The sequence below is a fragment of the Variovorax paradoxus genome, assembly GCF_040544635.1.
GTDB lineage: Bacteria > Pseudomonadota > Gammaproteobacteria > Burkholderiales > Burkholderiaceae_C > Variovorax > Variovorax paradoxus_R.
Map to the genome: position 1 here is coordinate 1 of NZ_JBEPKJ010000023.1, position 42,375 is coordinate 42,375.

40 protein-coding genes are annotated in these 42,375 nt (G+C 65.9%); 16 read left to right on the forward strand and 24 right to left on the reverse strand.

What is annotated here, in order from left to right; genetic code table 11:
* Nucleotides 1-139: 139 nt before the first annotated feature.
* The 7 genes from ABIC94_RS26985 to ABIC94_RS27015 all read right to left on the reverse strand — a co-directional run bounded on the left by ABIC94_RS26985 (nt 140) and on the right by ABIC94_RS27015 (nt 7,708).
* On the reverse strand, nt 140-928 hold the full coding sequence (locus ABIC94_RS26985) for an L-iditol 2-dehydrogenase (protein ID WP_354376114.1): 789 nt from the start codon (nt 926-928) through the stop codon (nt 140-142).
* On the reverse strand, nt 925-2,313 hold the full coding sequence (gene dalD, locus ABIC94_RS26990) for a D-arabinitol 4-dehydrogenase (RefSeq protein WP_354376147.1): 1,389 nt from the start codon (nt 2,311-2,313) through the stop codon (nt 925-927). Before dalD ends, ABIC94_RS26985 begins: the two co-directional genes overlap by 4 nt.
* A 78-nt stretch (nt 2,314-2,391) precedes the next feature.
* The gene (locus ABIC94_RS26995) at nt 2,392-3,429 is read right to left on the reverse strand and encodes an ABC transporter ATP-binding protein (RefSeq protein WP_354376115.1); all 1,038 of its coding nucleotides are present in this window, start codon (nt 3,427-3,429) and stop codon (nt 2,392-2,394) included.
* A 17-nt stretch (nt 3,430-3,446) separates the two neighbouring features.
* Complete coding sequence (locus ABIC94_RS27000; protein WP_126745488.1) at nt 3,447-4,271, reverse strand: carbohydrate ABC transporter permease; 825 nt, start codon at nt 4,269-4,271, stop codon at nt 3,447-3,449.
* A gap of 10 nt (nt 4,272-4,281) precedes the next feature.
* Nucleotides 4,282-5,139: a carbohydrate ABC transporter permease gene (locus ABIC94_RS27005; RefSeq protein WP_354376116.1), complete on the reverse strand. Its 858-nt coding sequence runs from the start codon at nt 5,137-5,139 to the stop codon at nt 4,282-4,284.
* Nucleotides 5,140-5,292: 153 nt separating this feature from the next.
* Nucleotides 5,293-6,603 carry an ABC transporter substrate-binding protein gene (locus tag ABIC94_RS27010; RefSeq protein ID WP_354376117.1) on the reverse strand — a complete coding sequence of 437 codons (1,311 nt, stop codon included), beginning with the start codon at nt 6,601-6,603 and terminating at the stop codon, nt 5,293-5,295.
* Nucleotides 6,604-6,778: 175 nt separating this feature from the next.
* Nucleotides 6,779-7,708 carry a LysR family transcriptional regulator gene (locus ABIC94_RS27015; RefSeq protein WP_354376118.1) on the reverse strand — a complete coding sequence of 310 codons (930 nt, stop codon included), beginning with the start codon at nt 7,706-7,708 and terminating at the stop codon, nt 6,779-6,781.
* A gap of 92 nt (nt 7,709-7,800) precedes the next feature.
* Here ABIC94_RS27015 and ABIC94_RS27020 point away from each other — a divergent pair, with 92 nt between their 5' ends.
* Complete coding sequence (locus ABIC94_RS27020) at nt 7,801-8,775, forward strand: Bug family tripartite tricarboxylate transporter substrate binding protein (RefSeq protein WP_354376119.1); 975 nt, start codon at nt 7,801-7,803, stop codon at nt 8,773-8,775.
* A 46-nt stretch (nt 8,776-8,821) separates the two neighbouring features.
* Nucleotides 8,822-9,883 carry a 4-hydroxythreonine-4-phosphate dehydrogenase PdxA gene (locus ABIC94_RS27025; RefSeq protein ID WP_354376120.1) on the forward strand — a complete coding sequence of 354 codons (1,062 nt, stop codon included), beginning with the start codon at nt 8,822-8,824 and terminating at the stop codon, nt 9,881-9,883.
* Nucleotides 9,884-10,208: 325 nt separating this feature from the next.
* Here the strand turns inward: ABIC94_RS27025 and pgi are convergent, their stop codons facing one another.
* On the reverse strand, nt 10,209-11,765 hold the full coding sequence (gene pgi / locus ABIC94_RS27030; protein WP_354376121.1) for a glucose-6-phosphate isomerase: 1,557 nt from the start codon (nt 11,763-11,765) through the stop codon (nt 10,209-10,211).
* Nucleotides 11,766-11,767: 2 nt separating this feature from the next.
* The gene (tal, locus tag ABIC94_RS27035; protein WP_354376122.1) at nt 11,768-12,727 is read right to left on the reverse strand and encodes a transaldolase; all 960 of its coding nucleotides are present in this window, start codon (nt 12,725-12,727) and stop codon (nt 11,768-11,770) included.
* A gap of 239 nt (nt 12,728-12,966) precedes the next feature.
* Here tal and ABIC94_RS27040 point away from each other — a divergent pair, with 239 nt between their 5' ends.
* On the forward strand, nt 12,967-13,641 hold the full coding sequence (locus ABIC94_RS27040) for a lipocalin family protein (RefSeq protein ID WP_354376123.1): 675 nt from the start codon (nt 12,967-12,969) through the stop codon (nt 13,639-13,641).
* Here ABIC94_RS27040 and ABIC94_RS27045 read toward each other — a convergent pair.
* From ABIC94_RS27045 to ABIC94_RS27060, 4 genes are read right to left on the reverse strand one after another with little or no spacing between them, the layout of a single operon-like run.
* Nucleotides 13,628-14,278, reverse strand: coding sequence for an HAD family hydrolase (locus ABIC94_RS27045; RefSeq protein WP_354376124.1), 651 nt, complete (start codon nt 14,276-14,278; stop codon nt 13,628-13,630). The genes ABIC94_RS27040 and ABIC94_RS27045 overlap by 14 nt on opposite strands.
* Nucleotides 14,279-14,290: 12 nt before the next feature.
* Nucleotides 14,291-15,343, reverse strand: coding sequence for an ABC transporter ATP-binding protein (locus ABIC94_RS27050; protein WP_354376125.1), 1,053 nt, complete (start codon nt 15,341-15,343; stop codon nt 14,291-14,293).
* A gap of 15 nt (nt 15,344-15,358) precedes the next feature.
* Nucleotides 15,359-17,620, reverse strand: coding sequence for an ABC transporter permease (locus ABIC94_RS27055; RefSeq protein WP_354376126.1), 2,262 nt, complete (start codon nt 17,618-17,620; stop codon nt 15,359-15,361).
* Nucleotides 17,621-18,634 (reverse strand): ABC transporter substrate-binding protein, encoded by a 1,014-nt coding sequence (locus tag ABIC94_RS27060; RefSeq protein ID WP_354376127.1) that lies wholly within the window; start codon nt 18,632-18,634, stop codon nt 17,621-17,623.
* Nucleotides 18,635-18,774: 140 nt separating this feature from the next.
* On the opposite strand from ABIC94_RS27060, the gene zwf reads away from it, so the two are divergent.
* Nucleotides 18,775-20,241, forward strand: coding sequence for a glucose-6-phosphate dehydrogenase (gene zwf, locus ABIC94_RS27065; protein ID WP_354376128.1), 1,467 nt, complete (start codon nt 18,775-18,777; stop codon nt 20,239-20,241).
* Nucleotides 20,242-20,251: 10 nt separating this feature from the next.
* Here zwf and ygiD read toward each other — a convergent pair whose 3' ends face one another.
* The 8 genes from ygiD to ABIC94_RS27105 form a co-directional block, all read right to left on the reverse strand.
* Complete coding sequence (gene ygiD / locus ABIC94_RS27070) at nt 20,252-21,193, reverse strand: 4,5-DOPA dioxygenase extradiol (RefSeq protein WP_354376129.1); 942 nt, start codon at nt 21,191-21,193, stop codon at nt 20,252-20,254.
* A gap of 56 nt (nt 21,194-21,249) precedes the next feature.
* Nucleotides 21,250-22,275: an ABC transporter ATP-binding protein gene (locus ABIC94_RS27075; RefSeq protein ID WP_354376130.1), complete on the reverse strand. Its 1,026-nt coding sequence runs from the start codon at nt 22,273-22,275 to the stop codon at nt 21,250-21,252.
* Complete coding sequence (locus ABIC94_RS27080) at nt 22,272-23,342, reverse strand: ABC transporter ATP-binding protein (RefSeq protein ID WP_354376131.1); 1,071 nt, start codon at nt 23,340-23,342, stop codon at nt 22,272-22,274. Before ABIC94_RS27080 ends, ABIC94_RS27075 begins: the two co-directional genes overlap by 4 nt.
* Nucleotides 23,343-23,364: 22 nt before the next feature.
* Nucleotides 23,365-24,276: an ABC transporter permease gene (locus tag ABIC94_RS27085; RefSeq protein ID WP_354376132.1), complete on the reverse strand. Its 912-nt coding sequence runs from the start codon at nt 24,274-24,276 to the stop codon at nt 23,365-23,367.
* A 71-nt stretch (nt 24,277-24,347) separates the two neighbouring features.
* Nucleotides 24,348-25,931 carry an ABC transporter substrate-binding protein gene (locus tag ABIC94_RS27090; RefSeq protein WP_354376133.1) on the reverse strand — a complete coding sequence of 528 codons (1,584 nt, stop codon included), beginning with the start codon at nt 25,929-25,931 and terminating at the stop codon, nt 24,348-24,350.
* A gap of 34 nt (nt 25,932-25,965) precedes the next feature.
* A complete protein-coding gene (locus tag ABIC94_RS27095) occupies nt 25,966-27,231 on the reverse strand; it encodes a M20 aminoacylase family protein (protein WP_354376134.1) in 1,266 nt (421 codons plus the stop codon).
* 1 nt (nt 27,232) lies between these two features.
* Complete coding sequence (locus tag ABIC94_RS27100; RefSeq protein ID WP_126745470.1) at nt 27,233-28,213, reverse strand: ABC transporter permease; 981 nt, start codon at nt 28,211-28,213, stop codon at nt 27,233-27,235.
* Between the two features lie 191 nt (nt 28,214-28,404).
* Nucleotides 28,405-29,667, reverse strand: coding sequence for a porin (locus ABIC94_RS27105; protein ID WP_354376135.1), 1,263 nt, complete (start codon nt 29,665-29,667; stop codon nt 28,405-28,407).
* A 281-nt stretch (nt 29,668-29,948) separates the two neighbouring features.
* Between ABIC94_RS27105 and coq7 the strand changes: the two genes are divergently transcribed.
* Nucleotides 29,949-30,578, forward strand: a complete 630-nt coding sequence (gene coq7 / locus ABIC94_RS27110) for a 2-polyprenyl-3-methyl-6-methoxy-1,4-benzoquinone monooxygenase (RefSeq protein ID WP_354376136.1) — start codon at nt 29,949-29,951, stop codon at nt 30,576-30,578.
* Nucleotides 30,579-30,591: 13 nt separating this feature from the next.
* Here the strand turns inward: coq7 and ABIC94_RS27115 are convergent, their stop codons facing one another.
* The gene (locus tag ABIC94_RS27115; protein ID WP_354376148.1) at nt 30,592-31,041 is read right to left on the reverse strand and encodes an OsmC family protein; all 450 of its coding nucleotides are present in this window, start codon (nt 31,039-31,041) and stop codon (nt 30,592-30,594) included.
* Nucleotides 31,042-31,312: 271 nt separating this feature from the next.
* Here ABIC94_RS27115 and ABIC94_RS27120 point away from each other — a divergent pair, with 271 nt between their 5' ends.
* Nucleotides 31,313-32,551, forward strand: coding sequence for a porin (locus ABIC94_RS27120; protein WP_354376149.1), 1,239 nt, complete (start codon nt 31,313-31,315; stop codon nt 32,549-32,551).
* Nucleotides 32,552-32,641: 90 nt separating this feature from the next.
* Here the strand turns inward: ABIC94_RS27120 and ABIC94_RS27125 are convergent, their stop codons facing one another.
* Nucleotides 32,642-33,772, reverse strand: coding sequence for a hypothetical protein (locus ABIC94_RS27125; RefSeq protein WP_354376137.1), 1,131 nt, complete (start codon nt 33,770-33,772; stop codon nt 32,642-32,644).
* Between the two features lie 49 nt (nt 33,773-33,821).
* Between ABIC94_RS27125 and ilvA the strand changes: the two genes are divergently transcribed.
* Nucleotides 33,822-35,435 (forward strand): threonine ammonia-lyase, biosynthetic, encoded by a 1,614-nt coding sequence (ilvA, locus tag ABIC94_RS27130; RefSeq protein ID WP_354376138.1) that lies wholly within the window; start codon nt 33,822-33,824, stop codon nt 35,433-35,435.
* A 28-nt stretch (nt 35,436-35,463) separates the two neighbouring features.
* Here ilvA and ABIC94_RS27135 read toward each other — a convergent pair whose 3' ends face one another.
* Nucleotides 35,464-36,105, reverse strand: coding sequence for a type II secretion system protein N (locus ABIC94_RS27135; protein WP_354376139.1), 642 nt, complete (start codon nt 36,103-36,105; stop codon nt 35,464-35,466).
* A gap of 49 nt (nt 36,106-36,154) precedes the next feature.
* Here ABIC94_RS27135 and gspG point away from each other — a divergent pair, with 49 nt between their 5' ends.
* The 9 genes from gspG to ABIC94_RS27180 all read left to right on the forward strand — a co-directional run.
* A complete protein-coding gene (gene gspG, locus ABIC94_RS27140) occupies nt 36,155-36,595 on the forward strand; it encodes a type II secretion system major pseudopilin GspG (protein ID WP_126745464.1) in 441 nt (146 codons plus the stop codon).
* The gene (locus ABIC94_RS27145; RefSeq protein WP_354376140.1) at nt 36,570-37,034 is read left to right on the forward strand and encodes a pilus assembly FimT family protein; all 465 of its coding nucleotides are present in this window, start codon (nt 36,570-36,572) and stop codon (nt 37,032-37,034) included. The genes gspG and ABIC94_RS27145 overlap by 26 nt, the downstream gene beginning before the upstream one ends.
* The gene (gspI, locus tag ABIC94_RS27150; protein ID WP_354376141.1) at nt 37,031-37,405 is read left to right on the forward strand and encodes a type II secretion system minor pseudopilin GspI; all 375 of its coding nucleotides are present in this window, start codon (nt 37,031-37,033) and stop codon (nt 37,403-37,405) included. The genes ABIC94_RS27145 and gspI overlap by 4 nt, the downstream gene beginning before the upstream one ends.
* Nucleotides 37,405-38,088 (forward strand): PulJ/GspJ family protein, encoded by a 684-nt coding sequence (locus ABIC94_RS27155; protein WP_354376142.1) that lies wholly within the window; start codon nt 37,405-37,407, stop codon nt 38,086-38,088. The genes gspI and ABIC94_RS27155 overlap by 1 nt, the downstream gene beginning before the upstream one ends.
* Nucleotides 38,085-39,104: a type II secretion system minor pseudopilin GspK gene (gspK, locus tag ABIC94_RS27160; protein WP_354376143.1), complete on the forward strand. Its 1,020-nt coding sequence runs from the start codon at nt 38,085-38,087 to the stop codon at nt 39,102-39,104. Before ABIC94_RS27155 ends, gspK begins: the two co-directional genes overlap by 4 nt.
* Before the next feature lie 135 nt (nt 39,105-39,239).
* Nucleotides 39,240-40,451, forward strand: a complete 1,212-nt coding sequence (gene gspL, locus ABIC94_RS27165; RefSeq protein WP_354376144.1) for a type II secretion system protein GspL — start codon at nt 39,240-39,242, stop codon at nt 40,449-40,451.
* Nucleotides 40,448-40,978 carry a type II secretion system protein GspM gene (gspM, locus tag ABIC94_RS27170; RefSeq protein WP_354376145.1) on the forward strand — a complete coding sequence of 177 codons (531 nt, stop codon included), beginning with the start codon at nt 40,448-40,450 and terminating at the stop codon, nt 40,976-40,978. The genes gspL and gspM overlap by 4 nt, the downstream gene beginning before the upstream one ends.
* Nucleotides 40,979-40,989: 11 nt before the next feature.
* Nucleotides 40,990-41,790 carry a type II secretion system protein N gene (gspN, locus tag ABIC94_RS27175; protein ID WP_354376150.1) on the forward strand — a complete coding sequence of 267 codons (801 nt, stop codon included), beginning with the start codon at nt 40,990-40,992 and terminating at the stop codon, nt 41,788-41,790.
* A 2-nt stretch (nt 41,791-41,792) separates the two neighbouring features.
* The coding region (locus ABIC94_RS27180; protein ID WP_354376146.1) for a secretin N-terminal domain-containing protein at nt 41,793-42,375 on the forward strand (583 nt) is incomplete at its 3' end.

The following is a 42,375-nucleotide window of genomic DNA, read 5'->3' on the forward strand; positions in this document are numbered from 1 at the left end:
ATGGGGTGCCTTGCGCAGCGAAATAAAGGAGGAGGCCGCAGGCCGGGGGACATTCGCGGAGCAAGGTACCCCGTCGGCGGGAGCGCGCCACGAACAACGCACCTCGCGCACAACGCAATGCAAAGAAAAACCCTTCATCTCAACTCATGACATTGCCGCCATCGACATTCAAGGTCTGCGCCGTGATGTAGCGCGCCTCGTCGCTGGCAAGAAATACGGCCGCACCCGCGATGTCGGCCGGCATGCCCATGCGGCCGAGCGGCACCTCGAGGCCGACGCGCCGCTTCTTCTCACCGGGCGGCAGCCCTTCGGCCTTGGCGAACAGGCTGTCGACATGGTCCCACATCGGCGTGTCCACCACACCGGGTGCAATACCGTTGACCCGAATGCCGTGCGGCGCCATGGCCAGCGCGGCGCTCTGGGTGTAGCTGATGACCGCCGCCTTGGTCGCGCAGTAGTGCGACACCAGCGCCTCGCCGCGCCGCCCCGCCTGCGAAGCCATGTTGATGACTGATGCACCCTGCGTGCCGGCCTCTACCATGTGGCGCAGCACCGTCTGCATCACGAAGAACATGCCCTTCACATTGACCGCAAACAGCTTGTCGAAAGAAGCCTCGTTACTGTCGAGCAGCGGCGCGAGGTCGAACACGGCGGCATTGTTGAACAGCGTGTGAATCGGCCCGAAGGCGACTTGCGCCTCGGCCAGCATGTGCGCGATGGCCTGCGTGTCGGTCACGTCGGCCGCGATGTAGGCGAGCTTGTCGGGGTGGCTTTGCTGCAGCGCCCGCACTGCCTCGGGTGCCGCTGCAGCGCGGTCGACCACGCTGCAGCGCGCGCCCTCTGCAATACAGGCCTCGGCCACGGCCAGACCAATGCCGCCACCGGCGCCGGTCAGCAGCACGTGGCGGTTCTTCAGGCGTTCACTCATGTCGTTACTCCTGGATTCACGAAATTTTTCACGCACCCGCTCGCACCTCGCACGGCGTCGATCAAGCGCGCATCGCCCGCGATGGGACCCCACAGTCCGGCGTCTGAACACAACGCGAACACCGGATCCGCGGCATCGCAAATTGCGTGCGCCACGGCTTCGTCCATGCCCTGGTCCTGATAGACATAGGGCAACGCCCCGCGATGCCAGCGCTGCAGAAAGGCCAGGAACAGCGCGGGCAGCATCGCGACGCTGTCGATCGGCTGCCCCGCGGCAAGCCGCTCACGCACCGTAGGCGCGATGAAGCCCGGAATCTTCGAGAAGCCGTCGGCCGCCACGCGCTGGTTGGTGTCGCGGATCGCGGGGTTGCCGAAGCGGTCGAGCACCACGTCGCGGTAGGCCGCAAGATCGATCGGGCTCGGGCTCAGGCACGGAATCACGTCGTCGGTCACGTAGTCGTACGCCATCTTGCGAATCGCCGCGTGGTGCGTGCCTTCATGAATGAAGCTCAGTCCGAGCAGCGTGCCGGCCCAGGCAATGCAACTGTGCGTGGCGTTGAGGATGCGGATCTTCGCTTCCTCATAGGGCTGCACCGAATCGACCAGCTCCACGCCGACGCGGCCCCAGTCGGGCCGCCCGGCCACGAAGTTGTCTTCGATCACCCATTGGATGAAGCTCTCACCGGTGATCGCGGCGGCATCGTCGCGGCCGCTGGCGGCCTTCACGCGCGCACGCAGTTCGGGCGGCGGGCGCGGCGTGATGCGGTCGACCATTGCGTTCGGGCAGGCGGTGTTCGCTTGCACCCAGGCGAGCAACTCGGAATCGCCCGCGCGTTCGATGAATTCGAGCAACCCGGCGCGGAAGCGGTCGCCGTTGTGGCGCAGGTTGTCGCAGTTGAGCAGCGTGACCGGGCCGGCCTGCGCGGCTTTGCGCGCACGCAAAATGGCGCAGACGGCGCCGTAGATGGTCACGCCTTCGCCGCCCGCCTCGCCACGGCGCGCACGCGCGATGTCGGCCGCGAGATCGGCGAACAACAGATCCAGCTTGTCTTTGTCATCGAGGTAGTAGCCGGCTTCGGTCACGGTGAAGGACACGATGCGCGTGGACGGGGCTGCGCCGCGCGCGACCACCGCCGCCAGCGAGGGCTCCCATGGCAGCACTTCGCGGATGGCTTCGATCTGCTCGTAGCGGTACTCGCCGGCCGGCGACACGGTTTCGAGCGTGTAGCGCCCGCCTTGGTTCTGCAGGGCCGCGACAACCTCGGCCATGTCGGGCCGGATGTTCGCGCCCGAGAGCGACCAGCGGGTATCGCCCGCATCGATCAGCCGCTGCAAGTAGACGGCCTGGTGAGCCCGATGGAACGAGCCGAGTCCAAGGTGAAGCACCGTGAACTCCGAAGGAGCCGGTGGAGTTGGCGCATCGAGAGGCGCTGCTGCGAGGGTCACGGGAATGTTCCGGAAGAATCAGGCGGAGACCGAACGGCCTTCGCGGTTGAACAAATGAAGCACCGACGGGTCGAGCTCGACCGCCACGTCGTCGCCCGCATGCAGCGGCGTGCGCTCGTTCTGGCGCGCAATCAGCGGCACGCCGCTCACGTCGACATGGATCAGCGTGTCGGCGCCCAGCGCCTCGATCAGCTCGACACGCCCCGGCACGCCCGCCGCGGCGGCCTGCTTCGGATGCACGCGCAGGCCCTCCGGGCGCACGCCCAGGAAACCGTCGCTCGGAAGGCGCCCGCCGGTGGCAGCGGAAAAGCTCGGAATCGCACTCGCCGCCACCATGTTCATCGACGGCATGCCGATGAACTGCGCAACGAACTGGTTGGCGGGGTGGTCGTACAGCTCGAGCGGCGTGCCGACCTGTTCGATGAGACCGTCCCTGAGCACCACCACGCGGTCGGCCAGCGTCATGGCCTCGACCTGGTCGTGCGTCACGTAGATGGTGGTGGCACCGAGCGAGCGATGCAGCTTGTGGATTTCGACCCGCGTGTTGCCGCGCAGCGCCGCATCGAGGTTGGACAACGGCTCGTCGAACAGAAACACCTTCGGTGCGCGCACGATGGCGCGGCCAATGGCCACGCGTTGCCGCTGCCCGCCCGACAGGTCTTTCGGTGTGCGGTCGAGGTATTGCGTGAGGTTGAGCGTCTTGGCCGCGTACTCGACCTTGGTCTTGATCTCACTCTTCGACACGCCCGCGAGCTTGAGCGCGAAGGACATGTTGTCGTACACACTCATGTGCGGGTAGAGCGCGTAGCTCTGGAACACCATGGCCAGGTCGCGCTTGCCCGAAGGCGCCCAGGTGATGTCCTTGCCGTCGAGCAGCAGGTTGCCGCTGGTGATGGGCTCGAGCCCCGCAATGAGGCGCAGCAGCGTCGACTTGCCGCAGCCCGAAGGCCCGACGAAGACGATGAATTCGCCCTTCTGGATTTCGAGATCCACACCCTTGATGATGTCGGCGTCGCCGAAGCTTTTCTTGATGTCGTTGAGTTGCAGGTAGGCCATGAGATGTCTCCCTTTCTTTACTTGACGGCGCCGAAGGTCAGGCCTTGCACCAGTTGCTTCTGGCTGAACCAGCCGAACACGACGATGGGTGCAATGGCCATCAGCGAAGCCGCCGACAACTTGGCCCAGAACAGGCCCTCGGGGCTGGAGTACGAGGCGATGAGCGTGGCCAGCGTGCCGGCCTTGGCCGAGCTGAGGTTGAGTGCCCAGAAGGCCTCGTTCCAGCTCAGCACCAGGCACAGGAGGCCGGTCGATGCGAGGCCACCCACCGACAGCGGCAGCACCACATGGCGGAACTCGGTCCACAGGCTGGCGCCGTCCATGCGCGCGGCCTCGAGGATTTCGTTCGGAATGTCCTTGTAGGCGCTGTAGAGCATCCACACCATGATCGGCAGGTTCGACAGCGTGAACACGATGGTCAGAGCAGTGAGCGAATCCAGGAGGCCCGCGGTTTGCGCGAGCACATAGATCGGCACCAGTGCACCCACGGCCGGCATCATCTTGGTGGAGAGCATCCACATCAGGATGTCGCGCGTCTTCTTCGTGCGGAAGAAGGCCATCGAGTACGCGGCAGGCGCCGCGATCAAGAGGCCGATGATGGTCGAGCCCAGGCTGGTGATGAGCGAGTTGCGCGCGTACAGCAGGTAGTCGCTGCGGCGCTGCACTTCGCCGAAGTTGTCGAGCGTGGGCTCGAAGATGAAGAGCGGCGGCACGTGAATGGCCTGCAGCTCCGTCTTGAAGGCCGTGAGGAACAGCCAGCCGAGCGGGAAGAACAGGAGCAGCGCCACGGCCCACGCACCCACGGTGCGCAGCAGTTGGGGAAGGAAGTTGCTGGGTTGCATGGTCGTTCCTTCAGTCGAGGTTCTTGCCGATGATTCGGATGAGGAACACGGCCACGATGTTGGCCAGCACCACCGCGAACAGCGCACCGGCCGAGGCCACGCCCACGTCGAAGTTCATCAGCGACTGCTTGAAGATCAGGTAGGTCATGTTGGTGCTCTCGTTGCCCGGGCCGCCGTTGGTGGTGATGGCGATCTCGGCGAACACGCTGAGCAGAAAGATCATCTCGATCATGATCACCACCGCCATCGGCCGGCCGAGGTGCGGAATGGTCAGGTAGAAGAAGCGCTGGAACGCGCTCGCACCGTCCATGCGCGCGGCCTCCATCTGCTCGCGGTCGAGCGACTGCAGCGAGGTGATGAAGATCAGGCAGGCGAACGGCAGCCACTGCCAGGCCACCATGATGATCACCGAGAACAGTGGCACGTCGGTGAGCCAGTCGACCGGCTGGGCGCCGAAGAAGCGCCACACGTCGGCCAGGATGCCGTAGATGGGGTTCATCATCATGTGCTTCCACAGCAGCGCGTTGACCGCGGGCATGACGAAGAAGGGCGAGATCAGCAGCACCCGCACGATGCCGCGACCCGGAAAGGGCTCGTTCACCAGCAGCGCGAGCAGCACGCCGAGCACCACCGTGATGACGATCACGCTGCCGATCAGCATCAACGTGTTCCACGTTGCGGGCCAGAAGTCCGGATCGGTAACGAAGTAGTGAAAGTTCTCGATGCCCGCGAACGTGCGCTCGCCGGGCTGCATGAGGTTGTAGTTCACGAACGAGAAGTACAACGTCATCGCGAGCGGCACGATCATCCACAGGAGGAGCGTGAGCACGGCGGGCGCCATGAGGGCCCGGGGCAGGAGTCGTTTCATGAGGAGGTTCCTTCTCGTTGTCTCTGGCTCCTTCCCCCTCTGGGGGAAGGCGGGGATGGGGGCTCCCGGATCAAGCGCCGCGGTGATTGGTACGCCGCGTGCCCCCACCCCAACCCTCCCCCGGAAGGGGAGGGAGCAAGAAAGAAAGCTGACTTACTTGTAGTACCCAGCCTTCTTCATCTCCCGCTCGGCCGCCGTCTGCGAAGTCTTCAGCGCCTGGTCGACCGTGACCTTGCCCGACAGCGCCGCGCTCATCTGCTGGCCCACCGCCACGCCGATGGCCTGGAACTCGGGAATGGCCGCGTATTGCACGCCCACGTACGGCGACTTGGGCAAGGTGCTGTCGCTGAGGTTGGCGGTGTCGATGGCCTTCTTCTCGGCCGCGGCGAACTTGGCGACCTTCTGGAACTCGGGGTTCGCATAGGTGGACTTGCGCGTGCCGGTGGGCACCGTAGCCCAGCCATGCTCCTTGGCCACCAGGTTGACGTATTCCTTGGAGGTCGCCCACTTCACGAAGGTCTGTGCGGCCGCGCCCTTGGTCGAGCTGGCCGGAATGGCCAGGTTCCAGGTCCACAGCCAGTTGGCACCCTTGGGCGTGACGGCCACGGGGGCTTGTGCGAAGGCCACCTTGTCGGCCACCTTCGACTGCTTCGGATCGCTGATGAACGAAGCCGCGATGGTCGCGTCCACCCACATGCCGCACTTGCCCTCGTTGAAGAGCGCGAGGTTCTCGTTGAAGCTGTTGGCCGATGCGCCGGGCGGGCCATAGGACTTCATCAGGTCGACGTAGAAGTTGATCGCGTCCTTCCAGGGCTTGGTGTCGATCTGCGGCTTCCACTGCATGTCGAACCACTGGCCGCCGTTGGTGTTCACCAGCGTGGTCAGGAACGCCATGTTGTCGCCCCAGCCCGGCTTGCCGCGCAGGCACATGCCGTACACGCCGGCCTTCGGGTCGTGAATCTTGCCGGCCAGCTCTTTCACTTGCGTCCAGGTGGGCTGCTCGGGCATCTTGAAGCCGACCTTGTCGGCCAGGTCCTTGCGGTACATGAGCATCGAGCTCTCGCCGTAGAACGGCGCGGCGTAGAGCTTGCCTTCGTACGAGAGGCCCGCGCGAATCGCGGGCAGCAGGTCGTCGGCGTCGTAGGCGGCATCGGTGGCAATGGGCTGGAGCCAACCCTTCTTCGACCAGATCGGCGCTTCGTACAGGCCGATGGTCATCACGTCGAACTGGCCGCCCTTGGTGGCGATGTCGGTGGTTACGCGCTGGCGCAGCGTGCCTTCTTCCAGCGTCACCCACTTGAGCTTGATGTCAGGATTGGCTTTTTCGAAGAAGGGGGTGAGCTTCTGCATCTCGATCATGTGGCCGTTGTTGACGGTCGCAATGACGAGTTCGGTGGCGGCGTGGGACGCGAGCCCCGTGCCGGCGAGTGCGAGGACGAGGCCCGCTTTCAGAAAACGCTTCATGTTGTCTCCTAGAGGTGAGCGACGCCCTCTGTTTGGGTCGCCGTGGCGGGATTCTGGAGAAACGCGCTTGCGGGCTTGGTACTTCACCGGCCCACCATGGTACTTTCATGCACCAGTTAGCTAGGAGATTCCCTAATTAACGCAATACAGCATGGAAAATCGCAATCCAAAGGCTTCAGGCGCCGCCCAGCAGCTGGCGCCGCAACTGCGCCGCCGCCGGCGAGAGCGCGCGGTCCTCGCGGGTGATGAGGCAAATGGGCGGCACGCGCACCGGCAGTTCCACCGGCACCGTGCGCAGCACACCCAGCCGGGCGTAGTGGTTGGCCTGCGAGGCCGGCATCACGGCGGCCATGTCGGAGTTCTCGAGCAAGGCGGTGATGGCAATGGGCGATGCCGTTTCGATGATGTCGAGCCGCGCCTGGATGCCTGCCTCCCGCATCGCCGCCTCGAAGCGCCCGCGCTGCGGCGAACCCGGCGGCTGCAGCACCCAGGACCAGCCCGCCATCTCGGCCAACGTGACGTTCGCGCGCTCGAACACCGGGTGCGCAGTGCGCACCACCACCACCTGCGACTCGCCCAGCAGCGGCACGCTCGCGTACTTGGCCTCGTCGTGGCCGTCGGTGAGGCGGCCCAGCACGAGATCGACATCGCCCTGCTCCAGCTGCGCCTGGATCACGTCGCTGGTTTCGACCACCACCGAAACAGCCACCTGCGGATGGCGGCGGTGGTACTCCACCAGCGCCGGCGCCAGCAGTTCGGGCACGGCACCCGGCACGCTGCCCACGCGCAGCGCGCCGCTAAGGCCCGAGCGCAGCGCGAGCATTTCCTCGCGGGCAGTGCCGAAGTCGCTGAGCACCCGGCGGGCGTAGCGGATCAGTATTTCGCCGTAAGGGGTGGGCTCCATGCCGCGCGCGAGGCGTTCGAAGAGCTTTTCGCCCAGCGAATCCTCCAGCTGCTGCAGCAGCTTTGTGGCGGCAGGCTGGCTGATGTTCATGGCTTCCGCCGCGCGCCCGAGGTGGCGGTGGGCGTCGAGCCGGGCCAGCAGGAGCAGCTGGCGTGGCCGAACATGGAGCATCAGCGAGGCATCGGTCAGGCCTGAGGTCATGCACAAAAGTATATGGAGCTTCGGACTTTTGCGATTGGATCGGAAAAGGGAAGCTCCGTAGGCTTGGGTCCAACAAAGCAGGAGACAACCCGATGAGCTTTTCTTCCCTGGCCCGCGCGGCCTGCCTCGCCGCATTGACGCTGGCCGCGGCAACAGCCGGCGCGCAACCGGCCTATCCCGACAAGCCGCTGCGCATCATGGTCGGCGCCTCGCCCGGCGGCGGCACCGACATCCTGGCGCGCGTGCTGGCCGACAAGCTCTCGCCGGTGCTCAAGCAGCCGGTGACGGTGGAGAACCGGCCCGGCGCCTCCAACACCATTGCCGGCGAACTCGCGGCGCGTGCAACCGCCGACGGCGCCACGCTGCTCCTGGCCACCAACACGGCGCAGGCGGTGGCGCCGCACATCCTCAAGCTCAAGTACGACCCGCTGAAAGACCTGCAGCCCATCGGCCTCGTGGCCGTGATGCCCAACGTGCTGGTGGTGTCGGCCAGCTCGCCCTACAAGTCGGTGAAGGACCTCGTGGCCGCCATGGCTGCGAAGCCCGGCGGCTTCAAGTACGCGTCTTCCGGCATCGGCAGCACGCAGCATGTGGGCGGCGAGGCCTTCAACCTCGCCACGGGCATGAAGTCGATCCACGTCCCCTACAAGGGCAGCTCGCAGGCGCACGTGGACATCATCGGCGGAGAGGTCGACATGATGTTCGACAGCACGTCGTCGGCCATGAACCAGATCAAGGCCGGCAAGTTCCGCGCGCTGGCCGTGAGCGCGCCGCAGCGCTCGCCCGAACTGCCCGACGTGCCCACGCTGGCCGAGCAGGGCATCAAGGGCGCCGACGTGTCCACCTGGTACGGCCTCTACGTGACGGCCGGCACGCCGCGGCCCGCGGTCGAACGGCTGAGCGCCGAGCTCATGCGCACGCTGAAGCTGGCCGACGTGCAGACGCGCATCAAGGCCCTGGGCGGCGAGCCCGGCACGATCACCGGCGAAGCCTTCGCCGCCATGAACCGGCAGGAGTTCGACCACTACGGCCAGCTCGTGCGCGACGCCAACATCAAGGCCGAATGAGGCCGCCCCTTCATTGCCTTCACTTCCCTCACTTCAAGTTGCCGACATGCCCACCTCATCGAAAGCCCCGAGCGTGATCTCCGCCAAGCCCCGCATCGTCGTGCTGCTCGGCGACCCCAGCGGCATCGGCCCCGAAATGGCCGTGAAGCTGCTGGCGCGCCAGCGCAACCTCGACGCCGCGCGCGTGCTGCTGATTGCCGACCCCGTGGTGCTGGCCGCAGGCGAGCGCGTGGCGGGCGTGAAGCTCGACCCGCTGCAGGTCGACCGATTCGACGATTTGCGCTTCGAGGACGGCCACCCCACGCTGCTCCTGCGCGACTGGATGGAAGGCCGAGAGCCGGTGCTCGGCGAATCGAACGAGGCCTCGGGCCGCGCGTCCTTCGAAGCACTGGAACTCGCCACCGCGGCGGTGCGACGCGGGCAGGCCGACGGCATTCTCTTTGCGCCGCTCAACAAGCATTCGCTTCGCCTGGGCGGTCTGGTGCATGAAGACGAGCTGCGTTACATGCAGGAGCGCTTTGCTGTGAAGGGCTTCGTCTGCGAGTTCAATCTCACGGGTTCGCTCTGGACGTCGCGCGTGACCTCGCACATTCCGCTGAAAGACGTGGCAAGCCACATCACGATGGAAGGTGTGAGCGACGCGGTGAAGATCATTGCATCGGCGCTGCGCCGCGCGGGCGTGGCGCAACCTCGTATTGCGGTGACAGGGCTCAACCCGCATGCGGGGGACGGTGGCTCCATCGGCATGGAAGAGATCGAGATCATCGCGCCGGCCATCGAACAGCTGCGCGCCGAGGGCTTCGACGCCCGCGGCCCGTTCTCGCCCGACACGGTGTTCATCGGCGCGCGCCGGGGCGATGTCGATGCGGTGGTGTCGATGTACCACGACCAGGGCCAGATCGCGATGAAGCTCCTGGGCTTCGAGCAAGGCGTGACGCTGCACGGCGGCTTGCCTGTGCCTGTGGCCACTTCGGCCAGCGGCAGCGCGTTCGACATTGCCGGCAAGGGCATCGCGCAGATCGAAGGTCTGCAGCAGGCCTTCGACTTGTGCGTGCGGATGGCGAGTGGTGCGGCCGTGAGGGCGCCTTTGGAAGCGGCTACGGTCTGAGGGGGTGCTTGGTAGCGTTGTTGTTATTGGCGCTGCTGTTCAGGGCGCGTGCACAGGCCACCGGGTACTCCCCTCCGCGAATGTCCCCCGCCTTCGGCTCCTCCTTTATTTCGCTGCGGGGAGCACCCGATGCTCTGTGCACTGGGGCACGCTGCTGATGTGCGACCGATCAACGACCACCGCTCATAACGCGCACGTCGATGGGGTGCCTTGCGCAGCGAAATAAAGGAGGAGGCCGAAGGCCGGGGGACATTCGCGGAGCAAGGTACCCCGTCGGCGGGTGCGCCGCCCTGGACGTTCCCCTACTCCGAAAAACCAAAGAAGCTCAGGTACCCAACCGCTTCAGCAACCCGGCAGTAGAAGCATCGAGCCCCATGATGTCGCCCGAAGCCAGACGCGGCTCGATGTCCTTCGCGAGCACCTTGCCCAGCTCCACGCCCCACTGGTCGAAGCTGTTGATGCCCCACAGCGCACCGCTGGTGAACACGCGGTGCTCGTACAGCGCGAGGAATGCGCCCAGCGCTTCGGGCGTGAGCTTCTCGAACACGAAGAAGGTGCTCGGCCGGTTGCCCGGAAAGTTCTTGTGGCCGCCGGCATCGAGCTTGCCCACCATCAGCGCCTGCGCCTGGGCCAGCGCGTTGGCGAGCAGCTTGGGGTGGTGGCCGTCGAGGTCGTGCGCCGCATCGCGCACCGCCACGAACTCGAGCGGGATCACGTCCGTGCCCTGGTGCAGCATCTGGAAATAGGCGTGCTGGCCGTTGGTGCCGGGCTCGCCCCAGAGCACGGGCGAGGTGCCCAGCCCATTCGGCAGCGGCTCGCCGCTCGCATCGACCTGCTTGCCGTTACTCTCCATCTCGAGCTGCTGCAGGTAGGCCGGCAGGCGCTTCAAGGCGCTGTGGTACGGCGCAATGCCGCGGCTCTTGAACTTGTGGAAGTTGCGGTACCAGATGTCGAGCAGGCCCAGGCGCACCGGCAGGTTCTTCTCGAGCGGCGCGGTACGGAAGTGCTCGTCCATTGCATGCGCGCCCGCCAGCAGCCGGCGGAAACCGTCGGCGCCAATCGCCAGCGCAATCGGCAGCCCGATGGCCGACCACAGCGAATAACGGCCGCCGACCCAGTCCCAGAAACCGAAGGTGGTGTCGATGCCGAATTGCTTCGCGGCCTCGACGTTGGTGGTGAGCGCTGCAAAGTGGCCGGCAATGTCCGTGCCGCCCGACTGCTCGTACCAGCGCTTGGCCGAGAGCGCGTTCGTCATCGTCTCGGCCGTGGTGAAGGTCTTGGACGCAACCAGGAACAGCGTGTGCTCCGGCGCCAGGTCGCGCAGCACGCCGGCCAGTTCGTGGCCATCGACATTCGAGACGAAGTGAACGCGCTTGCCTGGCGCGGCAAACTCCGCGAGCGCCAGCACCGCCATCTGCGGGCCGAGGTCGGAGCCGCCGATGCCGATGTTGACCACGTCGGTGATCGTGTGGTCGCTGCGCACCTTTTCGGCATAGGCCAGCATCGCGTCGAGCGTGGCGTGCACTTGGCGCAGCTCGGTGGCGGTCTTGCCCACGGGGGCATCGGCCGGCGCGCGCAGCAGCGTGTGCAGCACGGCGCGGTTTTCGGTGTTGTTGATGTGCTCGCCCGCGAACATGGCGTCGCGGTGCGCCTCGAGGCCGCATTCGCGGGCCAGAGTGAGCAGCATCTCCTCGGTGCGCGCGTCGATCAGGTTCTTCGACAGATCGGCAAAGACGTAGGGCGCCTCCTGGCTGAAGCGCTCGAAGCGCCCGGCATCGTCGACGAAGGCGTGGCGCACGTCGAACTGGCGGCCCGCGGTTTCGAAGTAGCTCTGCAGTTGCGCCCAGGCGGGCGCACGGTCGCAACGAAGGGTCATGGCCATGTTTACTTGCCGCTTTCCTGCATGAGTTTTTCCAGCTTCACGGCGTCGGCCGCGAAGGCGCGGATGCCCTCGGCCAGCTTCTCGGTGGCCATGGCGTCTTCGTTCAGCGCGAAGCGGAAACCTGCCTCGTCGTAGCTGACCTTCTCCACGCTGGCCGTCGCGGCGGCCTTCCTGGCGTCGAGCGCGTGTTCGAGCGGCTCGTTGTTCGCGGCCAGTTCGGCCAGCAGCTCGGGGCTGATGGTCAGCAGGTCGCACCCGGCCAAGGCCTGGATCTGTCCCACATTGCGAAAGCTCGCGCCCATGACCTCGGTCTTGATGCCGTGCTGCTTGTAGTAGTTGAAGATCTCGCGCACCGACTTGACGCCGGGGTCGTTCGCGCCCGCGCTGGCGGCCTCGTCCCACTTGGCGCCGGCCGACTTCTTGTACCAGTCGTAGATGCGGCCCACAAAGGGCGAAATGAGCTGCACGCCGGCTGCACCGCAGGCCACGGCCTGCGCGAACGAGAACAGCAGCGTGAGGTTGGTGCGGATGCCCTTGCGCTCGAGCGCACGCGCCGCCTCGATGCCCTCCCAGGTGGAGGCCACCTTGATCAGCAGGCGCTTCTCGGTGTCGATGCCTTCGGCCTTGTAGAGCGCCACGATGCGCTCGCCGCGCGCAATGGTGGCGGCCGTGTCGAACGAAAGGCGGGCGTCGACTTCGGTCGACACGCGTCCGGGAATGATCGAGAGGATTTCGGCGCCGAAGCTCACCAGCAGCCGGTCGATGACTTCGTCGAGCGGCTTGCCCGCATGCTTCTTGACGGCATCGTCGAGCAGCGGCCGGTACTCGGGCTTCTGCACTGCCTTCAGGATGAGCGACGGATTGGTGGTCGCATCCTGCGGCTTGGAAATGCTGAGTTGCTTGAAGTCGCCGGTATCGGCGACCACGGTGGTCCATTGGCGGAGAGCATCGAGTTGATTCATGTCGAAGATTATCCTGTGCGGGTGATGACAAGTCCTGCACGCTGTTGCGCTGGGGCCGATGTTTTCATGCGCACCGTAGCACGGGTTTTCACTGCGCTGCATCGGCCTTCGGCCGACAGGGTTGTAGCGGCCGCCCTGCCCTACACATGCTGTGGTCCACCGCTGACGGCAGCGTTCCGGCTGGGGCGCTAGCCTGCGGCTTCCCGCCTTGATGCTTTCGACTACAGGAGTGCCCTCTCATGTCCTTCCGCCACCGTTCCGCCGCCGCTGCGGCGAGCCGCGCTCCTTTCGACGACCGCCGCACCAGCACTGCCATCGGCACCCTGGCCACGGCCTTCGTCGTGGGCGGCGTGGCGACCTGGTTCGCCTTGGGCGCGGGCCGTACCGCCCGTGCGCAGGTGCCCGGCCCGGCCGATGGCGCCCCCCTCATGCGTGCGCCGCTGCAGGTGGTGGCGCCGGTCGACCTTCAGCGCTATGCCGGCATCTGGCACGAACAGGCCCGCCTGCCCAACCGTTTCCAGAAGCAGTGCGCAGGCCCTGTTACCGCCGAGTACACGCCCCAGCCGGACGGCACGATACAGGTGCTCAACCGTTGCGTGCGGGCCGACGGCAACTTCGACGAAGCGATAGGCACGGCCCGCGTGGTGCCGGTGGCGGGCCAGCCCGGCGCAGGCCGACTCGAGGTGCGCTTTGCACCGTCATGGCTGAGCTGGCTGCCGATGGTGTGGGGCGACTACTGGATTCTGAAACTCGACCGCGACTACCAGGTGGCGCTGGTCGGCACGCCCGACCGCCAATACCTCTGGGTTCTTTCGCGCGCGCCCCGCCTGGAAGACGACGCGCTGAAGGCCGAGCTGGACTACGCCGCCAGCCTGGGGTTCGACACCGCCAAGGTGGTGCTCACCGGCCGATAGCTGATGCAGCCGGTGCAGCCGGGAGGTAGCGCCCGAGCTGCGCCGCCAGCGCGGCCGGGTGAGTGCAATGGATGGCCTGCCAGCCGAAGGCGCGCGCGGCTTCCACATTGGCGGCCGAATCGTCGATGAACACCGTTTGCTGCGGGTCGAGCGCATGGCGCACCGCCAGCAACTCGTAGATTTCGCGCTCCGGCTTGATGAACTTCACGTCGCCCGAGAAAACGCCACCGTCGAACCGCCGGATGAAGCCATGCCGGCGCTCGACGGCGCGTGCGTAAGGCGCAGGCATGTTCGAAAGGTAGTAAAGGCGCAGCGCCTCGCCGTCGTCGCGGCGGGCGAACAGGCCGTCGAGCAGTTCCACCGTCACCGCGATGGGCTCCAGGCGTTCGCCGAGGGTTCCGAGCATGGCCTCGAGCTGCGCGGCCGGCAGCGAGAGCCGCCGGGACATGCGCGCAATGGCGTCGTCCAGCGAGCGCGTACCGCAGTCGAAGCTCGTCCAATCGTCGTGGTGGAAGAGCGCGCGGCCCAGTGCCGCGGCGGCAAGCTCCGTCGGCGCGTGCTCAGGAAGATGGGTTTGCACCAGCCGGGTCGGCTCCCATGCCAGCAGCACGGCGCCAAGATCAAAAACCACGTTCATGGCGCCATTGTTTCATGCGCCGGGCACCACGCTGACGCCATGCGCCGCCAGCGACAGCGTCGCCTGCGCGCCCGCGGCCAGCGGGCGCGAAAGATCGGTCGACACCACGAACACCGGCCCGAGCGAGGTGTCGAAGCCGTATTCGTAGAAGCTCCCGAGGTAGGCCGCCTTGCGCAGCGTGGCGGGCAGGCCCTGCCCCGCGCCGGCGGCACCGATCTCCCAGGCCTCGGGCCGCACCGCGACCTTCACCGTTCCAGGCGCCACCGCATAGCGCGGCTGCAGGCGCAGCGGACCGAGCGTGACGCTGCCGTCAGCCTGCGCCACGGCCGGAAACACCATGGCCTCGCCCATGAAGCCGGCGACGAATTCGCTCTCGGGCCGGCCGTAGAGCTGCTCGGGCGTGCCGCGCTGGGCGATCACGCCGTGGTCCATCACGATGATCTGGTCGCTCACGGCCAGCGCCTCGCTCTGGTCGTGCGTCACATAGGCCACCGTGAGCTTCAGCCGCTGCTGCAGCGCGCGGATTTCCTCGCGCATTTCGCGCCGCAGGCGGGCGTCGAGGTTGGAGAGCGGCTCGTCGAACAGCAGCACCGCGGGCTCCAGCACCAAGGCGCGTGCCAGCGCCACGCGCTGCTGCTGGCCACCCGAGAGTTCGCTCGGCAAGCGCTCGTCGAAGCCGACCAGGCCCACGCCCTTGAGCGCATCGCGCGCCCGCGAGGTGGCCTCGTCCTTCTTCACGCCGCTCATGCGCAGGCCGTAGCCCACGTTCTCGATCACGTTCATGTGCGGGAACAGCGCGTAGCTCTGGAACATCATGCTCACGTTGCGCTCGGCGGGGCCGAGCGTGGTGACGTCGCGCCCGCCCATGAAGATAGACCCCGAGGTCGGCGATTCGAGTCCCGCGATCATGCGCAGCGTGGTGGTCTTGCCGCAGCCCGAGGGGCCGAGGATGGTGGTGAGCGTGCCCACGGGCACCTCGAAGCTGATGCCCTTGACGGCCATCGGCCCATTTTTGTCGGTGCCGTAGCGCTTGGCGACGTTACGGAATTCGATGCCGTTGCTCATGTGTACTTCTCCCGATCAATGCACCACGGGCGCGGCCACCATTGGCACACCCGCCTTGCGACGCCCCAGCTTGCGTTCCCCGACCACCCACTGCACCAGCGCAATGGCCAGCGACATCAGCACCATGAGCACCGTGCAGTAAGCCAGCGCAATGCCGTAGTCGCCATTGCCGACGCGGCCGATGATGTACGTGGTGGCGAGTTCGTTCTCGGCCGTGACCAGGAAGATCACCGCGCTCACGGTCGTCATGGCGCGCACGAAGCTGTAGACCAATGCCGCCACCAGCGCGGGCTTGAGCAGCGGCAGCACCACCTTGAAGAGCGTCTGCGACGTGGAGGCGCGCAGCATCAGCGAAGCTTCGTCGAGTGAGCGGTCCAGCTGCTTGAAGGCTGCCGTGCCGGCCCGCACGCCGACCGGCAGGTTCCGGAACATGAAGCACAGCACGATGATGAGCCCAGTGCCAGTGAGTTCCAACGGCGGCACGTTGAAGGCCAGGATGTAGCTCACGCCGAGCACGGTGCCCGGAATGGCAAAGGCCAGCAGCGCGCCGAATTCGAACACGCCCTGCCCCTTGAACTCGTTGCGCGCCAGCAGCCACGCAATGAGCAACCCGAGCGCCGCGGTGATCGGCGCCGAGATGCCTGCGAGCTTGAGCGTGGTGATCAGCGAGTTCCACGCCGTGCCGGCCCACACCAGGCCGAACTGGCCCCATTCGAGCGCGAACGCATTCTTGAAGTGGTTGAGCGTGAAGCTGTAGTCGCGCCCCCAGGTCTGCACGAAGCCGCCCGCGAAGGCGAACAGGTAGACCACGGCAGTAAACGCGATCCACGGCAATGCAATGCACTGGATGGTGCGGCGCACGCCGTCGGGCAGCGCCATGGCAATGCCCGCGTCGCCCTTGCCGCTCACGGTGGTGTAGTTCTGCTTGCCGAGCACGCCGCGCTGCAGCGCGAACACGCCGAGCGCGAAAATCGTGAGCACCCATGCCAGCGAGGCCGCGCGGCCCTGGTCGTACTGCGCGCCGACAATGGCAAAGAAGATGTCGGTCGACAGCACCGAGAACTGCCCGCCCACCACCACAGGGTTGCCGAAGTCCGCAATGCTCTCGATAAAACCCACCAGGAAGGCGTTGGCCAACCCGGGTTTCAGGAGCGGCAGCGTGATGGTGAAGAAGGTGCGCCGCCGGTCGGCGCGCAGCATCTGCGCGGCCTCTTCCAGGCTGGGCGCAATGCCCTGTACCACGCCGCGCATGATCATGAAGGCGATGGGCGTGAAGGCGAAGAGCTGCGCCACCAGCACGCCCGGCATGCCGTAGAACCAGCGCGTCGGCTCGATGCCGAAGACGTTTTCGAGCAGCTGGTTGACGATGCCCGCGCGGCCAAACAGCAGGATGAGACCCAGGCCCACCACGAAGGGGGGCGTGATGATCGGCAGCAGTGCCAGCACCCGCAGCACACCCTGCCCGCGCTTGCTGCCGCGCTCGGCCATCAGCGCCATCAATGTGCCTAGAAAGGTTGTGCCGGCGGCCGTGAGCAAAGCCAGCACCAGCGTGTTCCAGGCGACGCCGCAGCGCACGCCGCCCGCAATGCAGCCCAGGCCCCAGATGCGCTCGGTGAACACGCGCGCGACAAAGGCCGTGATCGACCACTGCCCGTCTTCATTGAAGAAGGCGCCGGCCAGCGCCTTGCTCACCGGGTAAGCGATGAACAGCGCCATCAGCACGCCGCAGCCGATGACCGCCGCGGCCACGAACAGGTCGCCCTTGAACAACCCCAGCCGCGCAATGCCGAAGGCGGCCAGCAGCGTGAGCGCTGTAAGCGCCACGAATCCGCCCGCGCCGATGCCGAACTGGTTGATGGCCAGTTCGCCGAACTGCGTGTTGAGTGCCGCGAAGCTCCAGCCGCGCGCGCCGATGGTGAAGCCTGCAATGGCAAGGCCCAGGGCGCCGATGGCGCCGCCCGCCAGCAGCCAGCGCCCTTGCGCCCGGCCGGCCGGCAACCAGGCACCGATGGCGCACATCGCCAGGCCGACGAGCCCGATGAAAAGCCAGCTGCGGCCTTGCGTGGCCGCCTGCATCAGGCCGTTGGCACCCTCGGCCTGGCCGAACACCTGCGGAACGGCCTCGTACCAGGTCGAGTCCTGAATCGCATACCAGGGCAGCACCAGGTAGGCCGCAAGGCCCAGCGCCACCCAGGCCCAGATCCAGCGCTGCGACCGCCGGGCCGAAGCCACGGCGGCCGGATTGACCGGCGCGGCGCCGGCGGCAACGGTGACCACTTAACGCGGCAGCGAATTGACGTCTTTTTCCCAGCGCGCAATCAGGCGCCGGCGCTCGGCGCTGGCGCCGTACTTTGCGTAGTCGTAGTTGATGAACTTGATCTTCTTGAAGTCCGGAATGCGCGGATCGAGCTTGGCCGTGGTGTTGCTCGGCAGCTGGAACTGCTTGTTGGCGGCGCCGAGCTCCTGCGCACTGGGCGTCAGCGCCCACTCGTAGAACTTCTTCGCGGCCTCGAGATTGCGCGCGCCCTTGATGATGCTCATGGAGCCGATTTCGGCACCGGTGCCGTCGCTGGGCGTGATGGTCTCGACCGGAAAGCCCTGCATCTTCTCGCCCGGTCCGTCATGCACGAAGCTGATCGACACCGCCGTTTCGCCGCGAGCCACGGCCTTGATGGGGCCGGTGCCAGAGCGGGTGTACTGGCTCACGTTCTTGTGCAGCGCCTTCAGGTAGTCGAAGGCCTTGTCTTCGCCCATGAGCTGCACCAGCGTGGCGATCATGGTGTAGGCCGTGCCGCTGGAAGCGGGGTTGGCCACCTGGATGTCGCCCTTGTATTCGGGCTTGAGCAGGTCGGCCCAGGTCTTGGGCACGGGCAGCTTCTTCTTGGCGAGCAGTTCGGGGTTGTAGCCGAAGCCCAGCGGGCCCGAATAGATGCCGACCGTCTTGTAGCCCGACTGCTTGGCCTGCTGCTGGGCCCAGGGGTGAAGCTGCGCTAGCGTGGGCGACTTGTATTCGAGCGTGAGGCCCTGTTCGGCCGCCTGCAGGTGCGGATCGCCGGTGCCGCCGAACCAGACGTCGGTCTTGGGGTTGTCCTTCTCGGCGATGAGCTGGGCCAGCGCCTCGCCCGAGCCCTTGAGCGACATGTTGATGCGGGTACCGGTGGTGCGCGCGTACACGGTGGCAATCACGTTGCACCATTCGGCCTGGACCGAGCAGATCACGTTGACGGTGCCCTGCGCCGACGCAGCGGCCGACAAACCCAACAATGCCGCTGCAGTAAAAAGCTTCTTCATGTGAAAACCCCGTCTCGAAAACAAAAATAGGCCTCCCGGCCAGGGTTGAGCGTAGCTTTCGTACAGGTTTCATGAATTGGTACAAGTACCATTCGGTTGAAACAGCCTACTTGGCACCAAGACAAAAGGAAATTCGACTCATGAGCTTCGATCTCGTTCTGTTCGGCGGTACTGGCGATCTTGCATGGCGCAAGCTGATGCCGGCGCTGTTCCAGGCCTTCAGGCACGGCAGCCTGCCGAAAGACGGACGCATCGTCGGCGTGGCGCGGGACGACCTCTCGGACGACCAGTACCGCGAGCTGATCCAGTCGCGGTTCAATGCCGTCGAGGGCGCCAAGCGTCCCTCGGCCGAGGAGTTCGAGAAGTTCGCCTCGATGCTGCACTACCTGCGCATGGACCTGTCCAAACCAGCCGACTACGCGCGGCTTGCCGACTTGCTGAAGCAGCGCAACGCAGACACCGTGGTGATGTACGTGGCCACGGCGCCGGCACTCTTTACCCAGGTGGTGGAGCAGATCGCCGCGGCGGGCCTGAACGGGCCGACGACGCGCATGGTGCTCGAAAAGCCCCTGGGCCACGACCTGGCATCGAACCGCGCGATCAACGCCGCGGTATGCAAGGTGCTCGAGGAAAAGCAGGTTTTCCGCATCGACCACTACCTGGGCAAGCCCTCGGTGCAGAACCTGTTCGCCATGCGCTTCGGCAATGCGCTGTTCGAGCCGATCTGGCGCCGCGAGCACATCGCCAACATCCAGATCACCATCGCCGAAGACCTGGGTGTCGAAAAGCGCGGCGCCTTCTACGACCAGACCGGCGCCTTGCGCGACATGGTGCAGAACCACGCGCTGCAGCTGGTCTGCGCCATCGGCATGGAGCCGCCGATCAACTCGCACGCCGATGCCATCCGCGACGAGAAGCTCAAGGTGCTGCGCGCGCTCAAGCCCTGGACGCCCGAAACGCTGGGCCTGCATGCCATTCGCGGCCAATACACCGCCGGCACGGCCTATGGCGAGCGCGTGCCGGGCTACAGGGAAGAACCCGGCGTCGACCCCGACAGCCGCACCGAGACCTTCGTGGCGCTGCGCACCGAAATCGCCAACTGGCGCTGGGCCGGCGTGCCGCTCTACATCCGCACCGGCAAGCGGCTGGCCTCGCGCGACGCGCGCATCGAGGTCAACTTCCGGCCGACGCCGCATGCGATTTACCGCGCCCCCTCGGGCGCCGTCAACAAGCTGGTGATCAACCTCCAGCCCAAGGACGGGCTGGAACTGCACATGCTCGCGCAGGCACAGGACAACCGCCGCAGCAACGGCCACCAGAGTGCCGCGCAGCTGGCACCGGTGCAGCTCGACCTGGACTTCGACAAGAGATTCGGCGCCGAGCGTGTGGGTGCCTACGAACGGCTGCTGCTCGACGTGATCGACGGGCGCCTGAACCTGTTCGTGCGCAGCGACGAGCAGGAAGAAGCCTGGCGTTGGGTCGAGCCGCTGATCGACAGCTGGTCATCGGACGGCGGACCGCGCCCGTACGCGGCCGGCACCTGGGGCCCGAGCGCCTCGAGCGCGATGATTGCGCGAGACGGCTTCTCGTGGGGCGAGGAACAGTAGGCCTGCGCGCTCAGCCGAACTGGATGCAGCGCATACTCAGCGTGCCTGACTGAAAGCCTTCGTAGACCGTTTTCGCGCGCTCGCTCGACCCCGCGGCGCCGAGGGCGTAGAGAAAAGGAAAGTAGTGGTCCGGCATGGCGACAGCGGTCGCGGCGCCCTCCAGCTTTTCGTAGGCGACGAGCGCTCGGTCATCCCGACCTGCCAGAGCGGCCTTCACCGCGTCGTCGAACCCCTGCGCCCACGGCCGGCTGGCCGCGGGACCGTCGGGTGTGCCCCGATCGGTGGCCCGCAGGTTGTGCACCACGTTGCCGCTTCCCATTACCAGCACGCCCTTGTCGCGCAGCGCCGCAAGGTCGCGACCAATGGCGTAGTGAAACGCCGCCGGCTTGTCGTAGTCGATGCTGAGCTGAAAGACGGGAATGTCGGCCTTCGGATAGAGGTGCTTGAGCACCGTCCACGTTCCGTGGTCCAGGCCCCACTGCTGGGTTCCCACCACCGCGGTCTGCTTCACCGCGCCCATCGCTTCTCGGGCCAGTGCCGGGTGGCCCGGCGCCGGATAGTCGATGTCGAAAAGCGCCTGTGGAAAGCCGCCGAAGTCGTGAATCGTCTTCGGTCGCTCCTGCATTCCGACGCCGGTGGCGCCGCGGCTCAGCCAGTGGGCCGAAACGCTCAGAATGGCCGAGGGCCGCGGAAGCTCCCTGCCCCATGCGGACAGGCGGCGCGTGAAGGCGTTGTCGGCCAGCGCATTCATCGGCGAGCCGTGGCCGATGAAGATGACCGGCATCCGCCGCGCGGGCGCACCCGCTGCGGCATGCGACAACGAACAAAGAGATGCCAGCGTCGCGGTCGCCCCGAGCGCCGAACTCATGAGAAAGCCGCGGCGGCCGAGCTCCGTTCGCATCGTTTGCATCGCCTGGCCGCTGCGTTCGCCGGGGTTCTTCTTCATTGTCATGGCCGCACTCTGCGCCGGCTTCCCGCTTGTGTCAGTGCGTTTGCGCACACCTTCGGCTAGATGCGGCCTTCTTCCGCCGCATGGCAGGCCACCTGCACGCCCCTGATGCTCAGCAGCTTCGGCCGCTCGGCCGAGCACCGCGCATTCGCATGCGGGCAGCGCGGGTGAAACGCGCAGCCCGTCGGCGGATTGAGCGGGTTCGGCACTTCGCCCTGTACCGGCGTGCGCGCGCGGCCGGTGTGCTTCATCTGCGGAATCGCGTCGAGCAGCATGCGCGTGTACGGATGCTGCGGCTCGGCAAAGAGCTTCTGCTTGTCCGCCACCTCGACCAGCCGGCCCAGGTACATCACGCCGACTTGGTCGGCCACGTGCCGCACCACCGCGAGGTTGTGCGAGATGAAGAGATAGGTCAGGCCCTGCTGGCGCTGCAGGTCCTTCATGATGTTGAGCACCTGCGCCTGCACGCTCACGTCGAGCGCCGAGGTGGGCTCGTCGCACACCAGGAACTCGGGCTGCGTGGCGAGTGCGCGGGCAATGGAAATCCGCTGGCGCTGGCCGCCCGAGAACTGGTGCGGGTACTTGCTCATGTCCAGCGGCGAGAGGCCGACGGACTTGAGCAGCTCGCCCACGCGCTCGCGCAGCTCGGCCTTGCCGCTCAGGATGCCGTGCTCGCGCAGCGGCTCGCCGATGATGTCTTCGACGATCCAGCGCGGGTTGAGGCTCGCGTACGGGTCCTGGAAGATCATCTGGATGCGGCGGCGCAGCTTGCGGCCTTCGGCGGTCTTGAAGGCGGCATGCGCATCCTGGCCGTCGAATTGCAGTCCGCCGCGGGTCGGCGCATACAAACCGACCAAGAGGCGTGCCACGGTGCTCTTGCCACAACCCGATTCGCCGACCAGCGCCAGCGTCTTGCCGCGTTCGATGGAAAAGCTCACGCCGTCCACGGCGTGCAGCAGCACGCGCGGCTTGCGTTCGAGCACGCGGTTGAGCCAGGGCGGCGACACGTCGAAAGTGCGGGCCAGGTCGTGGGCGACCACGAGCGGCTCGCCGCCTTCTGCCTTGGGTGCGAGTACTGCGCTCATCGGGTGACCTCTGCAATCGGCGCGGCTGCATCGGGCACTGCGCGTTCGCCGGCAAGCTGCGCATCGTGATGCCGGGCCGCGAGTTCGGCCTGGCCCTTGTGCGGATCGGCGGCGTCGTGCAGCCAGCACGCCGCGCGCGTGGCGCCCGCATGCATGAGCTCAGGGCGCTCCGAAAGACAGCGTGCGAATGTGCGCGGGCAGCGCGGGTTGTAGGCACAGCCCTGCGGGATGGCGTTGAGCCGCGGCATGGCGCCGTCGATCTGGTTCAGCCGTTCGCGGTCGACGGTCATGTCGGGAATCGACGCCATCAGGCCCGAGGTGTAGGGATGCGCCGGCTGGTGGATCACTTCGTGCACCGGGCCGATCTCGGCGATGCGGCCCGCGTACATCACGGCCACGCGGTCGCAGGTTTCAGCGATCACGCCCATGTCGTGCGTGATCAGCATCACCGCCGCGCCGCGGTCCTTGCAGATGCGCTTGAGCAGCTGGATGATCTGCGCCTGGATCGACACGTCGAGCGCGGTGGTCGGCTCGTCGGCGACGATGAGCTTGGGCTCGGCCGCAAGCGCCAGTGCAATCACCACGCGCTGGCGCATGCCGCCCGAGAACTGATGCGGAAAATGGTCGATGCGCTGTTCGGCGGCCGGAATGCCGGTGTCCTGCAGCAGGCTGACGGCGCGGCGCCGCGCCTCGGCCTCGGTCACCGGCAAGTGGGCGCGGATGGTTTCCACCAGCTGGCGGCCGACGGTATAGAGCGGGTTCAGCGAAGTCAGCGGGTCTTGGAAGATCGCGCCGATCTTGCGGCCCCGGATGGGTCGCATCGCATCGAAGCCGAGGTTGTCGATGCGCTGGCCTTCGAGCACGATTTCCCCGCTGGCCACGCGGCCCGGCGGCTCGAGCAGCCCGATGATGGCCGCGCCCGTGAGCGACTTGCCGGCGCCCGATTCGCCGACCACGCCCAGGATTTCGCCGGGCGCGATGTCGAAGGAAATTCCGTCGAGCGCACGCAGCGTGCCGCGGCGGTGCGGAAACTCGACGACGAGGTTTTTGACCTGGAGCAGCGTCATGATGGCGTTGTCCTTTTTGGTTTCAGCGCAGGCGCGGGTTCAGCGCGTCCCGCAGCCAGTCGCCGAGCAAATTCACGCTGAGCGCAATCAGCACCAGCATGAGGCCGGGGAACACGGTGATCCACCATTCGCCCGAGAACAGATACTGGTTGCCGATGCTGATCAGCGTTCCCAGCGAGGGAGATGTCGGCGGCACGCCCACGCCGAGGAACGACAGGGTCGCCTCGGTAATGATCGCGGTGGCCACCTGAATGGTGGCCAGCACCATCACCGGCCCCATCACGTTGGGCAGCACATGGCGCAGCATGATGCGCAGCGGCGCCACGCCGGTCACGCGGGCGGCCTGCACGTATTCCTTGTTGCGCTCCACCAGCGTGGAGCCGCGCACCGTGCGCGCGTACTGCACCCAGCCGGTCAAAGAGATGGAGATGATGAGCACGCCGAAGGCCAGCGACTCATGGGCGCCCGGGAACAGCGCGCGGCCGACGCCTGCAATGAGCAGCGCCACCAGAATGGGCGGGAACGACAGCATCACGTCGCAAACGCGCATCAGAAAGGAATCGAGCCAGCCGCCGAGAAAGCCTGCGAGCAGGCCGAACACGACGCCGACCGTGATCGACAGCAACACCGACACGATGCCGACGATCAACGAAATGCGCGCGCCGTAGATCACGGCCGAGAGAATGTCGCGGCCCTGGTCGTCGGTGCCGAGCAGGTACTTGGAAGAGCCTTCGGCGCTCCATGCGGGCGGCAGGCGCGCGTCGCCGAGTTCGAGCGTCGCAAGATCGAAGGGATTGTGCGGCGAGACCCATCCGGCAAAGACCGCGCAGAACACGCAGGCCAGCGCCATGAGCGCCGCCGCCATTGCCACGGGCGAAGTGCGAAAGCTGTAGCCGACATCGCTGTCGAGCCAGCGGGCAAGTGTTTTTTTCATCGTGTAGCAAAAGGAATGGGCCCGCAAGAAGCGGGCCCATGGTCAGGCCGCCGGGGCGGCCGTCGTCGGGGTCAGGGCTTGATGCTGATCCACTTGAAGAACATGAAATTGTCGGCCAGTTGCACCAGCTCGACCTTCTTGCTCACGCCCCAGGCCAGCGACTGCTGATGCAGCGGCAGGTGGCCGATGTCGTCGGCATGAAGCTTGAAGGCTTCCTTGATCAGCTCGCTGCGCTTGGCCTTGTCGGTCTCGGACTGGACCTTCTTGGTGAGTTCGTCGAGCTTCGGGTTGCAGTACGCACCCAGGTTGAACTGGCCCGTGCCCTTTTCGTCCGGGCAGGCGGTGAGCGAGCTCAGCGCGTTGTGCGCGTCGTAGGTGGTCGGCGTCCAGCCCAGCATGTAGAAGCTGGTGTCGCGGCGCAGGATCTTGGGGAAGTAGGTGCCCTTGGTCTCGGCGGCAAGGTTGATCTTGACGTTGATGCGCGCGAGGTTGGCGGCCACGCTCTGGCAGATCTGGCCGTCGTTCACGTAGCGGTCGTTCGGGCAGTTCATCGTCACCTCGAAGCCGTTCGGATAGCCCGCTTCGGTCATCAGCTTCTTCGCGGCTTCGACGTCGTAGGGCAGGCGCTTGTCCTGCTCGGCGGTCCAGCCGTTGATGCCGGGGCCGACCATGAGGCCAGTAGGCCGCGAAGCGCCGCGCATCACGGTGCGCTGGATGCCGGCGATGTCGATGGCCTGGTAGAAGGCCTGTCGCACGCGCTTGTCCTTGAACGGGTTCTTGCCCTTGATGTTCGAATACAGGAGCTCGTCGCGCTTCTGGTCCATGCCCAGGAAAATTGTGCGCAGTTCGGGGCCGGTAATCACGCGCGCGTTGGGGCTTGCGTTGATGCGGGCGATGTCCTGCACGGGCACCGGCTCCATCACGTCGACTTCGCCCGAAACCAGCGCGGCCACGCGGGTGGCGGGGTTGGCGATGGGAGTGAAGACGATTTCCTGCGCGTTGCCTTCGATCTTGCCCCAGTAGGTGCCGTTGCGCGAGAACACGGTGCGCACGTTCGGCTGGCGCTCGCGCACGCGGAACGGGCCCGTGCCGTTGGCCTTGAACGAGGCGGCGTTCTCGATGCCCTTGCGGCGGTCGACCGGCTTGGTGGCCTGGTTGGTTTCGCACCACTTCTTGCTCATGATCATGATCTGCGTGATCACGTCGGGCAGGATCGGGAAGGCTTCGCGGGTTTCGATCTCGACGGTGAGGTCGTTGATCTTGCGCACTTCCTTGATCTCGCTCACATGCGCCTTCATGTCGGAGCCCTCGCCGGCCGCGCGGGCGAAGCTGAAGACCACGTCGTCGGCGGTGAAAGGGGTACCGTCATGGAACTGCACGCCCTTGCGCAGTTCGAATCGCCACACGGTGGGGGTGGCCTGCTTCCAGCTGCTGGCGAGCACCGGCGCGAGGCTCAGGTCCTTGTTGCGGCCCACAAGGGTTTCATAGACGTTGGACGTGACGCTCAACTGCAGCGACTCGTTGAGCGAGTGCGGATCGAGCGACAGCGCGTCGCCCTGATTCGCGATCCGGACGGTCTGCGCGCTCGCGACCAGGCTGATGGCGCTCAGGGCGCACAGAACGGTGGCCGCGGCCACTTTCTTCTTGAAACTCATTGGGAACACTCCTCGGGTTGGAATCGGAAATACATCAAGGCGCCGCGGTAGCGGCGTCTTTCACGGGCTGCTCGCTGCGGATAGCAGCCAGCGGCATGCCCTGCTCGATCAGCCCCGCATGCAATGCGGCGCCGAGCGGCAGGATCTCGTCGTTGAAGTCGTAGCGGCTGTTGTGCAGAAAGGCGCCGTTCCTGGCGTCCTGGCCGATGCGCAGATAGGCGCCCGCCTTTTTCTGCAGCATGAAAGAGAAATCTTCGGCGCCCATGCTGGGCTCCATGCTGCGGTCGACGTTGGAGGCACCTACCAGCGACTCGGCCACGTCGGCCGCGAACATCGCCTCGGGAGCGGTGTTGATGGTGGCCGGATAGATGCGCTCGTACTTGATGGTGGCGGTGGCGCCGAAGCCTGCGGCCACCGCCGTGCAGAGTTCGGTCAGGCGTTGCTCGACCTGCGCCTGCACGCGCGCGCTGAAGGTGCGCACGGTGCCGACGAGCGTGGCCTCGCCCGGAATGACGCTCATCGCGCCCAGGTCGCCCGCCTGAACCGCGCAAATGCTGACCACCGCCGCATCGATGGGGCGCACGCTGCGCGAGACGATGGTTTGCGCGGCCGTGATGATGTGCGCGGCAACCACCACGGGGTCGATGGTCTGGTAGGCATGGGCGCCGTGGCCGCCCTTGCCCTTGATCTCGATGGTGATGCGGTCGGCCGCGGCCATCATCGCGCCGCGGTTGATGCCCACGGTGCCGGCCGGCATGCCGGGCCAGTTGTGCATCGCATAGACCGACTGCACCGGAAAGCGGTCGAACAGGCCGTCTTCGATCATCACGCGCGCACCGGCAAAACCTTCTTCGCCGGGCTGGAAGATCAGCACCGCGGTGCCGTCGAAATTGCGCGTTTCGGCGAGGTAGCGCGCCGCGCCGACCAGCATGGCCGTGTGCCCGTCGTGCCCGCAGCCGTGCATCAGGCCGTCGTTGGCGGAGCGCCAGCCGAAGTCGTTGTCTTCGCGCATGGGCAGCGCATCCATGTCGGCGCGCAGGCCGATCATTCGTCCGCTCCCCGTGGACCTGCCGCGAATGACGCCCACCACGCCGGTCTTGCCGATGCCGTTGTGGATTTCGTCCACGCCGCAGGCGCGCAGCGCCTCGCGCACGCGGCCTGCGGTGTAGATCTCTTCGAAGCCGAGTTCGGGGTGCGCATGCAGGTCGCGGCGAAAAGCCGTGATCTCCGGATAGAAGCTCGCGATGTGCGCAAACGCCCTTCCGGAAGCTTGCAATCGCGGCGCAGCGACAGCCGTCATCTCAATGTCCTCCCGCCTTGCCAACGCGCAGCCGCGGATCGACCACGAAATACAGCAGATCGACCACCAGATTGATCACCACGAAGATCAAGGCAATGAGACACAGGTACGCCGCCATCACCGGAACGTCGGCAAACGTCACGGCCTGGATGAACAGCAACCCCATGCCGGGCCACTGGAACACCGACTCGGTGATGATGGCAAAGGCAATCAGGCCGCCGAGCTGCAGGCCGGTGATGGTCATCACCGGCACCAGCGTGTTCTTGAGGGCGTGGCCGAAGTGAATGGCGCGGTTCGTCAGGCCGCGGGCCCGCGCGAACTTGATGTAGTCGGTGCGCAAGACCTCGAGCATCTCGGCGCGGACCAGCCGCATGATCAAGGTGAGCTGAAAGATCGCGAGCGTCACCGCGGGCAGGACGATGTGATGCCAGCCGTCGGCCCGGAGAAGACCGGTGCTCCACCAGCCGAACTGCACGGTTTCGCCGCGTCCGAAACTCGGAAACCAGCCCAACGTGACGGCGAAGACGAGGATCAACAAGATCCCGATCAGGAAGGTAGGAAGCGACACGCCGAGCAGCGAGACGGTCATGAAGACCTGGCTCAGGAAGGTGCCGCGGCGCAGCGCCGTGTAAACGCCCATCGGAATGCCGATGAACAAGGCCAACACCGCCGCCACGAGAGCAAGCTCGAGCGTGGCCGGAAAGCGCTCGCCGATGAGGCGCGACACTTTCGCGCCCTGGCGCAGGCTCAGCCCGAACTCGCCTTGTGCGGCGTTGACGAGAAAGTGCCAGAACTGCACGAAGAAGGGCTGGTCGAGCCCCAATGCGGCGCGCAGCTCGCGAATCTGCTCGGGCTTCGCGTCCTGGCCCAGCAGAAAGACGACAGGGTCGCCCACATATTGAAAGAGAAGAAAGGCAATGAACGCGACCGCGATCATGACGATCACGGCTTGGATCAGGCGGCGCAGGACGAAGGCAATCATTCAGAAACAAGAGTGAACTGGCATGCTAGCAGTGCAAGGTACGTGCCCGCACGGTGATTCCCCGGGGGTGCACGCCAATGGTGCGTTTACCTGGTGCAACGCAGCAGCGAAATTCCAATAAAAAAAGCCACTCGACTTTCGTCGAGTGGCTTTTGTCTTTCGATTCAAAGCTGGCTCACGCCAGCCTCAAATTAGAAAGCGTGACGGATACCGAAGTCGTAGCCGGTCGAGTTGCGGGGGGTGAAGACACCGCCACCGGTCACGAAAGCCGGGCCGCCAACGGTCAGAGCTGCGCCGTTCTTGTTGCTCACGCGAGCCACCGTTGCGTACAGAGCCGTGCGCTTCGACAGGTTGTGCACGTAGCCGAGAGCCAGCTTGCTAGCCTTCGGGTCAGCCACTGCTGCTTCGAACGGCAGTTGGACTTCGTTGAAGTCGTACTTGACGCGCGAGTAGGAAGCGCGGATCAGGCCAGCGCCAACCGGCACGGTCACGCCGAGCAGGTAGCCGGTCAGGTCAACGTCAGGACGGCCGCCGGTGAACAGGGGAGCGACTTCGTAGTCGATCTTGTTCTTGGCGCGCGACAGTTCACCGAAGAGCTTCACGGGACCGAAGTCATACGAAGCGCCGAGGTTCAGCGTGTTGACCTTGGTGGTCGTGCCAACGTAGAACTGATCGCCAACCGTGCTGCTGCCGTAAGCAATAGCGACGTCCAGCGGGCCATTGGCGTAGCCGAAGCGACCACCAACGTAGCGGCCTTGACGCGAGTTGTTCGCGACATCAGGCGTAGCCAGGCCAGGGCTGTACTTGGTCTTCTCGCTGAAGCCGTACTGGACTTGACCGTAGAAGCCACCCAGGTTCGGCGGCAGGAAGTAGCCGACGGTGTTGCTAGCGCGAACGTAGTTGTTGGCGCCGACGTTGGTGAACGAACCAACTGCAGCAGCCGGGGAACCGAAGGCGCCGAAGCTGCCAGCAGCCGACGAGATCAGGTTGGTGCCAACGCCGTTGGTGCCGAACGGATCGAACACGGTGTCGTTCCAGAAGGTCGGGGTGTAGTCACGGCCGAGGCGGACTTCACCGAAACCACCCGACAGGCTCACGGTCGAGCGGCGAGCGAAGGTTGCAACACCTTCCGAACCGTCGTCGTTCTTGATCGGGGCTTCGAGCCAGAAGCTGGCTGCCAGGCCACCACCGAGGTCTTCCGTACCACGGAAGCCCAGACGGCTGGAGTTGTAGCCCGAGTTAGCCAGTTCACGGCGGCTGACCTTGACGCTGCCTTGGTTCAGGTAGGTCGGAATGCCGAAAGCATTGGGGAAAACCGTCGGGTTCTGGTCACGCGAGGTGGACGAGTAGCCGCTGATCGACGCGTCGACCACACCGAAAAGCGTGACGGACGACTGAGCCGAGGCAACACCGGCAACAGCCAGGGCAGCCAGAGCAACTAGAGATTTTTTCATTGCAAGTTTCTCCAAGGTTAAACATAGGGCTCCGGTGCGAAGGGCTCACCGTGACTGGCACTTTGTGCTCCCACCGGACCCCGGGCCAACCTCCTTTTGGGAAGTTGATGCTATTGCACCAGAGCCGCTGCGGCAGGGCAAAACAAATCGCCCGAAAACGCGGGTGGCCCATGCGTTTCGTTGCAGTCCTGCAACAAAGGGCTTGGGCGCCCTCTCAAACCACGATGTGAAATGAAACGAGGTTTCGCTCGGCTCCTTTTCGCATGGGTTCAAATAGACGCATGACCTTTTCGCTCGATCCCGTTTTGACTGCGGCGGATGCGGCATTACGTACTCTTTTTGCCCGGCCTCATGCCACCCGGGCCATGCCGCTCCCCGTCCAGGCCCCAGGTGAAATGACCGATTCGGAGCGGCGCGACGCCGGCGCGTTGATGCGGGTGAACCATGTCGGAGAAGTGTGTGCGCAAGCGCTCTACACCGCCCAGGCCGCGGTTGCACGCGACCCCATCCTGCGTGTCCGATTGCTCGAAGCGTCACATGAAGAAACCGACCATCTGGCCTGGACACGCCAGCGGCTGGACGAACTCGGCGCGCGTCCTTCGGTCCTGAACCCACTCTGGTACGCAGGCGCTTTTGGCCTGGGACTCGTGGCCGGACGATTGGGGGATCCGTTGAGCCTTGGCTTTGTCGCGGAGACCGAACGCCAGGTGGAAGCTCACCTCGAGAGCCACCTGGGCCGCCTTCCGCCAGCCGACAGCGCCTCGAGGGCCGTGGTCGAACAGATGAAGATCGACGAAGCACGGCACGCCGCGCAGGCCATCGATTCCGGTGCCGCGGAATTGCCGGCGCCGGCCAAAGCCCTGATGCGATTCGCCTCCCGGGTAATGACCACGGTGGCGCACCGGATTTGAGTTTTTTTGCCGCTCAGGTTTCGATCAGATCGAAACTGGTGGTGATCTCGGCGGTCTTCGCAAGCATGATGCTCGCCGAGCAGTAGGTGTCGTGGCTCATTGCAATCGCGCGCTCGACGGCAGAGGCAGGAATGCCCTTGCCTGCGACCGTGAAGTGCATGTGGATCTTCGTGAAGACCTTGGGGTCCTTTTCCGCGCGTTCACTGGTCAGTTTGACGCTGCAGCGCTCCACACGATGCCGACCTCGCTTCAGGATCAGCACCACGTCGTAGGCCGTGCAGCCGCCCGTTCCCGCGAGCACTGTTTCCATGGGCCTTGGGGCCAGGTTTTGCCCCCCGTTTTCAGGCTTGGCTGCATCCGGCGCACCGTCCATCGTCAAAACGTGGCCGCTGCCTGTTTCGGCCACGAAACCCATGGCCGAGCGGGTGCCGGCGTCGCCGGTCCAACTTACTGTGCATTCCATCTTCGTCAGATCCATTCAAGGCGCCCAGTCAAAAAAGTTCGCTGAGACACCAATTTGTGTGTGGGAAAAGCGTCACTCGCTTGTTGCAACGCAGCAAACAACCGATATACTTTATTTCATCGCGCACGAAGCCGTGCGCACCGGTTGTCTCCTCCACCCTTCCAATTGGTGGATTTAGCCCCGAGCTGCAAAGCTCGGGGCTTTTTTCTTTGCGGCTCGGTTGCTTCGAGTGCCGGCCCACTCTAGTTTTTGCATCAAAAGGGCAGTTGCTCTGGCTGCCCTGGCTGTTGCCGGTGTTGCCTCGGCTCAGTCGTCCGTCACGCTTTTCGGTGTGGTCGACGCGTCGATCAGCGGCTACTCGTCCACCTCGCGTGACATGTACAACGGCGTCTCGTACAACGCTTTCGGCGTTCCCGTCTACGACCCGTTTTACGTCAATCAGGGCCGCGTCAAGACCAGCAAGACCGGCATGGCCAATTCGGGCTACAACTCCAGCCGCCTCGGCTTCCGTGGCACCGAAGACCTCGGCGGCGGCCTGGCTGCCAGCTTCTGGCTCGAAGCCCCCATCACCAACGACGACGGCGCCACCGGTGTTTCGACGTTCGCTCGTCGCTCGACCGTGAGCCTGTCGGGTGGTTTCGGTGAAGTCCGCCTCGGCCGTGACTACACCCCGACCTTCTGGAACGACACCGTGTTCGATCCGTTCGGCACCAACGGCGTTGGCACCAACCTGATCTCGACGGCCAACGGTTTCAACACCGACGGCGGTGCGGGAGGTTTCGGTGGCAACCTCAATTCCACGCGCGCCAGCAATTCGATCGGCTACTTCCTGCCGCCGAACCTCGGTGGTTTCTACGGCCAGGTGATGTACGCGTTCCACGAACAGACCAAGTACAGCCCCGGCCTGGCGACGCCTGATGTCGCGAACAACTCGCGCGCAGGTCGCTACGTCGGTGGCCGCTTCGGCTACGCCAATGGCCCACTGGACGTTGCGCTCGCTTATGGCAGCAGCACCGTTGGCGATGACTTCTATGCTGGCGTGACCAACAAGGTCAACACGCTGAACCTCGGCGCTTCGTACGACTTCGGTCCCGCCAAGCTCTTCGGTGAACTGTCGCAAGCCAAGCTGAAGACCGACATCGACGGCAACTTCATCGTCCATCCGGGTTCCGTGCCGTCGACCAAGCTCAACGGCTGGCTGCTGGGCGTGACGGTTCCCGTCGGCGCTGGCTTGATTCGCGCGTCCTACTCGGCCGTGAAGTACAAGACGGGCAACAACAACGACGACCTGTTCTTCAACGACCAACGTAACAATCCGAAGGCCAACAAGCTGGCTCTTGGCTATGTTCACAACCTGTCGAAGCGCACGGCCCTGTACGCAACCGTGGCTCGCGTGAGCAACAAGAACGGCGCATCGCTGTCGGTGGGCAACCAGCCTTTCATCAGCAACAGTGTCTTCACCCCGAAGAACTCGACCGGCTACGACTTCGGTATCCGCCACGCCTTCTGATCACCGTTTGATCCGATGCTGGCTCCCGCCAGTTCGAGTCGATTCAGTGTCAAGCCGCCCAGCGCAAGCCGGGCGGTTTTTTGGCGTTGTTCAACTCACGCGGCCACGCCTGCTTTGCAGCAGGCCCACATTCATTTCCCCGTTCAGAACCGAAGCGTAGAACCGTTCGACCATGTTCACGCTCGTGCGCGCATTGCGTGCCAAGGTCAGCATGTCGATGCCTTGCCCGTACAACAGCCGCAACGTGATCGCGGTGTGGCGCAGGCAATAAAGCGTTCTCGATTGGCCGAGCGGACCTTTCTCCAGCGCCGTGACCTCGAGCGCCCAATGGAAAAGAAAGTTGAGCACCGCGAGCGCATGTTCACGGTTCTTCAATTGCGGCATGAAGATGTAGTCTTCCGCGCCGCCACAGCCTTGCTCGCGACGATGGGCAAGCAGGCATTCATAAACCCGCACAGCCGGACGCAAGCTCACGATCGGCTGGCCGTGCCGCTTGGTTTCGGGCAAATTCATTCGCAAATAGAGGTGCTTTCCACGCACGATCTCTATGTGCTTGTGTTTCATGAGTTTGATGTCGCTCGGACGAACGAAGGTGTTCACCATCCAGCGAATCAACCAGGGCAGCTCCTCCGGCATGACGAGCAACTCGCGCGCAATCCAGAAGCGCTCGCCGGAGCTGAGTTGGTCGAGCACCGGATGCGGCTGCCCACGCAATCTGCGTGCAGCCGCCACAACAGCACGGTACTCCGCCACGCTGAAGCTGCCGCGCGGCTGACTGTGCACCTTGACCTTCGGAAACGCAGGCGCGCTGAGAAGCACGCCGATGTTCACGCCATGCGTTATCACTTTGCGCAGCAGCACCAGGTACTGCGCAATCGTCGTGCTGGTGAAGCCCTGCTCTCCGAGATGGTCGATCAGCCGTTGCGCATCGGACGTGGCAAATGCCTGCGCCTGCACTGCACCCAGCAACGGAACGATATGGGCCTGCAATCTGTTGCCCATCACCTGCCAGGTGGGCCGCCCAATTTCGCCGCGCTGTACGCGCGCAGCTTCTGCCTGCATCAACCCTTTGGAAAGGTCGCTGACAGAAACTGATAACAAATTTTGCTCATCTGTTAACTGACTTGCGGGCGCATGAATCGCGGGATAAGCACGCGCAAAAAATCCCGAATCGTTCGCGGCCGGGGCTCTTTGAATGAGGTTTATGACATTTGTGTCCATGTCATATCCGCAAGCAATCCCGATGCCTCTTATCATCGTCAGTTATCAAATGAAAACTCCCTTGGAAAAAATCGTGCGCGATGCCCCTGTTCCGGCGCTAACGCCTGCCGACTATCTCAGAAAAATTTTGAACGCCCGCGTTTACGACGTGGCGGTCGAATCCGCGCTCGAGAAAGCGAACGCGCTCAGCGGAAGGCTTGGCAACACCGTGCTGCTCAAGCGCGAAGACCAGCAACCGGTTTTCAGCTTCAAGCTGCGCGGCGCGTACAACAAGATGGCGCACCTCACGCCCGAGCAGCTCGCGAGTGGAGTCATCTGCGCATCGGCCGGCAATCACGCGCAAGGCGTGGCGCTGGGCGCGCGCAAGCTCGGTACGCGCGCGGTGGTGGTCATGCCGGTGACGACGCCCAGGCTGAAGATCGATGCGGTGCGCGGTTTCGGCGGCGAAGTCGTGCTGCACGGCGACAGCTATTCCGATGCTTATCTGCATGCGCTCGAGCTGCAGGCGCAGCAAGGCCTGACCTTCGTGCATCCGTTCGACGATCCCGATGTGATTGCGGGCCAGGGCACCATCGCGATGGAAATCCTGCGCCAGCATCAAGGCCGGCTCGATGCGGTCTTCGTTGCCATCGGCGGCGGCGGGCTCATCTCGGGCGTGGCCAACTACATCAAGGCGGTGCGTCCGGAGATCAAGGTGATCGGCGTGCAGATGAACGACTCCGACGCAATGATGCAATCGGTGGCGGCGCGCCAACGCGTGAGCCTGTCCGACGTCGGACTGTTTTCAGACGGCACCGCGGTCAAGCTCGTGGGCGAAGAGACATTTCGCATTGCCAGCAACCTGGTCGATGAATACATCGCGGTCGATACCGATGCCGTGTGCGCGGCCATCAAGGATGTCTTCGTCGACACCCGCAGCATCGTCGAGCCCGCGGGCGCACTCGCAGTGGCCGCCATCAAGCAATACGTGGCCGGGCACGGCCGCCACGGCGAAACCTACGCGGCCATCTTGTGCGGCGCCAACATGAACTTCGACCGGCTGCGCTTCGTGGCCGAGCGCGCGGAGGTCGGCGAAGAGCGCGAGGCGCTGTTCGCGGTAACGATTCCCGAAGAGCGCGGCAGCTTCCGCCGGTTTTGCGAACTGGTCGGCGAAATGCCGGCCAGCGAATCGCAGGAAACGGGCTCGACCGGCGGCGCGCTGCGCAATGTGACGGAGTTCAACTACCGCATCAGCGATGCCGCCAAGGCGCATGTGTTCGTGGGCTTGACCACGTCGACACGCGGCGAATCGACCGTCATCGCGCAGACCTTCAACGCCCATGGCTTCGACGCGCTCGACCTCACCCATGACGAGCTCGCCAAGGAACATCTGCGCCATCTGGTGGGCGGCCGCACGGGCCTTGCGCACGACGAGCGGCTGCTGCGCTTCGTCTTTCCCGAGCGCCCGGGCGCGCTGCTCAAGTTCCTGAACCTGATGCGGCCGAACTGGAACATCAGCCTCTTCCACTATCGCAACCAGGGCGCCGACTACGGGCGCATTCTGGTGGGCTTGCAGGTGCCGGCCAGCGACGCGGCGGCCTTCGACGCCTTCCTTGAAACGCTGGGTTATCCCTACGTCGAGGAGACGGCGAACCCGGCGTATCGCCTGTTCCTGCAGGCCTGACCGAGCGCCTGTCTACCGCCTGTAGCGCCTACTGCGCGGCTTGCGCGGGGGGCTGCAGCGCAGGAGGCGGCGCGGGTGGCGGCATTTGTTGCGCCGCAGCCGCATCGGCAGGCGGCGGTGCCATCACGGGGGGAACTGTGGCCGGAAAAAGCCCGCTGGGCCGTGCCGAAGGTGAAGGCGCTGCCGGCATCGTCGGCATGACCGGGCTGCCGACGCTGATCGGTGCCCGCACCGGCAATTGCAGCGTAAAAGCCGCCGGTCCCTGCGCGCTGGCGCCGAGCGTCGCCGCGCGCACCCCCACCGATTGCAGCACGTAGTTGTCGCCGACGCGCGACCCGACGCGGAACGGGCGCGGAGGCTTGCCATCGATCGAAATCAGCGCAGCGCCCTGGTTGAAAGGGTCCGCCACCACGCCCGAGAGTGCAAATCGGCTGGCCGCCTCGGGCGCCGCGGGTGCCGCGTCCGAGGCCGAAACCGCGCCGAGCAGCCGCGCGACTGCATCCGCATCGGCCGAAACCGCCGCTCGCGGCATCGTCGCCGCCGCGGCGACCGGCTCGGCCGGGCTCGCGAGACGCAATCCCCAGAACACCGCAGCGCCGGCCGCCAGCGCCCAGAGCCCCGTGGTTGCAACAGGGGCGTGCCAGCGGGCGGCGGAATAGGGACTTGTCATGGCCGCGGATTATCATGCAGCGCGCTTTCCGAAACATGTCATCCAAGCTATGAAAAAAATCCTTCGCGACGCAGCCCGCACCGCCCAGCGCGGCTTCACGCTGATCGAACTGATGGTGGTGCTGGTCATCATCGGCGTGCTCGCCGCGCTGATCGTGCCCAATGTGATCGAGCGCGCCGACGACGCCCGCGTAACCGCCGCGAGGACCGACATCAACAACCTGATGCAGGCGCTCAAGCTCTACCGCCTCGACAACCAGCGCTACCCCACGGCCGAACAGGGCCTGCAATCGCTGCTCACACGCCCGACCGCCGGCCCGGCCGCGCCGAACTGGAAACCCTACGTCGAAAAGCTGCCGAACGATCCGTGGGGCCATCCGTACCAATACATGAATCCGGGTATCAAGGGCGAAATCGACGTGCTCTCGCTCGGCGCCGATGGCCAAGCCGGCGGCGAGGGCAAGAATGCCGACATCGGCAGCTGGCAGTAGCCGCGCCCGCGGCTTCACGCTGCTCGAGCTGATCGTGGTGATCGCGATCATCGCGATGGCCACTGCCGGCGTGAGTTTTGCGTTGCGCGACAGCAGCGCCGCCACCCTCGACCGCGAGGCCGACCGGCTGGCCGCGCTGCTCGAATCGGCCCGCGCCCAGTCGCGCGCAAGCGGCGTGGCGGTGCGATGGCGCCTCGTGGAAGGCGGCAGCTTCGTCTTCGACGGATTGCCTCCCGATGCGCTGCCCAGTGGATGGGCCGCGAGCGGCATCAGCGCCCAGGCTTCGCTGGCCAACGGTGCACCGGTCGCCGCCGTGCAGCTGGGCCCCGATCCGATCATTGCCGCGCAACAGATCGTGCTGTATTCCGAGGGCCCGCCCGCGCGTTCGCTGCGCATCGCGACCGACGGCTTGCGGCCTTTCACCGTGAGCACGCCATGAACGCCAGGCGTCGTGCGGCCGGCCGCGGATTCACGCTGATCGAAGTGCTGATTGCGCTCGGCATCGTCGCGCTGGCGCTCGCGGCGGGCTCGCAGGCCACGATGTCTCTGACGCGCAATGCGCAGCGCCAGTCGGACCTCCTGCTGGCCGACCTGTGCGCGGAAAACGAACTCGCCAAGGCGCGGCTCGCGCGGCAAATGCCGGCCGTGGGCGATTCGGGCTCGATCTGCGTGCAGGCCGGCGTCTCGTTCAACGTCACGACCTCCACCATCGCCACGCTCAACCCGAACTTCCGGCGCGTCGACGTGCAGGTGCGCGACGAGGCGAACGCGCCGGTGCTGCGCATCTCGACCGTGGTGGGCCGCTTCTGATGCGCCGCATCGCAGACCAGCGACGCCACCAAGGGTTCACCCTGATCGAACTGCTGGTGGCCATTGCGGTGATGGCGCTGCTGGCGCTCGTGAGCTGGCGCGGCCTCGACGGCATGTCGCGCGCCACCACGCAGAACCAGCAGCGCGCCGACGCGGTCCTGACGCTGCAGACCACGCTCGCGCAATGGAGCGCCGATCTCGATGCCGTGACCGCGCTCGCGCAAACCCGGCCGATCGATTGGGACGGCCGCGTGCTACGGCTCACGCGCCGCGGCAGCGATGCGGCAGCCCCGGCCATGCACGTCGTCGCATGGACGCTGCGCTCCGGTGCCGACGGCACCCGCTGGCGGCGCTGGCAATCGCCGCCCTTCACCACGCGCGGCGAATGGCAGCAGGCCTGGAACATGGCCGCCTCCTGGGCGCAGGAAGGCGGCGCCGGAGACGTCGCCCTGATGCCGGTCGACAGCTGGCAGCTCTACTACTTTCGCGAGAACACCTGGACGCCCGCGGGCGAGCTGCCGAGCGGCGCGCCCAATCCGGCGAACCCGTCCAATCCGACAGGCGCCCTCGTGAACATGCCGGACGGCATTCGCCTGGTGCTGAGCCTGTCGCCCGGCGAAGGGCTCGCAGGCACGCTCACGCGCGACTGGGTCAAGCCCACCGTGGGAGCGCCGCGATCGTGAATGCGCCCTTCGCCTTCTCCGCCAGCCGGCAGAGCCTGCGTACCCGGCGCCAGTCCGGTGCCGCACTGCTCGCAGCGATGCTCACCGTGATGCTGGTCGCAACCTTCTCCGCCGCGGCGCTGTGGCAGCAATGGCGTTCGTCCGAGGTCGAAGCCGCCGAGCGCGGGCGCGTGCAGGCGGCGTGGGTGCTGATCGGCGCGCTCGACTGGTCGCGCCTCATCCTGCGCGAAGACGCCCTCACCGGCGGGCCCGACCACCTGGCCGAGCCCTGGGCCGTGCCGCTCGCGGAGGCGCGACTCACCAGCTTTCTGTCGGCCGAGAAAAACGTGGCAAGCGACAACCTCGAAGGGCTGCCGGACGCCTTTCTGTCGGGCCGCGTGGTCGATGCGCAATCGAAGCTCAACGTGCTGTCGCTGGTGGACGGCAACAAGCCGGTGCCGGCGAGCGTTGCCACCTTTACCAAGCTGTTCAACATCCTGGGCCTGCCGGCTTCGGAGCTCAGTGTGATGACAACCTCGCTCGTGCGCGCGCTGGCGACCGGAACCGATGCTGCAAGCGCCGGCGATGCCGGCGCCGCGCCGCTGATGCCGCAAGAGGTCTCGCAGCTGGTGTGGCTCGGCCTCTCGCCGTCGACCGCGGCCGCCCTCGAGCCCTACGTGACGATCCTGCCGATACGGACTCCGCTCAACATCAACACCGCGAGCGCCGAGGCCATCAGCGCCAGCTTGCCTTCCCTGACCATCAGCAACGCGCGCCAGCTGGTCGAGAAGCGCACCCGCTCGTTCTTCAAGCAGATTGCCGACGCCAACACCGCCCTCCCCAACGGCGGTGACGGCGCGCAGTTCAATGCCGCCCAGCACAGCGTGAGCACCCAGTTCTTCGAGGTCTACGGCAGGCTGCGGCTCGACCGCACCTGGGTGGAAGAACGCTCGCTGCTGCAACGCGACGGCGTCACCGTGAAGACGATCTGGCGCAATCGCGGGGCTGGCATGACCGCCCCTCCGGCTAAACCCTGAGTGCGGCTTCTTTCACCAATTTTCTTGCCCCAAAAAATCCCCTAACGCCCGTCGCATCTACGTCACACGCTACAAATAAAGTAGCAATCAGGCAATCAGCGCACCCCTACAATCACCCGCCCTTCCGAAATCGAAATGACACCGCTGTTGCTCATTGCCCCCCTTCCCCCGGCGGACGCCGCGGGCGAGTACGACTGGGCCCAGGCAGGCGACGACGGCATCGCCTTGCGCAACCATGGCCGCGCGTTGCTCGCGCTGCTGCCGGCCAGCGCGGAAGTCACGCTCGGCATTCCCGCAGCGGCGCTCTCATGGCACCGCGTCACTCTGCCCAAGGGCAGCATGGGCAGCACCTCGAAGCTGCGCGCCGTGCTCGACGGCCTGCTCGAAGAGCACCTGCTCGACGAACCCGAGGCGCTGCACTTTGCGCTCGAGCCCGAGGCCAGGGCCGGCGTGCCGGTCTGGGTCGCGGCCTGCAACCGCATCTGGCTGCGCGCGCTCGTGCAGGAGCTCGAGTCGGCGGGGCGGCGCGTGTTGCGCATCGTTCCTGAATTCGCGCCACAGCCGGTCGACGGTCCGCCGCTGCTCCAGGTCACCGGCGAAGCCGAGGCGCCACAGCTCACCGTGTGCGATGCCGACGGCGTGGTCTCGCTGCCGCTCGCGGGTGCCGGGCTGGCGCTCTCCGGCAGCCTGCCGCTCGACACCGCGGTCATCACCGCTGAACCCGCCGTCGCCGAAGCCGCCGAGCAACTGCTCGAGCGCCGCCTGCCCATCGTGCAGGCACCCCAGCGCTGGCTCCAGGCCGCGCGCTCGCCGTGGGAGCTGGCGCAGTTCGACCTCGCCGTGACGGGCCGCGCCCGCGCCGGCAAGAAATTTGCCTCGGTGGTCCAGACGCTGCGCTATGCGCCCGAGTGGCGTGCCGCGCGCTGGGGCGTCGTTGTCCTGCTGCTCACCCAGCTCGTCGGCCTCAACGCCTGGGCCTGGAAGGAACGCAATGCACTCGAGGCCAAGCGCCAGGCCGTCAAGACCATGCTGACCCAGACCTTTCCCTCCGTGAAGCTGGTGGTCGATGCCCCTGTGCAAATGGCCCGCGAAGTCGCGGCGCTGCAGCAGGCCGTGGGCGACGTCGCAGGCAGCGACTTCGAACCGATGATCGGCGCGCTCGCCACCAACCTTCCGCCGGGCCGCACGCCCACCGCCGTCGACTACAGCGCAGGCCAGTTGCGTTTGCGCGGCCTGGGCCTGCAGCCTTCCGAGCTCACCCGGCTTTCGGGTGCGATGGGCCCGCGCGGCTACAGCGTGCGCGCCGAAGGCGACCTGCTGCTGGTGCAAGCCGAGGCTTCGCGATGAACTTCGCCGAACAACTCCGGGCCCGCTGGGCTTCCCTCGAACTGCGCGAGCGTCGCATGGTTGCCATTGCGCTCACGCTCGTGGTGCTCGCCCTGCTGTGGTGGATTGCGCTCGCCCCCGCGTTGCGCACGCTCGCTGCGGCACCGGCCGAACACGTACGGCTCGACGCGCAACTGCAGCAGATGGCCACCTTGCAGAATCGCGCAAAGGCGCTGCAGGCCCAGCCTCGCCTGACCCGGGACGACGCACTGCGCGCCCTCGAAACTTCCGTGCGCCAGAGCCTGGGCACCAATGCCCAGCTCGTCACGACCAGCGGCGACGGTGCCGCCACCGTCACGCTGCGCGCCACGCCGGACGACTTGGCCCAGTGGCTCTCGCAGGCACGCGGCAATGCGCACGCGGTGCCGCGCGAAGCCCACCTGACCCGCGCGGCCGCGGCGCCGCCGCCCGCGGGCAGCAAAGACCCGCAACCGCCTAAGATGCGCTGGGAGGGCACGTTCGTGATGGCGCTGCCCGCAGCCCGTTGAGCACGCCCCGCATGGTGACGCGCTCTTCCCTCTCCGAACCCGCGCCGCGCCGCGGCTGGCGCTGGGCCCTGCTCGGCATCGTGATCGGCGCACTGCTCGCGCTCGTGCTGTTCGCACCGGCCCGGTGGCTGGCCTCGGCGCTGTCGAGCTGGAGCCAGGGCCGGCTGCTGCTCGTCAACCCGCGCGGCACGGTCTGGAACGGCGCTGCGGCCGTGGTGCTTGCAAGCGGTGCAGGCGGCGCCGAAGCTGTGTCGCTGCCCGGCTCGCTCAACTGGCGCATGCGGCCCACCTGGAGCGGCATGTTCGCCGTGCTCGACCTGCCTTGCTGCGCGGCCCGGCCCCTCAAGGTCAGGGCCAGCCCGCGCGCCGATGGCATGCAGCTTCAATGGGGCGACGGCAGCTCGCGCTGGCCCGCCACCTTGCTGACGGGCCTGGGCGCGCCCTGGAACACGCTCAAGCTCGAGGGCACGCTCGATCTCTCCACCAAGGCCCTTTCGATGCAGTGGGACGGCCCCGTGCTGCGCATCGCAGGCCAGGCCACGCTCGACGCCACCGATGTGTCGTCGAGCCTCTCGACGCTGAAGCCGATGGGCAGCTACCGCCTCACCCTCGAAGGCGGCAACCGGCCGAGCCTGCTGCTGAGCACGCGCGAAGGCAGCCTCCAGCTGAACGGCAGCGGCAGCTGGAACGGCACCGCCTTTCGCTTCAACGGCGAAGCCAGTGCCGCGGCCGGCCGCGAAGACGCACTTTCGAATTTGTTGAACATCATCGGACGGCGTGACAACACGCGTTCGATCATCACCCTGGGTTGATCATGATGAAGCCATTGACTTCGCACGGCGGCCGCCTCGGCATCGTTGCACTCGCAACGCAGATGCTGATCGCCGCCACCTTCCTGCAGGCCGTGCCGCCCGCGTTCGCGCAAGCCACCAGCCCCGATGCGCCGCGCCGGGGCGAACCCATCACGCTCAACTTCGCCAACGCCGACATCGAGGCCGTGGCGCGCACCATGGCGGTGGTGACCGGCCGCGACGTGGTGGTCGACCCGCGCGTCAAGGGCACGATGAACCTCGTCACCGACCGCGCCATTGCGCCCGCCGCCGCGTTCAACCAGTTCGCTTCCGCGCTGCGCCTGCAGGGTTTCGCGGTGGTGGAGGCCGAAGGCCTCTACAAGGTGGTGCCCGAAGCCGACGCCAAGCTGCAGACACAAACGGTCAACACCGCCACGCCCAGCGCAGGCTCGGTGGCCGGCAACCAGATCGTCACGCAGATCTTCAGGCTCAACTACGAGTCGGCGAACAGCCTGCTGCCGGTGCTGCGCCCGCTCATTCCGCCCAACAACACAATCAACGTGAACCCGGGCAACAACTCGCTCGTGATCACCGACTACGCCGACA

What these genes read in the sequence shown, in the direction of transcription:
- ABIC94_RS27020 (WP_354376119.1), top strand. Translation starts at nt 7,801, where the DNA reads ATGAGCTTTTCTTCCCTGGCCCGCGCGGCCTGCCTCGCCGCATTGACG.
- coq7 (WP_354376136.1), top strand. Translation starts at nt 29,949, where the DNA reads ATGACCTTTTCGCTCGATCCCGTTTTGACTGCGGCGGATGCGGCATTA.
- gspM (WP_354376145.1), top strand. Translation starts at nt 40,448, where the DNA reads ATGAACTTCGCCGAACAACTCCGGGCCCGCTGGGCTTCCCTCGAACTG.
- ABIC94_RS26995 (WP_354376115.1), bottom strand. Translation starts at nt 3,429, where the DNA reads ATGGCCTACCTGCAACTCAACGACATCAAGAAAAGCTTCGGCGACGCC.
- gspG (WP_126745464.1), top strand. Translation starts at nt 36,155, where the DNA reads ATGAAAAAAATCCTTCGCGACGCAGCCCGCACCGCCCAGCGCGGCTTC.
- ABIC94_RS27050 (WP_354376125.1), bottom strand. Translation starts at nt 15,343, where the DNA reads ATGAGCAACGGCATCGAATTCCGTAACGTCGCCAAGCGCTACGGCACC.
- gspN (WP_354376150.1), top strand. Translation starts at nt 40,990, where the DNA reads ATGGTGACGCGCTCTTCCCTCTCCGAACCCGCGCCGCGCCGCGGCTGG.
- ABIC94_RS27040 (WP_354376123.1), top strand. Translation starts at nt 12,967, where the DNA reads ATGTCCTTCCGCCACCGTTCCGCCGCCGCTGCGGCGAGCCGCGCTCCT.
- ABIC94_RS27085 (WP_354376132.1), bottom strand. Translation starts at nt 24,276, where the DNA reads ATGAAAAAAACACTTGCCCGCTGGCTCGACAGCGATGTCGGCTACAGC.
- ygiD (WP_354376129.1), bottom strand. Translation starts at nt 21,193, where the DNA reads ATGACAATGAAGAAGAACCCCGGCGAACGCAGCGGCCAGGCGATGCAA.
- ABIC94_RS27145 (WP_354376140.1), top strand. Translation starts at nt 36,570, where the DNA reads ATGCCGACATCGGCAGCTGGCAGTAGCCGCGCCCGCGGCTTCACGCTG.
- ABIC94_RS27075 (WP_354376130.1), bottom strand. Translation starts at nt 22,275, where the DNA reads ATGAGCGCAGTACTCGCACCCAAGGCAGAAGGCGGCGAGCCGCTCGTG.
- ABIC94_RS26985 (WP_354376114.1), bottom strand. Translation starts at nt 928, where the DNA reads ATGAGTGAACGCCTGAAGAACCGCCACGTGCTGCTGACCGGCGCCGGT.
- ABIC94_RS27125 (WP_354376137.1), bottom strand. Translation starts at nt 33,772, where the DNA reads ATGGACACAAATGTCATAAACCTCATTCAAAGAGCCCCGGCCGCGAAC.
- pgi (WP_354376121.1), bottom strand. Translation starts at nt 11,765, where the DNA reads ATGGCCATGACCCTTCGTTGCGACCGTGCGCCCGCCTGGGCGCAACTG.
- ABIC94_RS27045 (WP_354376124.1), bottom strand. Translation starts at nt 14,278, where the DNA reads ATGAACGTGGTTTTTGATCTTGGCGCCGTGCTGCTGGCATGGGAGCCG.
- ABIC94_RS27095 (WP_354376134.1), bottom strand. Translation starts at nt 27,231, where the DNA reads ATGACGGCTGTCGCTGCGCCGCGATTGCAAGCTTCCGGAAGGGCGTTT.
- tal (WP_354376122.1), bottom strand. Translation starts at nt 12,727, where the DNA reads ATGAATCAACTCGATGCTCTCCGCCAATGGACCACCGTGGTCGCCGAT.
- ABIC94_RS27025 (WP_354376120.1), top strand. Translation starts at nt 8,822, where the DNA reads ATGCCCACCTCATCGAAAGCCCCGAGCGTGATCTCCGCCAAGCCCCGC.
- ilvA (WP_354376138.1), top strand. Translation starts at nt 33,822, where the DNA reads ATGAAAACTCCCTTGGAAAAAATCGTGCGCGATGCCCCTGTTCCGGCG.
- ABIC94_RS27135 (WP_354376139.1), bottom strand. Translation starts at nt 36,105, where the DNA reads ATGACAAGTCCCTATTCCGCCGCCCGCTGGCACGCCCCTGTTGCAACC.
- ABIC94_RS27060 (WP_354376127.1), bottom strand. Translation starts at nt 18,634, where the DNA reads ATGAAGAAGCTTTTTACTGCAGCGGCATTGTTGGGTTTGTCGGCCGCT.
- ABIC94_RS27010 (WP_354376117.1), bottom strand. Translation starts at nt 6,603, where the DNA reads ATGAAGCGTTTTCTGAAAGCGGGCCTCGTCCTCGCACTCGCCGGCACG.
- ABIC94_RS27105 (WP_354376135.1), bottom strand. Translation starts at nt 29,667, where the DNA reads ATGAAAAAATCTCTAGTTGCTCTGGCTGCCCTGGCTGTTGCCGGTGTT.
- zwf (WP_354376128.1), top strand. Translation starts at nt 18,775, where the DNA reads ATGAGCTTCGATCTCGTTCTGTTCGGCGGTACTGGCGATCTTGCATGG.
- ABIC94_RS27100 (WP_126745470.1), bottom strand. Translation starts at nt 28,213, where the DNA reads ATGATTGCCTTCGTCCTGCGCCGCCTGATCCAAGCCGTGATCGTCATG.
- ABIC94_RS27115 (WP_354376148.1), bottom strand. Translation starts at nt 31,041, where the DNA reads ATGGAATGCACAGTAAGTTGGACCGGCGACGCCGGCACCCGCTCGGCC.
- gspL (WP_354376144.1), top strand. Translation starts at nt 39,240, where the DNA reads ATGACACCGCTGTTGCTCATTGCCCCCCTTCCCCCGGCGGACGCCGCG.
- ABIC94_RS27155 (WP_354376142.1), top strand. Translation starts at nt 37,405, where the DNA reads ATGCGCCGCATCGCAGACCAGCGACGCCACCAAGGGTTCACCCTGATC.
- gspI (WP_354376141.1), top strand. Translation starts at nt 37,031, where the DNA reads ATGAACGCCAGGCGTCGTGCGGCCGGCCGCGGATTCACGCTGATCGAA.
- ABIC94_RS27090 (WP_354376133.1), bottom strand. Translation starts at nt 25,931, where the DNA reads ATGAGTTTCAAGAAGAAAGTGGCCGCGGCCACCGTTCTGTGCGCCCTG.
- ABIC94_RS27080 (WP_354376131.1), bottom strand. Translation starts at nt 23,342, where the DNA reads ATGACGCTGCTCCAGGTCAAAAACCTCGTCGTCGAGTTTCCGCACCGC.
- ABIC94_RS27015 (WP_354376118.1), bottom strand. Translation starts at nt 7,708, where the DNA reads ATGACCTCAGGCCTGACCGATGCCTCGCTGATGCTCCATGTTCGGCCA.
- ABIC94_RS27000 (WP_126745488.1), bottom strand. Translation starts at nt 4,271, where the DNA reads ATGCAACCCAGCAACTTCCTTCCCCAACTGCTGCGCACCGTGGGTGCG.
- ABIC94_RS27005 (WP_354376116.1), bottom strand. Translation starts at nt 5,139, where the DNA reads ATGAAACGACTCCTGCCCCGGGCCCTCATGGCGCCCGCCGTGCTCACG.